General features: G+C 56.4%; 59 protein-coding genes and 2 tRNA genes (1 of these 61 only partly in view). 34 read left to right on the top strand and 27 right to left on the bottom strand.

Going from position 1 to position 54,771, the window contains the following annotated elements:
- Positions 1–823: the 5' portion of an MBL fold metallo-hydrolase gene (locus tag ACRZ91_RS10290; RefSeq protein ID WP_480904941.1), read on the bottom strand. Its footprint begins 110 nt before the window's first position; only the first 823 of its 933 coding nucleotides appear in the window; it begins with the start codon at positions 821–823; the stop codon falls past the left edge of the window.
- 116 nt (positions 824–939) lie between these two features.
- On the opposite strand from ACRZ91_RS10290, the gene ACRZ91_RS10285 reads away from it, so the two are divergent.
- Positions 940–1,374 (top strand): DUF1801 domain-containing protein, encoded by a 435-nt coding sequence (locus ACRZ91_RS10285; protein ID WP_480904938.1) that lies wholly within the window; start codon positions 940–942, stop codon positions 1,372–1,374.
- 59 nt (positions 1,375–1,433) lie between these two features.
- Positions 1,434–2,759, top strand: a complete 1,326-nt coding sequence (gene gltX, locus ACRZ91_RS10280) for a glutamate--tRNA ligase (RefSeq protein WP_480904935.1) — start codon at positions 1,434–1,436, stop codon at positions 2,757–2,759.
- A gap of 15 nt (positions 2,760–2,774) precedes the next feature.
- Here gltX and ACRZ91_RS10275 read toward each other — a convergent pair whose 3' ends face one another.
- Positions 2,775–3,386 carry a gamma-glutamylcyclotransferase family protein gene (locus ACRZ91_RS10275; RefSeq protein ID WP_480904932.1) on the bottom strand — a complete coding sequence of 204 codons (612 nt, stop codon included), beginning with the start codon at positions 3,384–3,386 and terminating at the stop codon, positions 2,775–2,777.
- Between the two features lie 94 nt (positions 3,387–3,480).
- On the opposite strand from ACRZ91_RS10275, the gene ACRZ91_RS10270 reads away from it, so the two are divergent.
- Entirely contained in the window at positions 3,481–3,927 is a 447-nt protein-coding gene (locus tag ACRZ91_RS10270) for an RrF2 family transcriptional regulator (RefSeq protein WP_010442480.1), read from the top strand.
- A gap of 2 nt (positions 3,928–3,929) precedes the next feature.
- Here ACRZ91_RS10270 and ACRZ91_RS10265 read toward each other — a convergent pair whose 3' ends face one another.
- Complete coding sequence (locus ACRZ91_RS10265; RefSeq protein WP_480904929.1) at positions 3,930–6,458, bottom strand: ABC transporter permease; 2,529 nt, start codon at positions 6,456–6,458, stop codon at positions 3,930–3,932.
- Positions 6,455–7,150 (bottom strand): ABC transporter ATP-binding protein, encoded by a 696-nt coding sequence (locus ACRZ91_RS10260; protein WP_480904926.1) that lies wholly within the window; start codon positions 7,148–7,150, stop codon positions 6,455–6,457. The genes ACRZ91_RS10265 and ACRZ91_RS10260 overlap by 4 nt, the downstream gene beginning before the upstream one ends.
- Before the next feature lie 105 nt (positions 7,151–7,255).
- Here ACRZ91_RS10260 and ACRZ91_RS10255 point away from each other — a divergent pair, with 105 nt between their 5' ends.
- Positions 7,256–7,840 carry an arylesterase gene (locus tag ACRZ91_RS10255; protein WP_480904923.1) on the top strand — a complete coding sequence of 195 codons (585 nt, stop codon included), beginning with the start codon at positions 7,256–7,258 and terminating at the stop codon, positions 7,838–7,840.
- A 9-nt stretch (positions 7,841–7,849) separates the two neighbouring features.
- A complete protein-coding gene (locus ACRZ91_RS10250; RefSeq protein ID WP_480904920.1) occupies positions 7,850–8,464 on the top strand; it encodes an SOS response-associated peptidase in 615 nt (204 codons plus the stop codon).
- Here the strand turns inward: ACRZ91_RS10250 and ACRZ91_RS10245 are convergent.
- Positions 8,461–9,015, bottom strand: coding sequence for a L,D-transpeptidase (locus tag ACRZ91_RS10245; protein ID WP_480904917.1), 555 nt, complete (start codon positions 9,013–9,015; stop codon positions 8,461–8,463). The genes ACRZ91_RS10250 and ACRZ91_RS10245 overlap by 4 nt on opposite strands.
- 167 nt (positions 9,016–9,182) lie before the next feature.
- On the bottom strand, positions 9,183–9,389 hold the full coding sequence (locus ACRZ91_RS10240) for a cold-shock protein (RefSeq protein WP_010442474.1): 207 nt from the start codon (positions 9,387–9,389) through the stop codon (positions 9,183–9,185).
- A gap of 327 nt (positions 9,390–9,716) precedes the next feature.
- Here ACRZ91_RS10240 and ACRZ91_RS10235 point away from each other — a divergent pair, with 327 nt between their 5' ends.
- Positions 9,717–10,265, top strand: coding sequence for an REP-associated tyrosine transposase (locus tag ACRZ91_RS10235; protein ID WP_480904914.1), 549 nt, complete (start codon positions 9,717–9,719; stop codon positions 10,263–10,265).
- A 132-nt stretch (positions 10,266–10,397) separates the two neighbouring features.
- Here ACRZ91_RS10235 and ACRZ91_RS10230 read toward each other — a convergent pair whose 3' ends face one another.
- Positions 10,398–11,216: a hypothetical protein gene (locus ACRZ91_RS10230; protein WP_480904911.1), complete on the bottom strand. Its 819-nt coding sequence runs from the start codon at positions 11,214–11,216 to the stop codon at positions 10,398–10,400.
- Positions 11,217–11,469: 253 nt separating this feature from the next.
- On the bottom strand, positions 11,470–13,137 hold the full coding sequence (gene ettA, locus ACRZ91_RS10225; RefSeq protein WP_010442471.1) for an energy-dependent translational throttle protein EttA: 1,668 nt from the start codon (positions 13,135–13,137) through the stop codon (positions 11,470–11,472).
- Between the two features lie 138 nt (positions 13,138–13,275).
- Here ettA and ACRZ91_RS10220 point away from each other — a divergent pair, with 138 nt between their 5' ends.
- The 4 genes from ACRZ91_RS10220 to dacB all read left to right on the top strand — a co-directional run bounded on the left by ACRZ91_RS10220 (position 13,276) and on the right by dacB (position 16,538).
- Positions 13,276–13,761, top strand: a complete 486-nt coding sequence (locus ACRZ91_RS10220) for an MOSC domain-containing protein (RefSeq protein ID WP_480904908.1) — start codon at positions 13,276–13,278, stop codon at positions 13,759–13,761.
- 260 nt (positions 13,762–14,021) lie between these two features.
- A complete protein-coding gene (locus ACRZ91_RS10215; protein ID WP_480904905.1) occupies positions 14,022–14,339 on the top strand; it encodes a hypothetical protein in 318 nt (105 codons plus the stop codon).
- 32 nt (positions 14,340–14,371) lie between these two features.
- A complete protein-coding gene (locus tag ACRZ91_RS10210) occupies positions 14,372–14,992 on the top strand; it encodes a nicotinate-nucleotide adenylyltransferase (RefSeq protein ID WP_480905417.1) in 621 nt (206 codons plus the stop codon).
- 67 nt (positions 14,993–15,059) lie between these two features.
- Positions 15,060–16,538 (top strand): D-alanyl-D-alanine carboxypeptidase/D-alanyl-D-alanine endopeptidase, encoded by a 1,479-nt coding sequence (gene dacB, locus ACRZ91_RS10205; protein WP_480904903.1) that lies wholly within the window; start codon positions 15,060–15,062, stop codon positions 16,536–16,538.
- Here dacB and ACRZ91_RS10200 read toward each other — a convergent pair.
- Entirely contained in the window at positions 16,535–16,957 is a 423-nt protein-coding gene (locus ACRZ91_RS10200; RefSeq protein WP_170474479.1) for a tellurite resistance TerB family protein, read from the bottom strand. The two genes, dacB and ACRZ91_RS10200, sit on opposite strands and share 4 nt — an antisense overlap.
- A 418-nt stretch (positions 16,958–17,375) precedes the next feature.
- On the opposite strand from ACRZ91_RS10200, the gene ACRZ91_RS10195 reads away from it, so the two are divergent.
- The 5 genes from ACRZ91_RS10195 to ACRZ91_RS10175 all read left to right on the top strand — a co-directional run bounded on the left by ACRZ91_RS10195 (position 17,376) and on the right by ACRZ91_RS10175 (position 22,859).
- Complete coding sequence (locus tag ACRZ91_RS10195) at positions 17,376–17,633, top strand: YjhX family toxin (RefSeq protein ID WP_480904900.1); 258 nt, start codon at positions 17,376–17,378, stop codon at positions 17,631–17,633.
- Between the two features lie 9 nt (positions 17,634–17,642).
- The gene (locus ACRZ91_RS10190; protein ID WP_480904897.1) at positions 17,643–18,176 is read left to right on the top strand and encodes a GNAT family N-acetyltransferase; all 534 of its coding nucleotides are present in this window, start codon (positions 17,643–17,645) and stop codon (positions 18,174–18,176) included.
- Between the two features lie 238 nt (positions 18,177–18,414).
- The gene (locus ACRZ91_RS10185) at positions 18,415–19,989 is read left to right on the top strand and encodes a lysine--tRNA ligase (RefSeq protein ID WP_480904894.1); all 1,575 of its coding nucleotides are present in this window, start codon (positions 18,415–18,417) and stop codon (positions 19,987–19,989) included.
- 48 nt (positions 19,990–20,037) lie between these two features.
- On the top strand, positions 20,038–20,439 hold the full coding sequence (locus tag ACRZ91_RS10180) for a DUF4864 domain-containing protein (RefSeq protein ID WP_480904891.1): 402 nt from the start codon (positions 20,038–20,040) through the stop codon (positions 20,437–20,439).
- 134 nt (positions 20,440–20,573) lie between these two features.
- Positions 20,574–22,859: a glycosyl hydrolase family 28-related protein gene (locus tag ACRZ91_RS10175; protein WP_480904888.1), complete on the top strand. Its 2,286-nt coding sequence runs from the start codon at positions 20,574–20,576 to the stop codon at positions 22,857–22,859.
- 38 nt (positions 22,860–22,897) lie between these two features.
- Here the strand turns inward: ACRZ91_RS10175 and ACRZ91_RS10170 are convergent, their stop codons facing one another.
- Positions 22,898–23,584 carry a hypothetical protein gene (locus tag ACRZ91_RS10170; protein ID WP_480904885.1) on the bottom strand — a complete coding sequence of 229 codons (687 nt, stop codon included), beginning with the start codon at positions 23,582–23,584 and terminating at the stop codon, positions 22,898–22,900.
- A gap of 131 nt (positions 23,585–23,715) precedes the next feature.
- Here ACRZ91_RS10170 and ACRZ91_RS10165 point away from each other — a divergent pair, with 131 nt between their 5' ends.
- The 3 genes from ACRZ91_RS10165 (at position 23,716) to ACRZ91_RS10155 (ending at position 25,025) form a co-directional block, all read left to right on the top strand.
- Positions 23,716–24,042, top strand: coding sequence for an antibiotic biosynthesis monooxygenase family protein (locus ACRZ91_RS10165; RefSeq protein ID WP_480904883.1), 327 nt, complete (start codon positions 23,716–23,718; stop codon positions 24,040–24,042).
- A 65-nt stretch (positions 24,043–24,107) separates the two neighbouring features.
- Complete coding sequence (locus ACRZ91_RS10160; RefSeq protein WP_010442458.1) at positions 24,108–24,515, top strand: universal stress protein; 408 nt, start codon at positions 24,108–24,110, stop codon at positions 24,513–24,515.
- 66 nt (positions 24,516–24,581) lie between these two features.
- Positions 24,582–25,025 carry an excalibur calcium-binding domain-containing protein gene (locus ACRZ91_RS10155; protein WP_480904880.1) on the top strand — a complete coding sequence of 148 codons (444 nt, stop codon included), beginning with the start codon at positions 24,582–24,584 and terminating at the stop codon, positions 25,023–25,025.
- 3 nt (positions 25,026–25,028) lie between these two features.
- Here the strand turns inward: ACRZ91_RS10155 and ACRZ91_RS10150 are convergent, their stop codons facing one another.
- Positions 25,029–25,736 (bottom strand): ORF6N domain-containing protein, encoded by a 708-nt coding sequence (locus tag ACRZ91_RS10150; protein ID WP_480904877.1) that lies wholly within the window; start codon positions 25,734–25,736, stop codon positions 25,029–25,031.
- 224 nt (positions 25,737–25,960) lie between these two features.
- Here ACRZ91_RS10150 and ACRZ91_RS10145 point away from each other — a divergent pair, with 224 nt between their 5' ends.
- A complete protein-coding gene (locus ACRZ91_RS10145; protein ID WP_170474503.1) occupies positions 25,961–26,251 on the top strand; it encodes a hypothetical protein in 291 nt (96 codons plus the stop codon).
- Positions 26,252–26,304: 53 nt separating this feature from the next.
- On the opposite strand, the gene ACRZ91_RS10140 is transcribed toward ACRZ91_RS10145, so the two are convergent.
- The 4 genes from ACRZ91_RS10140 to ACRZ91_RS10125 form a co-directional block, all read right to left on the bottom strand.
- A complete protein-coding gene (locus ACRZ91_RS10140) occupies positions 26,305–26,463 on the bottom strand; it encodes a hypothetical protein (protein ID WP_260024197.1) in 159 nt (52 codons plus the stop codon).
- Positions 26,464–26,573: 110 nt separating this feature from the next.
- Positions 26,574–27,401 carry a formate/nitrite transporter family protein gene (locus ACRZ91_RS10135; RefSeq protein WP_480904873.1) on the bottom strand — a complete coding sequence of 276 codons (828 nt, stop codon included), beginning with the start codon at positions 27,399–27,401 and terminating at the stop codon, positions 26,574–26,576.
- Between the two features lie 95 nt (positions 27,402–27,496).
- The gene (gene uvrB, locus ACRZ91_RS10130) at positions 27,497–29,683 is read right to left on the bottom strand and encodes an excinuclease ABC subunit UvrB (RefSeq protein WP_480904870.1); all 2,187 of its coding nucleotides are present in this window, start codon (positions 29,681–29,683) and stop codon (positions 27,497–27,499) included.
- A gap of 81 nt (positions 29,684–29,764) precedes the next feature.
- Positions 29,765–30,340: an SRPBCC family protein gene (locus ACRZ91_RS10125; protein WP_480904867.1), complete on the bottom strand. Its 576-nt coding sequence runs from the start codon at positions 30,338–30,340 to the stop codon at positions 29,765–29,767.
- A 61-nt stretch (positions 30,341–30,401) separates the two neighbouring features.
- On the opposite strand from ACRZ91_RS10125, the gene ACRZ91_RS10120 reads away from it, so the two are divergent.
- From ACRZ91_RS10120 to ACRZ91_RS10080, 9 genes are all read left to right on the top strand, one after another.
- Complete coding sequence (locus tag ACRZ91_RS10120; protein WP_170544393.1) at positions 30,402–30,713, top strand: ETC complex I subunit; 312 nt, start codon at positions 30,402–30,404, stop codon at positions 30,711–30,713.
- Between the two features lie 13 nt (positions 30,714–30,726).
- Positions 30,727–31,203 carry a GNAT family N-acetyltransferase gene (locus ACRZ91_RS10115; protein ID WP_170544391.1) on the top strand — a complete coding sequence of 159 codons (477 nt, stop codon included), beginning with the start codon at positions 30,727–30,729 and terminating at the stop codon, positions 31,201–31,203.
- A 21-nt stretch (positions 31,204–31,224) separates the two neighbouring features.
- A tRNA-Arg gene (locus ACRZ91_RS10110) sits at positions 31,225–31,301 on the top strand.
- A gap of 201 nt (positions 31,302–31,502) precedes the next feature.
- Positions 31,503–31,838, top strand: a complete 336-nt coding sequence (locus ACRZ91_RS10105) for a hypothetical protein (protein WP_010442450.1) — start codon at positions 31,503–31,505, stop codon at positions 31,836–31,838.
- A 1,070-nt stretch (positions 31,839–32,908) separates the two neighbouring features.
- Entirely contained in the window at positions 32,909–34,255 is a 1,347-nt protein-coding gene (locus ACRZ91_RS10100; RefSeq protein WP_170474534.1) for a substrate-binding protein, read from the top strand.
- 106 nt (positions 34,256–34,361) lie between these two features.
- Positions 34,362–35,393, top strand: coding sequence for a branched-chain amino acid ABC transporter permease (locus ACRZ91_RS10095; RefSeq protein WP_170474536.1), 1,032 nt, complete (start codon positions 34,362–34,364; stop codon positions 35,391–35,393).
- A 3-nt stretch (positions 35,394–35,396) separates the two neighbouring features.
- The gene (locus ACRZ91_RS10090; protein WP_170474539.1) at positions 35,397–36,602 is read left to right on the top strand and encodes a branched-chain amino acid ABC transporter permease; all 1,206 of its coding nucleotides are present in this window, start codon (positions 35,397–35,399) and stop codon (positions 36,600–36,602) included.
- 10 nt (positions 36,603–36,612) lie between these two features.
- Positions 36,613–37,368 carry an ABC transporter ATP-binding protein gene (locus ACRZ91_RS10085; protein WP_480904861.1) on the top strand — a complete coding sequence of 252 codons (756 nt, stop codon included), beginning with the start codon at positions 36,613–36,615 and terminating at the stop codon, positions 37,366–37,368.
- Positions 37,369–37,377: 9 nt separating this feature from the next.
- Positions 37,378–38,133 carry an ABC transporter ATP-binding protein gene (locus ACRZ91_RS10080; protein WP_170474546.1) on the top strand — a complete coding sequence of 252 codons (756 nt, stop codon included), beginning with the start codon at positions 37,378–37,380 and terminating at the stop codon, positions 38,131–38,133.
- 459 nt (positions 38,134–38,592) lie between these two features.
- Here ACRZ91_RS10080 and ACRZ91_RS10075 read toward each other — a convergent pair.
- Together ACRZ91_RS10075 and ACRZ91_RS10070 are read right to left on the bottom strand one after the other, a co-directional pair.
- Positions 38,593–38,668, bottom strand: a tRNA-Val gene (locus ACRZ91_RS10075).
- 84 nt (positions 38,669–38,752) lie between these two features.
- The gene (locus ACRZ91_RS10070) at positions 38,753–40,006 is read right to left on the bottom strand and encodes an aminotransferase class V-fold PLP-dependent enzyme (RefSeq protein ID WP_480904858.1); all 1,254 of its coding nucleotides are present in this window, start codon (positions 40,004–40,006) and stop codon (positions 38,753–38,755) included.
- 189 nt (positions 40,007–40,195) lie between these two features.
- On the opposite strand from ACRZ91_RS10070, the gene modA reads away from it, so the two are divergent.
- From modA to modC, 3 genes are read left to right on the top strand one after another with little or no spacing between them, the layout of a single operon-like run.
- A complete protein-coding gene (modA, locus tag ACRZ91_RS10065) occupies positions 40,196–40,948 on the top strand; it encodes a molybdate ABC transporter substrate-binding protein (protein WP_480904855.1) in 753 nt (250 codons plus the stop codon).
- Between the two features lie 4 nt (positions 40,949–40,952).
- Positions 40,953–41,645: a molybdate ABC transporter permease subunit gene (gene modB / locus ACRZ91_RS10060; RefSeq protein WP_480904852.1), complete on the top strand. Its 693-nt coding sequence runs from the start codon at positions 40,953–40,955 to the stop codon at positions 41,643–41,645.
- Positions 41,642–42,733 (top strand): molybdenum ABC transporter ATP-binding protein, encoded by a 1,092-nt coding sequence (gene modC, locus ACRZ91_RS10055; RefSeq protein WP_480904849.1) that lies wholly within the window; start codon positions 41,642–41,644, stop codon positions 42,731–42,733. Before modB ends, modC begins: the two co-directional genes overlap by 4 nt.
- A 3-nt stretch (positions 42,734–42,736) precedes the next feature.
- On the opposite strand, the gene ACRZ91_RS10050 is transcribed toward modC, so the two are convergent.
- Both ACRZ91_RS10050 and ACRZ91_RS10045 read right to left on the bottom strand, forming a co-directional pair.
- The gene (locus ACRZ91_RS10050) at positions 42,737–43,648 is read right to left on the bottom strand and encodes a Hint domain-containing protein (RefSeq protein WP_480904846.1); all 912 of its coding nucleotides are present in this window, start codon (positions 43,646–43,648) and stop codon (positions 42,737–42,739) included.
- 1 nt (position 43,649) lies between these two features.
- Entirely contained in the window at positions 43,650–44,162 is a 513-nt protein-coding gene (locus ACRZ91_RS10045) for a toxin-activating lysine-acyltransferase (protein WP_480904844.1), read from the bottom strand.
- 191 nt (positions 44,163–44,353) lie between these two features.
- On the opposite strand from ACRZ91_RS10045, the gene ACRZ91_RS10040 reads away from it, so the two are divergent.
- A complete protein-coding gene (locus tag ACRZ91_RS10040; protein ID WP_170771752.1) occupies positions 44,354–44,761 on the top strand; it encodes a hypothetical protein in 408 nt (135 codons plus the stop codon).
- Between the two features lie 3 nt (positions 44,762–44,764).
- Here the strand turns inward: ACRZ91_RS10040 and hemF are convergent, their stop codons facing one another.
- Genes hemF through clpS form a run of 4 tightly spaced genes read right to left on the bottom strand, consistent with a single transcriptional unit; the run spans position 44,765 to position 47,806 of the window.
- Positions 44,765–45,649 (bottom strand): oxygen-dependent coproporphyrinogen oxidase, encoded by an 885-nt coding sequence (gene hemF, locus ACRZ91_RS10035; RefSeq protein WP_319546233.1) that lies wholly within the window; start codon positions 45,647–45,649, stop codon positions 44,765–44,767.
- Positions 45,650–45,654: 5 nt separating this feature from the next.
- Positions 45,655–46,455 (bottom strand): SDR family NAD(P)-dependent oxidoreductase, encoded by an 801-nt coding sequence (locus ACRZ91_RS10030; protein ID WP_170474569.1) that lies wholly within the window; start codon positions 46,453–46,455, stop codon positions 45,655–45,657.
- 37 nt (positions 46,456–46,492) lie between these two features.
- Positions 46,493–47,455, bottom strand: coding sequence for a class I SAM-dependent methyltransferase (locus ACRZ91_RS10025; protein ID WP_170781138.1), 963 nt, complete (start codon positions 47,453–47,455; stop codon positions 46,493–46,495).
- Between the two features lie 9 nt (positions 47,456–47,464).
- Entirely contained in the window at positions 47,465–47,806 is a 342-nt protein-coding gene (gene clpS / locus ACRZ91_RS10020; protein ID WP_170544355.1) for an ATP-dependent Clp protease adapter ClpS, read from the bottom strand.
- Between the two features lie 94 nt (positions 47,807–47,900).
- Here clpS and ACRZ91_RS10015 point away from each other — a divergent pair, with 94 nt between their 5' ends.
- Entirely contained in the window at positions 47,901–48,602 is a 702-nt protein-coding gene (locus ACRZ91_RS10015; RefSeq protein WP_170474578.1) for an HAD family hydrolase, read from the top strand.
- Between the two features lie 281 nt (positions 48,603–48,883).
- On the top strand, positions 48,884–50,263 hold the full coding sequence (locus ACRZ91_RS10010) for a D-alanyl-D-alanine carboxypeptidase family protein (RefSeq protein WP_480904841.1): 1,380 nt from the start codon (positions 48,884–48,886) through the stop codon (positions 50,261–50,263).
- Positions 50,264–50,327: 64 nt separating this feature from the next.
- Here the strand turns inward: ACRZ91_RS10010 and ACRZ91_RS10005 are convergent, their stop codons facing one another.
- The 4 genes from ACRZ91_RS10005 to ACRZ91_RS09990 form a co-directional block, all read right to left on the bottom strand.
- Positions 50,328–51,575: a hypothetical protein gene (locus ACRZ91_RS10005; protein ID WP_480904838.1), complete on the bottom strand. Its 1,248-nt coding sequence runs from the start codon at positions 51,573–51,575 to the stop codon at positions 50,328–50,330.
- A 130-nt stretch (positions 51,576–51,705) separates the two neighbouring features.
- Positions 51,706–52,467: a LamB/YcsF family protein gene (locus ACRZ91_RS10000; protein WP_480904835.1), complete on the bottom strand. Its 762-nt coding sequence runs from the start codon at positions 52,465–52,467 to the stop codon at positions 51,706–51,708.
- A 12-nt stretch (positions 52,468–52,479) separates the two neighbouring features.
- Complete coding sequence (locus ACRZ91_RS09995; RefSeq protein ID WP_480904832.1) at positions 52,480–53,475, bottom strand: 5-oxoprolinase subunit C family protein; 996 nt, start codon at positions 53,473–53,475, stop codon at positions 52,480–52,482.
- Positions 53,472–54,221: a 5-oxoprolinase subunit B family protein gene (locus tag ACRZ91_RS09990; RefSeq protein WP_480904830.1), complete on the bottom strand. Its 750-nt coding sequence runs from the start codon at positions 54,219–54,221 to the stop codon at positions 53,472–53,474. The genes ACRZ91_RS09995 and ACRZ91_RS09990 overlap by 4 nt, the downstream gene beginning before the upstream one ends.
- Positions 54,222–54,771: the final 550 nt, after the last annotated feature.

The raw sequence follows: 54,771 nt of genomic DNA, 5'->3' as shown, positions 1-54,771 counted from the left end.
CTGCGGCCAGCATACCCAGCACATTCCGACGCGACGCGGTAGCCGCTGCAGCGTCCATATCGAAGCTAAAGGGCCATTCGGGGCGCGCAAATGACCAGACGTAGTGATTTGCCAGATCGGCCGTCAGAACCAATCGTTGTCCATTGCTTTCCAGATGATAAACCGTGTGACCAGGCGTATGTCCGTGAGCCGCCATCGCTGTTATTCCCGAAGTGACCTCTCCACCATCGTCAAGGAACGTCATCTTTTCGGCTTGGGGTGTGACGTTCGCTGCAACCATATCTCCGACGCGGTTGCCCGCATCCATCGCAGACCAGAAATTATATTCCGGCGCGGCGGTTACAAATCGGGCGTTCGCAAATGTCGGAGCGTCATTCGTTGTCATGCCTCCGATATGGTCGGGGTGCATGTGCGTGATCACGACCACATCAATTTGGTCAGGTGAGACTCCTACGTCAGCCAGCGCGGCTTGGATACCGCCTTGACCCAAGCCCGTGTCGAACAACACCAGCTCAGAGCCGGTATGGACCAGTGTCGGAGTAAAGAAGAATTGCGCAATATCAGTTGGAATGAAATTTTCCGCAGAGATTGCTGCAAATTCGTCGTCAGAAACTTCAGCGGCGAATAGTGCCTTTGGCTCATCACGTGGCACGCTGCCGTCGAGCAGGGTGGTAACAGTGAAATCGCCTAACTGGAATGATTTTGCGATGGTCGAATTTGCTTTGCTCGGCTCACCTGCTGCGAAAGCCGGCACCGCGGCAGAGGCAAAAGGCAATGCGGCAGCGGCACTCAGAGCTGCCCTTCGTGTCAATTTGATCGTCATATCTAAGTCTCCCTGTCAAAACGCCAGTAGTAGAAATAGGTCAGAGCGTTTCTCTTGCCAGTTATAGACCCAATACATGGGCTGCATGGATGAACATTACGTGTTAATTTTTGTTCATGCCGCGATCTGAGAACAAAACAGTGCCCACCGGGCAAAATATTGCTGAATTTATGGCGACCGTTCAGCCGCTGCGTAAGGCGGACGAGGTGCAAGTGCTGGACAGGCTCTTTCAGGATACCACCGGGTTTGCCCCAGTGATGTGGGGTCCGTCGATCATTGGCTATGGCCGATATCACTATCGCTATGCTTCCGGGCGGGAAGGCGATTTTTTGGCGACCGGGTTCTCTCCGCGCAAGGCTGCGCATTCTATCTACATCATGCCGGGTTATGCTGATTTCGAATATATCCTGTCTCGACTGGGCAAACACAAGCTGGGGAAATCCTGCCTCTACGTGAACAAGTTGTCAGACATCGATCTCGACGTGCTTCGTGAACTCATCAAAGCTGGGCTCGAACACCTATATGGTATGTGGCCGGTAGAGCCGACCTGAACGCCCTGCTGGACAAAAACGCGCCCATGTGACATGAGCCGCGCCAACAGGAGACTTCCATGACCACGACCCGTTTCGCCCCGTCGCCCACTGGTTACATCCATGTGGGCAACCTGCGCACCGCCCTGATGAATTATCTGATCGCCCGCAAAGCAGGCGGTACGTTCATCCTGCGTATCGATGACACCGATCCCGAGCGGTCGAAGGAAGAATATGTCGATGCGATCAAACAAGATCTGGAGTGGCTTGGCCTGCATTGGGATCGGGTCGAGCGTCAGTCGGAACGGCTGGACCGTTATGCCGAGGCTGCGGACAAGCTGCGCGCGATGGGTCGGTTCTATGAGGCGTTTGAAACGCCAACCGAACTTGACCTCAAGCGCAAGAAACAACTGAACATGGGCAAGCCGCCGGTCTACGACCGTGCCGCGCTGAACCTCAGCGACGCCGAGAAAGAGGCGCTGCGCGCCGAGCGCGGCAATGGCGTCTGGCGGTTCAGACTGAACCACGAGCGTATCGAATGGAACGATGGCATTTTGGGCGACATCTCGATCGATGCCGCCTCGGTATCCGACCCGGTGCTGATCCGGGGTGATGGTCAGGTTCTCTATACGATTGCGTCCGTGGTCGATGATACCGAGATGGGCGTGACCGACGTGGTGCGTGGTTCGGACCATGTCACCAACACGGCGACGCAGATTCAGATCATCGAAGCGTTGGGCGGCACCTGCCCACGCTTTGCGCATCACTCTCTGTTGACAGGCCCGCAGGGCGAGGCCCTGTCTAAACGTCTGGGCACACTGGCCTTACGTGATCTGCGAGAGCAAGGCGTGCAGCCAATGGCCCTGCTGAGCCTGATGGCTCGTCTGGGTTCCTCTGATCCGGTTGAGTTGCGTGCTGAGATGTCCGAGCTGATCGACGGGTTCGACATCAACCGTTTTGGCGTGGCACCAACCAAGTTCGACGTGCAGGACCTGTTCCCGCTGACGGCGAAGCACCTGCAATCGCTGCCTCTGGCCGAAGTTGCGGATGCCGTTGCAGAGGCGGGTGTTCCGGATGATCTGGCAGAACCTTTCTGGACCATGGCGCGTGAAAACATCACCACCTTGAGCGATCTCAATGGCTGGTGGGATCTTTGCCGCGATGGGGCCGAACCTCTGATCGCAGATGAAGATCGTGAATTCATAGCAGAGGCGGTGGCCCTGCTGCCCGAAGGTCCGTTCGACGCGGATACCTGGGCGAATTGGACCAAGGCGGTGAAAGAGGCCACGGGCCGTAAGGGCAAAGGCCTGTTCATGCCGCTGCGCAAAGCGCTGACCGGAATGGAGCGCGGGCCCGAGATGGCGACCTTGCTGCCGCTGCTGCAGGTGATCCGCGCGCGGGGCTGACCCGCAGAGAATATCTTAAAACACGAAGGAGGCAGGCAGTTGGCCTGCCTTTCTTTGGTCTCCGGGCTGCAAAATACGAGCCGATACGCGCTTCAGTCGGTCATCCACGAATTCAGTCTCGGTGGGTTTAAGTTGCTGATGACGCGGATATCGCGGTTCGGCACGATCATTCAAAATCGGCGCGTCCCAGCCATCGGTTGTGGCAAAGAAGCGATCAGCGCCGTCCGATCCAAATGCCCTCAGGTACCCCTGCACCACGACATCGATATAGCTCAGCAGCAGCGGATGGTGGTTGCTGGGCGCTGTATGGCGGTCATGGGGCACGGCGTAGACGGCGATTTCTGCCTCTTGCGTCAGCATATGGGTGACTGATCGAGTGGCAGGCACGCGTTCATAGGCCCATTCCCGTTCATCCAGCGCGGCCCAGTCGTTTTTGGGCACGTGAGCGATCATGCCGTCGATCTCGGATGCCGGATCCGGCACAGCGGTCAGAAACGCGACCGGACGCATATCAGTATGCCTCCAAGCCCGCCGCCAGCCCTTCAGACGCGCCGGGTGTGGGTCGGGAAAATCGTGCGTCGACAGATTCACGAGGCTGCCATAGCCGAAGAAATAGGGGTCTGCCATGCGGGTCGTGTCCTTCTTTGACGATTGATGTATGTCAAACAGTCTTTTTACAGAACATGCAATAAGGCTTCATCTTGAGATTCGGGAGGCCCTCATGCGGATTACCAAACGGACGAATATCGCGGTGCGCGTATTGATGTATTGTGCCGCGCATCAGGATCGGCTGGTTACTAAGGCTGAGATTGCAGAAGTCTGCAACATCTCCGAGAACCATCTGGCGCAGGTGATCAATCAGCTTAGCCAGTTGGATTATCTCAGTACCCAACGTGGCCGCAATGGCGGCATGACGCTGGCCCGCTCGGCAGATCAGATCCGGGTCGGGTCTGTGTTCCGCCATGTTGAAGGTGGATTGCCGATTGCCGAGTGTTTTGCGGATGCAGACAATACATGCCCGCTGACCGATGCATGCCGCTTGCGATTGGCGTTGCAGGATGCGGCTGAGGTGTTTTATGCGTCCTTAGACGAAATCACGCTTGATGCGTTGGTTTGTGACAACGACCAGTTGCTGAAGATACTACAGCCCGTCGCGTGCGTGCGTTGAACTTAGTCACTGGCGCGAAGAATGCGCGCCGGACGCACTGAAAGCGGGCGCAGCGAAAAGAGCATCCCCGCGCCAAGCGTTACCGCGACGCCCGCGATAACAATCCCGAGCGCGGATGGCCAGATAATCGCGAAATCTGTGTCGAAGATATATGTGGCCACGGCCCAGCCGCCCAAAATACCGGTCAACAGGGCGACACATCCGGCAGCGGCCCCCAACAGAATAGCTCGCAAGGCAAAACTGCGCAGGATGCGGCCCCGGTCCGCGCCCAGAGTTTTGAGGATCGCCGCTTCATATCTGCGCGCTGGCTCTCCTGCGGCAGCAGCGCCGATCAGCACTAGAAACCCGGTCAAAAGGGATACGCCCGCTCCGTATGAGGTGGCTGCTGCAAGCCCTGCCAGCAGGCCCGATACCCGGTCGATGGCATCTCGAACCCGAACAGCGGTGATGTTGGGGAATTGCCCGGCCAGATCACGCAGGATGGCGGCTTCGGCCTGCTCTTCTGCATAAACGGTCGCGATGAAGCTATGCGGGGCACCGGCCAGCGCAGAGGGGTTCATCGACATGACAAACCCCATTCCAGCGGTGGAAAAATCAACTTCGCGCAGTGATGTCAGTTCAGCGGTGATATCACGGCCCAGGATGTTAACGGTCAGTTCATCACCCAGCTTCAGCCCCATCTCGGCGGCCTCTTCGGCAGCAAAGCTTACCTGCGGAGGGCCGCTGTAATCTTCGGGCCACCACACTCCGTCGGTCACGCGGGCATTCTGCGGCGGTTGGGCGGAATAGGTCACGCCCCGGTCGCCGTCCAGAACCCAGTGATCGCCTGCAATCTCTCGCGCGGGTTGTCCATTGATCTTGGTAATGATCCCGCGCAGCATTGGAGCGCTTTCTACCCGACTGACGGCGGGGTCAGTGTCGAGACGTTCGCTGAACCCGGGCATCTGATCCTTCTGGATATCGACGAAGAAATATGAGGGTGCCACTTCTGGCAGGTTCCCCGAGATCGCATTGCGCAGGGTGCCGTCGATCTGCCCCACCGCTGCAAGGACCGACAGGCCGAGCCCAAGGGACAGAACCACCGACGCTGCCCCTTCGCGTGGGTCAGAAATGGCGGACAAGGCCCACCTCAGGGCAGGGCGGCCTCTGGCCCAAGGGGCGCCCGCGCGGGCCAATTTGCGAATGGCAAAGGCAGAAAGGGCCAGCAAAGTAAGCGCCCCGGCCAACCCCGCGCTGGTCCAGAAGGTCAATCGGGTTGAACCACTGAACCATGCAGCGGCTCCGATCAGTGCGGCCAAGCCAATAGCGGTCGCAACGACATAGATCAGGCGCGGGAAACTGCGCGCCGATGTTAGCGCATCCCGAAACAAGGTTGCTGCGCGCACCTCCTCGGTTCTGGCCAGCGGCCAGAGTGTGAACAGGAAAGCGGTCAGCACACCATAAAGTGCGGCCTCGAACAGTGGCTGCGGATAAAGCGAGAAGACTGCGGGGATTGGCAATTGCGTTTCGATTACGGGGGCCAGTAGCAGCGGCAGCACCCCGCCCAGGACCAAGCCCATGATAATACCGATGCTCGACAGAACGGCGATCTGAATCATATAGGTCTGAAAGATTGTCGCCCGATCAGCGCCCAACGTGCGCAATGTCGCAATCGTCTCCGTCTTTTGGGAAAGATAGGCTCGCACGGCAGCAGACACCCCGATCCCGCCAACGGCCAATCCCGACAGGCCCACCAGAACCAGAAACGCGCTGAGGCGGCCTACGAATTCAGATATTCCCGGCGCACCGTTGCGAGCGTCGGTCCAGCGCATGCCGGTCCCCTCGAAGGCCTGCTTCGCTTCCAGCGACAGCGCATCCAATTCGGCAGCCTGAGGCAGGTCCAACCTGTACTTAGTTGAAAACAAAGTGCCCGGCGCCAACAGGCCCGAAGACTGCAGATCTTTTGTCCGGACCAATGTGCGCGGCCCAAGCGAGAACCCATCAGCCGCGCCGTCAGGTTCGTGCTCTAACGAGGCCATCAGAACAAATCTCTGCGTGCCAAGTTCAAACTGCTCGCCAACCATCAGGTTTAGGCGGTCAATCAGAGAGGGGGCCATGACTGCACCAGGCAGCCCATCGGCACCTGCAAAGGCATCGGTCAGAGTAAGTTCAGGTTCAAGGATCGCCGAACCTAACAGCGGATAAGCGTCATCCACAGCCTTAACCTGAGTCAGCCCACGTTGCGTGTTCGTCCCGTTTCCCGTTACGGCCATAGACCTAAAATCAACAACCTCTGAAACCGCATGTGCGGTTTTTTCCATCCACGCGCGTTCCTGATCATTGGCAAAGCGATAGGTGAATTCCAGTTGCGCATCCCCGCCCAGTAGCGATGCGCCCTCTTGCTGAAGGCCGGTCTGGATTGCTTGGCGGACCATGCCGACCGCGGCAATCGCTGCAACGCCCAAGGCCAGACAAGCCAGAAACACCCGAAATCCACGTAGCCCACCGCGGAGTTCGCGCCGTGCCAGTCGTCCTGCCAGACGCAGGCTCATTCGGCTGCCTCGCGCTGCGACTCTTCAGCGATGCGTCCATCCCGCAACCGCACAACGCGGTCGCATTTCTGCGCCAGTGTGTGGCTATGCGTGACCAGAACCAGGGTGGCACCATGCCGGTCGCGTAGACCGAACAACAGATCTATAATCGCCGCACCGTTGGCTTCGTCCAGATTTCCTGTGGGTTCGTCTGCCAGCAAAATCTTAGGGCGTGGGGCCGACGCGCGGGCCAGCGCCACACGTTGCTGCTCGCCACCTGACAATTGCGCCGGGTAGTGATCGCTTCGATGTGACAGCCCCACAGCCTCTAGCTCGGCCTCAGCGCGCTTGAAAGCATCCTTGTGCCCTGCAAGTTCGAGCGGGGTGGCGACGTTCTCAAGCGCGGTCATCGTCGGGATCAGGTGAAAATTCTGAAACACGACGCCCATCGCATCGCGCCGGAACCGAGCAAGTGCATCCTCACTCATTTCCGTCAGATCATGGCCCAATACCGTGACGCGGCCGTCGGTCGCCTGTTCCAACCCGCCCATCAGCATTAGCAGTGAGGATTTCCCTGAACCGGAAGGGCCGACCAACCCCAGCGTCTCGCCCTGTTTCACAGACAGAGAGATGTCGTGCAGAATATCCACCCTTCCGGCATTGCCATCCAGCGATAATGCGGCATCTTGGAGCGTAAGAACAGGTGTCGTCATTGATCAGGCCATCGAGAGGGGTACAGTCCATTGGGATATGGCGTGAAACAGAAGCTACACAAGGGTTTGATCTCAAGCGCGTTCATCTGTTGCGGAATTGCAGCGATGGCAGAGCCAGTAGTGATTGCTGCGCTTGGAGATTCCCTAACACAAGGATATGGGCTGCCGGAACAAGACGGGTTCGTGCCGCAACTGCAGCGTTGGCTTCAGGAAGAAGGTGCGGAGGTTCGGTTGATCAACGCCGGTGTTTCCGGGGATACGACCGCAGGGGGCGCTGCCCGAGTTGACTGGACCCTGACACCAGAGGTCGACGGCATGATTGTTGCACTTGGCGGCAATGATCTGTTGCGTGGCATCGATCCGAGCGTTGCCCGATCAAACCTCGAGACAATACTGCGTGCTGCAGAGACCGCGGATGTCGAGGTACTAATAATTGGAATGCAGGCGCCTGGTAATTACGGAGCCGATTACAAGCAGAGTTTCGACGCCATGTATCCAGAGCTGGCAGAGCAATATGATGCACTTTATGCGGAAAGCTTTTTTGACGGGCTCACAACCGAAGGCGATCCGGCGGCCGCGCGCCAGTTCATGCAATCTGATGGTATCCATCCAAGTGCCCAAGGCGTTGCGCTGATCGTTGATACGCTGGGCCCCTTTGTCTTGGCGCTTGCGGAGCGCGTTGCCGAATAGGAGTACGCGATGCCCGGCCGGTTTTTCCTCACACGACCCATTGGCGAGATCGCGAGGTTGCTGAATGTGGAAGACAACTTTGGTCCTCAACCAGAGCGAAGGAACATCCAGCCGGGTCAGGAACTGATTGTACTGACTCGTGATGGGTTAAAGGTCATGCGATGGGGCATGATTCCGGTCGGCAGAGTAAATGCACGCGGGCGCCCTGTCATGGAGACCATTATCAACGCCCGTTCCGAGACGGTTTTTGACAAGAGCGCCTTCGAAGGGGTTGGGCGTGCCATAATCCCGGTGGATGGCTGGTACGAATGGACCGGTGAGAAGCGACGCAGAACGGCCTGGCGGATTGTCGCCAAAGACGGGGCTCCACTGCTATTTGCTGCGATCACCGGCACTTGGGAAGCTCCGGGCGGGTTACGCGTGGATCAGGTTGCAGCGGTGACATGCGAACCCAACGTTGATGTAAAGCCGATCCATCACCGAATGGGAGTGCTGCTGGAGGCGCGGGACGTTCTGCACTGGTTGCATGGGTCTGAAGACGAGGCGCAGAGTTTGGCGCGCCCTTGGCCCGAAGGTCGGTTGATGATCGAACAAGCTGACGACGTCGATTGGTCGGGGGCTTAGACCACTGTGACCACCGTGCCGATAGGAACTCTGTTATACAGATCGATCACATGCTCATTCAGCATCCGAATGCATCCATTTGACACTGCATGACCGATGGTCTGCGGCTGCGTCGTGCCGTGAATGCGGAAATACGTGTCCACCCCGTTCTGAAACAGATACAGCGCGCGCGCGCCCAGAGGATTGTCTCCGCCGCCGGGCTGGACATAATCATTGTCTTTGAACTTGGCATAGGTGACAGGGTCCCGCTCAATCATCTCTTCAGTGGGTCGCCAGGTCGGCCATTCTTTCTTGACGTCTATGGTGGCCGAGCCGGTGAATTCCAGTCCGGCTTTGCCGACGCCGCAGCCATAGCGGATCGCTTTGCGTGGCTCGGTTACATAGTAAAGGTAAAAGGATCGCGGCGCGACCAGCAACTGACCGGGTTGAAATTGCTTTTTGATGCGCACGAATTGCGGCGTCGGATCATACTCGACCGATTTCTTGGCGCTGGCAACACCCGGCAGCAGGCTGACAGCAGTACCGGCCAGAAAAACACGGCGTGTGAACATGGTGACATCCCTCAAATGACCAAAGAAATCATAACGCTAGTTTTGGAATGATAGCCGATTTGGTCAATCACCGGGGAAGGATAACCCGATTGTGATGTATTCCCTTTGCCACACACACAACGTGGGCATAGCGGGGTGGGCGGGAAAAATCCCGCCCTTTGAACGGCTTAGGCCAGTTCGATATTGTCGGCGCTTTCGCGGCCATCACGACCAGCGCGCAGCTCGTACGTGACTTTCTGGTTGTCGGCCAGACCGGTGAGGCCCGAACGCTCGACAGCCGAGATGTGTACGAAGATGTCTTTGCCGCCATCTTCGGGTGCGATAAAGCCGTAGCCTTTGGTGGTGTTGAACCATTTTACGGTGCCTGCTGGCATGTCCGTTGTCTCCTGTTTGGTGCTGCCCACGGAGTTGCGGCAGCCTGGCGTCGTAGTCTGGATCGAGTGACTGAGCGCCGTAGAAGGAGACAGTGGGTCGAAATAGAAAAACGTAAGCCTCTTGGATATGGCATCGGTCAGGCCGTGTGGCAAGGGCGGATTGTACGGTTTGTACAGGGGTTTGAGGGGCAATCGTCCGATTTGTACAAGAATCCGCCGATGGTTTTGGTTATTAGTTTGCGGACCTTTGATAAGACTCGGTTATTTATCTGGCGCGTCGGAGTGGCATTCAGAATCCGTTAACCCTCGTCATGATCAAGTTGCGGCATGAGCGATTACCGACGCGTCCGCATTCCCGGAGCCAAGTATTTTTTCACCGTGTCTTTGGCCGACCGGTCGTCGGAATTGCTGGTGCGAGAGGTGGCGCATTTGCGGGCCGCATTTGCAGTGACCCAGAGAGAGCGGCCGTTCTGGTGCGATGCGTTTGTTGTGTTGCCGGATCACCTGCACGCGATTTGGACCTTGCCGCCGGGGGATGCGGATTATTCGACACGGTGGGGTGCGATCAAGGCACGGTTTACGCGTGGAGTGAAGGCGTCGGGAGTGGTGGGGTGGAACCCCACCCTACGAACGGATTCGAAAATCGCGAAAGGGGATGCCGGGATTTGGCAGCGCCGGTTTTGGGAGCATGTCATTCGGGACGAACAGGATTACCGCAATCATATGGCATATTGTTGGGACAATCCGGTGAAGCATGGATTGGTCGAACATCCGACCGATTGGCCGTATTCGTCGATCCATCGTGATATCCGCGCAGGTCGAGTTGATCCGGAGTGGAGCGGTGTGGTCCCCGATGGCACGTTCGGAGAGCCGTAGGATGGGGTTTCACCCCATCATTTGAGAGATCGGAGTTTGGAAGTGGTTTGGTGCGCGGGAACAGATCGTGCGGGTGTTCAGGTAGGGTCGTTGAGTGAGTGATGGGGTGAAACCCCACCCTACGCTTGCTTGTCACATCCAGCCCGTAGCGGCAAAAACGCTGGCCATTTGGCGGCCAACTATGACCAGAAGTATCAAAATGCACGCTGAATAAAGCAAAAGAGCAATGATACCTGCACCAAGCCTCTCAGTTAGCATTTCTGAATAAGAGACGCGTGAGGCCACATCGATCAGTGCCTGCTCACTATCTTGTTCTGCATAATTAGATCGAACAACAACATTTGGTTCTCCCCAATCTGTTGCCTCGTTGGGCTGGATTTGGCTGGGGCTACGTTGCTTCTTATCAGTGCTCTGGCTTTCACCAGATGAGATTTCAGCATTTTGCACTGAAATTTTTCTTAATGTGGCGATGGCATCAAAATCACCACCTTCAACCGATGATAAGATTTGTTCTGAAGAAGAGTTGAGACGTCTACCGACATACTCCGCTGCCTCCGATAGAGTAACTTTTGAACGATTATTCGAGTATTGGGCGACTTTCTCGCTCGAATATCCAGCTAGATCATAGTCTTTGACAGGTTGGGGGCAGAATGCTTGATAGAAGAAATGGCCGATGGCAGCAAAAAGCGAGGCGAGAAAAGCTAAGGCGAATGAAACAGGCATGTTTGTTTCGTGCAGCATGAAAGTGAAGTTCTGGGAAATCTCACCGAGTCGTTCAGAAATCCTTGCCAACTCGGAATAAATGACTGATCTCTGGATGTCGGTACTTTCTGAAACGACCTGCATGGATGAGATACTGCGTTCGATTGCAATAGCGGCTTCTTTTGCGGTTTCTGCCGCATTTTCAACAATTTGATATACTGGTTGAGCAGGTTTCGGATGAAGGGCCAAACACCCGCAATAATAGGTACAATCACAAGCGAGGCATAAGAGGCTTTGGTCAGAATTTGAAGGTTGCCAAACGTTCGAACCCCAAGCCACGAAAACCGGGAAACCCCCTCCAACAACAACCGTGCTAGAAAGTAAGGTATTTCTACTTCTATTTTTGCTCCAGGAATCGCTGCCTGCAAGGCGGTTGAGCGGATGGCTCGCGCAAGTTGCTCACCCAAACTCGCAACTGCGATTCCGACATGAGTTATTAGACTCACCGCGCAAACTTCTTATGCTTCAACCGCTTGGGCTCCAGCGCGTCCGGGCCCAGACGGCGCTTTTTGTCTTCTTCGTAATCTTCGAAGTTGCCCTCGAACCACTCCACATGCGCGTCCCCTTCGAACGCCAGAATATGCGTGCAGATCCGGTCGAGGAAGAAGCGGTCGTGTGAGATGACGACGGCGCAGCCGGCGAAATCGACAAGGGCGTCTTCCAACGCGCGCAGGGTTTCGACGTCCAGATCGTTGGTCGGTTCGTCCAGCAGCAGGACGTTGCCGCCCTCTTTCAGTAGGCGGGCCATGTGGACGCGGTTGCGCTCACCACCTGACAGCAAGGAGACCTTCTTCTGCTGGTCGCCGCCCTTGAAGTTGAAGGACGAGCAATAGGCGCGGGAATTGACCTGCGCGTCACCCAATTGGATGATCTCGGCGCCGCCGGTGATCGCCTCCCACACGGTGTCGTTGTCCTTGAGGTCATCTCGGGACTGGTCGACATAGGACAGCTCGACCGTGTCGCCCAGCGTGATGGTGCCGCTGTCGGGCTGCTCCTGACCGGTGAGCATCTTGAACAGCGTTGATTTACCGGCACCGTTGGGGCCGATGACGCCGACGATGCCGCCGGGGGGCAGGGCAAAGTCCAGCCCTTCGATCAGTTGCTTGTCACCCATGTGTTTGGACAGGCCCTCGACCTCGATCACCTTGCCGCCAAGGCGCTGGCCGTTGGGGATGACGATCTGGGCGCGGGTCAGCTTTTCGCGTTCGGACTGTTCGGCCAATTCGTTATAGGCGTTGATCCGGGCCTTGGATTTGGCCTGACGGGCCTTCTGGCCCTGACGCATCCATTCCAATTCGCGCTGCAGGGTTTTCTGCTTGGACTTGTCCTCACGCGCTTCTTGCTCCAGCCGTTTGGCCTTTTGTTCCAGCCATGCGGAATAGTTGCCCTCATACGGAATGCCGCGGCCGCGGTCGAGTTCCAGAATCCAGCCGGTGATGTCATCCAGGAAGTAACGGTCGTGGGTGACGATCAGGATGGTGCCCTTGTAGTCGATCAGGTGCTGTTGCAGCCAGGCGATGGTCTCGGCGTCCAGATGGTTGGTTGGTTCGTCGAGCAGAAGCATGTCGGGCGCTTCCAGCAGCAGTTTGCAGAGCGCCACGCGGCGTTTCTCACCGCCCGAGAGGTTGGCGATGTTGGCGTCGTCTGGTGGGCAGCGTAGCGCTTCCATCGACACGTCGATCTGGCTGTCGAGGTCCCACAGGTTTTCCGCGTCGATCGCGTCCTGCAGGGTGGTCATTTCCTCCATCAGCTCGTCCGAGTAGTTCTCGGCGATCTCCATGGCGATCTCGTTGAACCGGTCGACCTTGGCCTTTTTCGCGGCTACGCCCAGCATGACGTTTTCGCGGACAGTCAGCGATTCATCCAGCTGCGGTTCCTGCGGTAGATAGCCGACCTTGGCGCCCTCGGCGGCCCATGCCTCACCGGTGAAATCGGTGTCGAGGCCAGCCATGATCTTCATCAGCGTCGACTTACCCGCGCCGTTGACGCCGACGACACCGATTTTCACGCCGGGCAGAAAGCTCAGGTGGATGTTTTCAAAGCACTTCTTGCCACCGGGATAGGTCTTGGAGACACCCTGCATGTGGTAGACATATTGATAGGCGGCCATGTCGCGTCCTCTGGGTCGGGGAAATTCAGTTGGGACGCTGGATATCCGAGGCGAGCGGGCGGGGCAAGCTGGTGGTATTGTGATTTTTGTTTGGTCGTTTGGTCCGGTAGGACCCAGACGAAATGCAGTGGTGAGGCTTTGACAGAACTTGCGGAACTGATTGCCGGTTGGGCGCAACCGGGCCGGGTGACATGGATCGGTGTACGTTCTGGCCGCAGAGCAGAAATGGATGGGCGCAACGAGGATTGGGTCTCAAACGATGGACTCGACGGTGACCGCGCCCGAGCAGGCAAACGGGCGGTGACGTTGATCCAGCAGGAGCATCTGGCGGCGATTGGGTCTTATCTGGGGCAAGAACCCGTGGCGCCTGAAATCTTGCGGCGTAATCTGGTGGTTTCAGGGATCAATCTGGCGGCGTTCAAGGAGCGGGAAGTGCAGGTGGGGCAAGCCATTTTGCGCTTTAGTGTGATCTGCGCGCCCTGTAGCCGGATGGAAGAGGCGTTGGGCACAGGCGGTTATTCTGCCGTGCGCGGACATGGCGGCTGGCGCGCCGAGGTGGTGCGGCCCGGGCGGGTGGCATTGGGTGATGCGGTTAGGCCGCTGCCGCATTCTCGTGAAGTTTGAAATACTGCACATGCTTAGATCGCAAATAAAATCGGCAATATGTAACCTAGGGCCCATATTAAATTTGAGCTACAAGTAAATTTTATGAAGCCTTTTGTATCGCGAATACTATGCGCTGTAGTTTTTCTGGCTCCCGGGGCGCTCTTTGCTCAGACTTTTACTACTGGCAATTCTAAAGGAGTTTGGGGTGTTTTTGAGGATGGTGACTATTGCTGGATGGCTACTAATTCACCGGTAAACCTACGCGACAGATGTTGCTGATGATCGATACAAATAGTGAACCAGTGGTATTGCTACGGGCAGATGCGGCGGAGCGATTTAGCCAATGGGATGGATTGCTTCTGCGAGCTGGTTCTCAGACCTTTCCGATAGTCCCTGACGACGGATGGGCTTTGGCGGTATCAAAGTCTGATCATAAGAAAATCGTTTCAGCAGTGCTGAATACAGAAAGAGTTTTCTTTGAAGGTACGGCGACCATTTTCAAACCAACACGCAAGTTCGAAGGTTACTTCGAGACAAAGCACGCCAGTAGGGCAATTGCCGCAATGAAGAAAAGATGCGTTTGGTGCGCTGATTGACAACCCGCTTCAGTTCTGAACATCAGCAGGATATGGAACACTATGACATTCCATATGCGCGGCCCGGGCAGGTCGTGGGGTTGTTCGGGGGGTCGTTTGATCCTCCGCATCAAGGCCATGTGCATGTGACGCGTGAGGCGATGAAGGCGTTTGGGTTGGATCGGGTGTGGTGGCTGGTGTCTCCGGGGAACCCTTTTAAGGAGCGGGGACCTGCACCTCTGGCGCAGCGGATGATGGCGGCACGCGCTGTGATGCAGCATCCGCGTGTTGAGGTCACGGATATCGAGGCGCTGACGGGGACGCGGGCGACGGCGGATACGCTGGCGGCGTTACGGCACCTTTATCCTCAAGTGCGGTTCGTTTGGCTGATGGGTGCGGATAATCTGGCGCAGTTTCATCGCTGGAAAGACTGGCGGCAGATCATGGACAGTGTGCCGGTGGGCGTTGTGGCGCGGCCGGGGGACCGAATTTCGGCCCGGATGTCACCGGCGGCGCGGCTTTATGCCAAATACCGCATAGACGGGCAGGCGCGGCATTTGCTGGGGCGGGCAGAGGCTCCGGCCTGGTGTTTTGTGAACGTGCCGATGGTCGATGTCAGTTCGACCGAGTTGCGCAATCGCGGCGATTGGAGCGATGGGGTGTTGCCGGAATGACTCCTCTTGGCGCATAATCTTAATCTAGTGATTGTCTGCATTTAAGCTCTGGGATTCTAATAGACCCATGGTTGATCGTATTTCGCGTCGTTTGTTTCTGGGTGGATTAGGGGCGTCTCTGGTTCCGGGCACGGGTCAGGCCGAGGCGCCTTTGGTATCCTTGCGTCCTGTGCTGCGCGGGCCGCAGCCCAGCGGGGCCGAGCGGCTGGTTAAAGCGGCGGGGCTGAGGGGCGAAGTTGTCTTTGCCGTGGCCGACGTTGAAACCGGAACCCCGCTGGAGGTATATGGCGAAGGCCAAAGCCTGCCGCCCGCCAGTGTCGCCAAGGCGTTGACCGCGCTTTACGCGCTGGATGTGCTGGGGTCGGAGCATCGGTTTGAAACCACCTTGATCGCGGATGGACCGATCGAGAATGGCATTCTGAAAGGCGACCTGATCCTTGCAGGTGGTGGGGATCCGCTACTGGATACAGACGCACTGGCCACCATGGCAGCCAATCTGCGCAAGGCCGGAATCACCGAGGTTCGGGGCGCTTTCAAAGTCTATGATGGTGCGCTGCCTTACGTCTTCAGCATCGATCCGGGGCAGCCGGATCATCTGGGCTATAGCCCGTCGATCAGCGGGATTTCCCTGAACTTCAACCGCGTGCATTTCGAGTGGAAACGCGAGGGCACCGGCTATAGCGTGACCATGGATGCGCGCAGCGCAAGTTACACGCCGTCGGTGGATATGGCATCGATGCGAGTCGAGAATCGCAGTCTGCCGATTTACACCTATCAGCCAAGCGCGCGGCAGGATCGTTGGACCGTCGCCAAAGGGGCGCTGGGCAATGGCGGGGCACGCTGGCTGCCGGTGCGCAAGCCTGCGCTTTATGCCGGGGACGTGTTCCGCACGTTGGCACGGGTGAACGGGATTGTACTGGGCCGGGTTCAGGTGACGCGGCAGGCATCGCAAGGGACAGTTCTGGTCGTGCATCAGAGCGACCCGTTGGAAAGCATCCTGAAGGGGATGTTGAGATATTCGACCAATATAACCGCTGAAATGGTGGGCCTGGCGGCGACCAAAGCGCGCGGGGTTGCACCGCAGAGCCTTGAAGAGTCCGCCACTGAAATGAACCGCTGGGCGGCCGCGCGTTTTGGTGCGAATGGGATCACGATGGTCGATCATTCCGGCCTTAGCGGAGCGTCGCGCATGGCCCCCGCCGGTCTGGTCAAAACGCTGGTGGCTGCGGGACAATCAGAGGAGCTGCGGCCATTGCTTCGGTCCTTTACTCTGGCCGACAAAAATGGGCAGCCGGTCAAGGATCATCCGATCAAGGTCGACGCAAAGACGGGGACGTTGAACTTCGTCTCGGGTCTTGGGGGTTATATGACAACGGCAGATGGAGTTGATCTGGCCTTTGCGATCTTCACCGCCGATACCGCGCACCGCGCCACGATCCCGCGAGCATCGCGCGAGCGCCCGGACGGCGCGCGGCCCTGGAACCGTCGGTCCCGCAAATTGCAACGCAATCTGATTGAGCGCTGGGGTGCGCTCTACGGCAGTTAGGTTGTATGCCGCGCCCGGGCCCCGCGTTCGATGGCGGCGGCGTGCAGGCGGTCGATGCTCAGCTCGTACCGGATTTCTTCCAGCAAGCGCAGTTCGGTTTCGGCCAGTGTGCCATCTGCGGCGGCGACGTCACACGCCAGCGCATATGCGGTTTCGTTCAGGCGTTCGGGCAGGTTGTCACGGATCAGTCCGAACAGGGCATCCAGCCCGTCTTCCTGTTCAAACAGATCAAACACGATCTGCGAGACGCGGCGGGTACGGTCGATATCGTAGCCTGCAAACACCGGCAGCATGTTGACCGCGCCTTCAATCTTGACCAGCTCGGCGGTGCGGATGTTCTCGTCCGATGCGGAAACCGCCACCATGATCGCCACAAGGCAATCCTGCGGAGACATCGGGTGTGGGGTTTGCTCGGTCATGGGTTTGTCCTGAATGATACGTCTGTTGCCGCACGATAGGAGGGGGTGCGGCGAGGTTCAACTAGTAGTTTGATGTAGTTGCAATCGACCTGAGGGGTGAGTGGCTCTTTGGGTGAGAGATGAGTATCTGCTTAGAGCCCATTCCTCCCACAAACGCGTGTCGCGGCGAAAGTCTGCATTGAAACACGCCGCCTCCCCAAAAAAGACCGCCGTCCATATTGACGCGACTCGTTTGAATGCCTATTTGACCGTCTCGTCTGAGGCGTAGCGCCTCGCATTATGGAGATTTTATGAAAGAGTCCCGGGCCTAACGCCCGTTCCTGGCGAAGCAAATTCAGGAACACCAACATTGATAGGCACACTCAAGCGCAACGCTGAGTGCCCTGTTTCTGTACTTTCGTAAAATCGAGACATCCCAATGAATATCTCAAAGCACGAGCAACGTGTTTTGCATGAACTCGCCCTTGGCGGGTCCATCCAATATGAACGCCAGCCAAACGGCAAAGTACATGATGTCACCTGCTATACGCGCAGCGGTCATGTGCTGTCTGACTGCACCCTAAATATCTTTCAGCGTCTTCTTAAAAAACGCCTGATCCGTTCGAAAAACGGTGCCCCCTATCGCGCGTCTGCACTGGGGATCAAATCCGTACGAGCCCAAATGAATCAACGATAGGAGAACACCATGAAAAAAACAGACATCGACGCCATTCTGGACATCCACCGACAAGCTTTTGGTCAAGCGGATGGAGAAGCTGAGGGGGAAGCGATTGCGCAACTTGCCGAAGACTTCCTCGACCATCCGGACACAATCTCGATCAGTGTTGAACGAGAGGGGAAGCTCGCAGGCAACGTGCTTTTCACGCCATTTGCATTCACGGACCACCGCGATACCAAATGCTACCTTTTGGCCCCTTGCGGAGTGTCGCCGTACCATCAGGGTACAGGTGTCGGGAAAGAATTGATGGAGACCAGCATCGAGCACCTAAAATCCATCGGGACCGACGCCGTGTTCGTGTTGGGTGTCCCGACCTTCTATCCCCGCTACGGGTTTGTCCCAACCAATAAGCAGACGCCTTATCCGGACCTGTTGACGGCCCCCGAGGCATGGATGGCGCTTGAGTTGACCGAAGGCACCGTCGGGAAATTGAGCGGTAAAACGCAGGCGATCCCGCAGTTCATGGATGCGCGTTGGTGGGATACGTCGCAGCACGGCTGATCGAATAGCGTATACTCAATGCAAAAACTGAACCAGGCATTCGCCTCGAATTGGAGAATGTCTGGTTTGTCCGCGTAGCGGATATTGGCGGGTTCTGGGAAATACCGTTTGTTTAGTTTTCAGACGTATGGAACGATGAAATCCCCACCCCTTTATTGACTCATACTGCACCTGCACAATAACAGGGGCCGGTCCGGGCGCATGGGGTGTCCGGCACGTTTCCCGATGGAGTATCCAAATGTCTGACCTGCGTGAAACCGCGATGACGTCCAAGGCGTGGCCGTTTGAAGAGGCGCGACGTTTGCTCAAACGGTATAAGCAGGGCGCTCCGGAGAAGGGATATGTGCTGTTTGAGACAGGCTATGGCCCCTCGGGACTGCCGCATATCGGTACCTTTGGCGAGGTGGCACGGACCACGATGGTCAAGCGCGCGTTTGAGGCGCTGTCGGATATTCCAACCAAGTTGATCTGTTTCTCGGACGATCTGGACGGGATGCGGAAGGTGCCGACCAATGTGCCGAACCCCGAAGCGCTGCAGGACTATTTGCAATGCCCGCTCACCTCGGTGCCGGATCCGTTTGGCACGCATGACAGCTTTGGTGAGCATAACAACGCCATGCTGCGCCGGTTCCTCGATACCTTCGGGTTCGAGTATGAGTTCTATTCGGCGCGCGAGTTTTACCGCTCGGGCCAGTTCGACGAGATCCTGAAGCGTGCCGTTGAGAACTATGACAACGTGATGGCCATCATGCTGAAAAGCCTGCGGGAAGAACGTCAGCAGACCTACTCGATTTTCCTGCCGATCCATCCCGAGACAGGGCGGGTTCTGTATGTGCCGATGAAGAAGGTTTGCGCCGAGAACTACACTGTCACCTTTGACGACGAGGACGGCAAGGAATGGACGCTGCCCGTGACCGGCGGGAACGTCAAGCTGCAGTGGAAGCCGGATTTCGGCGCGCGCTGGGCCGCGCTGGGTGTTGATTTCGAAATGTATGGCAAGGAACACGCAACCAACGAGAAGATCTATGACGCGATCTGCCGGGCCTTAGGTGGACGTGCGCCCGAGCATTTCAGCTATGAACTGTTCCTCGATGAGAACGGCCAGAAGATTTCGAAGTCGTCCGGCAATGGTGTATCGATTGACGAATGGCTGACCTATGCACCGACCGAGTCGCTGGCCTATTTCATGTATCAGAAGCCGAAGACGGCGAAGCGGATGCATTTCGATGTGATCCCGAAGGCGTATGATGAGTATCATCAGCAGTTGCGGGCTTATCCTGGGCAGGACCTGAAGGCGCAGCTGAATAATCCAGTGTGGCATATCCATGGTGGGAATGTGCCCGAGTCCACGCTGATGGTTCCCTTTGCAATGCTGCTGAATCTGGCGTCGGTATCCGGGGCTGAGGACAAAGAGGCGTTGTGGGGCTTCATTCGCCGGTATGCGCCTGAGGCCACGGCCGAAACGCATCCTGATCTGGATCAGGCGGCGGGCTTTGCGGTGCGCTACTTCAACGATTTCGTCAAGCCGACACGCCAGCATCGCGCGCCGACGGATCAGGAGCGTGAGGCGCTGGAAGCATTGAGGGCGGCCTTGGAAGCCTATGACGGGCCGATGGAAGACGAGGCACTGCAATCGGTGGTCTATTCCATCGGTCGCGAGCGGTTCGATCCGATGCGCGGCTGGTTCACGGCACTTTACGAAGTGCTGCTGGGGGCTTCGCAAGGGCCTCGGTTTGGTGGGTTCATCGCGCTCTATGGTGTGCCAGAGACGATTGCTCTGATCGACATGGCGCTGGCCGGAGAACTGTCCTGATTTGACCTGATCCAGTGTGGGGCTACCCTTGCATCAGGAGGTGGCCCCATGCGTCGACTTTTGCTTGCTTTATCCCTGAGTGCCGGACTAGCATCCGGAGCCTTCGCGCAGAATGCGGAGATCGAGGCCAATATCTCGGCCCAGATACAGGCCTTCAAGGCGGATGATTTTGCCACCGCTTTTACCTTTGCGAGTCCCAACATTCAGCGCTTATTTGGCGACCCGGACAATTTTGGGGTGATGGTGCGCCGCGGTTATCCGATGGTCTGGCGACCGGCGGAGGTGCGGTTTCTGGAGTTGCGCGAGATAAGCGGTGCCTTGTGGCAGAAGGTCATGATCACGGATGTTGACGGACGGGTGCATTTGTTGGACTATCAGATGATCCAGCAGGAAAACGGCTGGAAGATCAACGGTGTACAATTGCTGGGCAACTCCGACCCGGCAGCCTGAGGCAACACCACCGTTACGGTGGTAAGAGCGACGATTAATCCCTTTTCGATACTCAGACCCATGCGCTTGGGCCATGGCCCGGGCGATTTCGGGTTTTGGCGCGCGAGCTTGGCGCGATTGGGAAAGGGATTTACATGAACAAGGCAATCACCGACGGCATCGTGTTCATGCCGCCCGCCTATGCGGCTGGTCTTGGGGTCTGGTCCAGTGGCGACGGTACACCGGGTTCTCCGACCTATGAAGGGTCGGGTACGGGCGTATTTGTCCCGGCGGACGCGGATTTTGCGGGCTGTCTGGAGATTTACAAGACGGCAGAGCCTCAGCGTCTGCGGTACATGGGGCAGACGCCTTTATTGCCGGGTTGCTATTTGCAGATAAAGGCGCGGGTGAAGGCGATCAGCGGGCCGCTGCCCGAGGTGCGGATCGCGGGCTGGGCCGGTGGTGCCGGAGATGCGCATGTGGACGGGTTGGTCGAGCAGGGCCCGGCGGTGCAGCTGACCGGCTATGGCACCGTGCATGAGGTGACGGCCATCGTGGGCACTGGTCTGCGCCCCGGTGTCGATATGCCGTGGGGCAATGCGGCGATTTATGGTCATTTTGGTCTGGATATTGAAAGCACAAACGGTGCGGTGGTGCGGGTGGATGATATCGAGATCACCGATATGACCTCGGTCTTCCTGCGCGACATGATCGGTTTGGTCGATGTGCGTGATTTTGGGGCGGTCGGGGATGGTGTCACCGATGACTCGGCGGCGTTTGAAGCGGCGGATCAGGCGGCGAACGGGCGCAAGGTCTACGTGCCACAGGGTGAGTTCCGGCTGGAAGAGAACACTAATATGGCATCCGAGGTCTCGTTCGACGGCACCGTGACGATGCCGGTCGACAAGATGCTGCTGTTGACCAAGAATTTCGATCTGCCGACCTATATCACCGCCTTTGGTGACGAGATGCTGGCGTTTAAAAAGGCGTTTCAGGCGCTGTTAAATAGCTCGGACCATGAATCGCTGGATCTGGGTGGGCGCAAGATTGCGGTGACCGAGCCTATCGATATGGCGGCGGCTGTGCCGAACCGAACGGGCTATGCCACCCGTCGCGTAGTGCGTAACGGGCAGTTTGACGTCAAAAGCAGCTCGAACTGGGATACCGAAACCTTCACCTCGATCGCGACCTACAGCCCGTCTGATCCCGATACGCTGACCAACGTGGCCAACGTGGCCAACATTCCGGTTGGGTCTCTGGTCACCGGCAGCGGTGTCGGGCGTGAGGTTTATGTGCAGTCGAAAAACGAAAGCACCGGTGAGATCACGCTGAGCGCGCCAACCTATGATGCGGCGGGTACGCAGGCCTTCACCTTTACGTCGTTTAAATACCTGCTGGATTTCAGCGGCTTCAGCGCGCTGCAAAAGTTCAACATGGAAGGGATCGAGTTCCAGTGCAACGGGCGATGCAGTGCTGTCCGACTGTCACCCGGTGGGAACACCTTTGTGCTGAAGGACTGTTTCATCAGTCGTCCGAAGGATCGCGGCGTTACCTCGATCGGGCGCGGATGTCAGGGTATGCTGATTGATGGCTGTCAGTTCCTGTCGACCGAGGAAAGTCTGGATGTGCCGGATCGCAGTTCGATCGCACTGAACGCCAATGCCAATGACGTCAAGCTGCGCCATAACCGGGCGACCCGGTTCCATCATTTCGCAGTGCTGAGCGGCGACAACAATCTGGTCCTGGGCAACCACTTTTTCCAGGGCGACAACGTGGCCAACGGGGTGCGCAATGCCGGGTTGGTTATCATCGGCGGCTACAACAGTTCGTCCATCGCCGAGAACTATGTCGATAACTGCTTTATCGAATGGACCAATGAGCATGACGCGAACCCGGATTACTTCACCAGCTTTTCATTCAGCGCGCTGAGTATCACGGATAACATTTTCTACGCCAGTGATGTTGCCCCCTGGTTCAGCTATCTGGTGATCCGCCCCCATGGCACGGGTCATTTCCTGAACGGGCTGACCGTGACCGGGAACAAGTTCCGCGTCAACAATGTGCGGATCGACCGGGTGGATCGGGTCGATACCAGTTTTGCCGATCTCGACCCGGAACGGCACAAGAGAGTGTGTTTTGAGAATAATACGTTTCACGGCATCGATACGCCCTGCGCCAATCCGTTGAGATTGCAGCATACGCAGAGTTCTCCGTCTTCGGCCTGGACCGTCAGTTCGCAGGGGCAGTTACCGTTTGGGGGCCGCGCTCGCGGATGTGATTCGGTTGTGGCCCTGGGCAGTCTCAGGAACGCATCGAACGCGATACGCTATACCGCGCCATATGTTGAACTGAGACAGGGTGCGAGTCAGAGCGATATACGCCTGCGCTGGTCCGAAGGCTTGCGCGGGGCAGTCTCGACTATCCTGCGGACCGATACCTGATTGACGTGGCGGGCTGCCCAGTTTTGGGCGGCCCATCTTCAATGGCTGCGCCACAGGGCGAATTTGATTCCGATATTGTCATCGGCTGAATTGCGTTCAGCACCCAGAATCCAGGTTAGGTTGCCTTTTTTCGGGCGATACATCAGCGAGGGACGTACCCGCCAATACCAAGGGTGATCTGAAATATACGAGGTTTCTATCTGCAAGAGCGGGTCAATGCGCCGTCCCGAGGACAGGCCAGCCGTGAAATCCAGCTTGCGGATTAGAGCCTCATGCGTGCGGTTTTCGAGCACGGCGTCGATATTGATCCATCCGCCCCCCAATCCGGTTTGAATCCCTTTGCCATATGAGAGTGTTGTTTTGTACATCGCCCAGGCATCGTATTGACGGTGATGTGTACCCACGCCAAACTCGGCGGCAAATCGGCCTGCTTGCCCGAGGTCAGCGATCGGAAAGCGGGCGAAAACCAACGCATGTCCATACAGATCCTGATGCTCTTCGGCATCGAGGCCTATGGTCAGTTTTGGTCTCAGCCCCCATTCGGCATAAAGCGCGGATTCATATTTGTAGATACCGTCATCTTCTTTGAAAGCGGTCACCGAGAGCGCGGTGAAGCTTGAGCCTTTTTCGCGCAGCCACGCCCCGGCCCAAGCCGGAGTGCTCACTAAAAAGACCAACAGATAGATGAAAAACTGACGCGCCATGCCTGCAGCATCGGCAGTCATGGTTAACGGATGGTTATTAACTTGTTGAGGTTTGATAAAGTTCTTGAAACGCAGGCGCACTTAACTGCAGGAAATGGATTGCGTTTCCTGAAGCTGTGCTAGGCTGGGGGTAGCTACAAAGGAGAAGCCAGATGCCGCAGATTTCCAAAACCGACAGTTATCAGACCGTCATTACCACATTTGAGATGACGCCCGGAACCTGCCAGGATCTTCTTGAAGCGCTGACGGATGCCTATGCCGAGTTCATCTCAAAACAGCCGGGGTTTATTTCCGCCGGGCTGCATGTGAATGACGCCCAAACCCGGATTGCAAATTACTCGCAATGGGAGCGGCGCGAAGACTTTCTGGCGATGCTGCGTACGCCGGAAATGCGGGAACGAAACCGCCGCATCAACGAGCTGTGTAAGAGCTTTGAGCCGGTGATGTATGACGTTGCCGAAACATTCGGCGGTTCCTGACCTGAATCAAGGCGCGCTGTGGCGAGGCAGGGCAAGATGCTGGCGCAACCACGGAGGCACAAGCCATGTACCACAACATCCTTGTCCCTATTTCATTTGATGCCGAACGCGACAGTTCGGCGGCGATGAAACTGGCAAAGTTGCTGGCAACCCCACAGGCGCAGATCACTCTGCTGCATGTGGTCGAGCACATTCCGGATTATGCGATCTCATACATGCCGGCGGAATATCTTTCAGAGACACGCAAAGCGCTTCAGGCTGAGCTTGATACGCTGGCTGCTCGATTACCAAATGCCCAAGGACAGGTGATCGAAGGTCACTCTGGCAGAACAATTCTGGATTGGGCCGAAGTGAACAAGCCCGACCTGATCATTCTGGCCTCGCACCGGCCTGGCATGCAGGATCTGCTGTTGGGGTCAACCGCGACCCATGTGGTACGGCATGCAAAATGCGCAGTGCATGTGGTGCGGTGACGGAGTAGGTTTTTTTAGCTCGGTATGGCCATGGCTTTGCCACATACAGGGTGTATAGCTGCCTCAATGACGACCGGAAATACAAATGATGAGATTGGCCTTAGTCCGCGGATGACAAGGCGGCAATGGCGTGCGGATGAGATGCGTCGGAAAGCTCTGTCGCCGCTGCGAATTCTGCTGATGGTGCTTGCGCTGCCGTTGACAATCGGAATGATCACGATCGGAGTGTATTTGCGCATCTCGGACTACGAGCGTCATGAAGCTGTGATCCATCTGGTGGCGCTGGCGGGCTGTGACACGGTGCAGCGGCTTGTTCCGGGGCCATTTTTTGAAGGCCGGCCGGGCTATCACAAGCGAAATGACCCCGATGGTGACGGTGTTGCCTGCGGCACCCGTGGTCTGCAACGGCAACGAACGACTGCGATGCCGGGAACTGCCGGGAACGCACCGCGGCAAACTCAGGCACCGCGTGAGCGAACCGTTGGAACCGCGAAGTTCCTCAAACCCTGATGATTATCCCTTCATGGCTTGCAATAACTCCAGCAGGCGCTTGCGGTCATCATCATTTGTGTAATCCCCAGTCGCCAGACGTTCCGCGATGCGCAGGCGCAGGCGTTCCTGCTGGGTGCGGACCTCTTCTCCGGCGGTTTCGGCTAGAGTTTTCATAATCATCGCCACCGCTTGCTGGCGCTTGGTGGTGGGATTGGCGATGTAGTCGACCAGGCTCTGTTGACCGGAATCGAGGATATTTTCGGCCAGATCACGCAGTTGATCGCCATTGGGCAGCAGCGGGACAGGAGCGTCCGTGGGTGGCAGGATTTCCGGCACGCTGCGCGGGGTTTCGGCCAGCGCGTTCGCACCGTCAACAAAGGCTTCGGTGATCATCCGGGTGATCTTGATCGCGCGCGGGTCCTTGAATAGGGCCGAAGCGATGGCCACGCCGTAATCGGTATAGACCCACGGATTAACCCGCCGCCCACCGCGGCCCTTGGGTTTTGAAATCACATTCTGTGATTGCAAATCAGCAACCTCAGTATCGTTCAGCTGAAAACGGTAGCCCTCGAACAGATCCTTGTTGCGCGAGACAGCCTGATTGAAAGCGCTGACGGACTTTCCGTAGAACTGCGCCAGATCCTCGGCCAGCACCACGCGGGTGCCGCGCACCCGGTGAATGGCGCTCTGGACTTCATGCGTGCTGGGCAGGGTGTTCGGGTTCGTCATGGCAACCGTTTGGAATCACAATTTGTGATGTCAAACGTGGAGGAGCACGCTCTGGGCTGCAACCCTGAAGTGTTGGTACCCAAATGTGGTTGAGGCGTCAGGTTGAAAATACGCGGAAATCCCAAGTATCAATGCGAGATTTGGTGCCGCCGTGCTAATTTGCAGGGGGTGAGGCCGTTCCGGTCGCGCCCCATGGCAATTTTGCCCGACGAGGGAGGAAAGTGATGTTTGCACGTATTACCCAATACAAAATGAAGCCCGGCACGCGCGAGGCGGCGACGGCGAAGATGAATGATCTGAAATCCGAAATCATGGGCATGCCCGGCATACATAGTTTTACCAATGTGATGAACGAGGATGGCTCGGGCTATGTGATTTCGGTGGTGGAAAGCGAAGCGACCTCGAACGCGAACGCGCCCAAAGTGGCCGAGCTATGGGGCCATTTCGCCGAATTCATGGAAGGCCCTCCCTCTCCGGTTGGATATGATGTGATTGCCCATTGGGATAAGGGCTAATTGGCAGGGCGGGGTTTTCCCGCCCTCTTTTTGACGAGGTGAAGCATAGGGTTTTACCCTATCACGAGTTTGGGCTGCTTCGGAGTGATGGGGCGAAACTCCATTCTACGCTTGCTGCGCCGATCCTCGGTCAACACTACGCGGGTGCCGCGCACCCGGTGAATGGCGCTCTGGACTTCATGCGTGCTGGGCAGGGTGTTGGGTTTCGTCATGGCATCCGTTTGGAATCACAATTTGTGATTTCAAACGTGGAGGAGAGAAAGCTACGCTGCAACCTTGAAGTGTATGGCTATCGTCAATCGAGACAGGACTTGAGCTAGCGTCAGCCGCTTGCCTTGCCCAAATAGGCAAGCCGATAGGCGAGCGCGACACCGCCCGCGCCACCGACTACATTACCGACCGTGACCCAAAAAAGGTTGCTGATGGTGGCGCCCCAACCGAGTTTGGCACCTGCTAGCGCACCCTGAGGCAGCAGGTACATATTAGCGATCGAGTGTTCGAGACCCAACAGAACAAACGTCGCAATTGGCCAGAGTATTGCCATGACCTTTCCCACGACCGATCTGGCGGCGAAGCTCAGCCAGACTGCAAGGCAGACTAAGGCGTTGCACAGAATGCCTCGCATAAAGGCTTGCGTTGGAGAGAGATCAATCTTGCCATTTGCGATCGCTGCAGCAGTAGCCCCCATTGGTCCTTCCAGCAAACCGCTTGCAGCGCAAGCCAGGACTAGTGCGACGGCTCCGATTAAATTCCCGAGATACACGAATCCCCAGTTCCTCAACAGGTCACGCATCGAGATTTTTCGATCCACTGCCGCGATGGTCATCAGCGCGTTTCCAGTGAATAGTTCCGCCCCACCAACGACCACAAGGATCAGGCCCAGAGAAAACACCACCCCACCAAGAAACCGGGCGGGCCCAAATCCGGGATCTACGCCGGTCATAACCATAGTGTAGGCGGCCCCACCGAAGCCGATGAAGACACCTGCGAGTATTGCAAGTGTCAGCGTTTGAACGATGGAAAGATGTGCCTTTGCGACACCAGATGTTTCAACCAGTTCTGCAATCTGTGCAGGTTTGTAAGCGTCTACGCCGGTTGGATTGTGAGCCTTCATGCGTTGCACACTGCCAACATATTCATGTTTCGACATTGATCCGGATCAAGGCCACGCGACAAAGTACAGAGGTTCAGTCCAAGGCTTGTGCCAACTAAACAGCCAACTTGACCTCGACAGCCAATTTTATCCTACCGCTTCCTCCGCTTCACATTCCCACGCCGCTGTCCCGGCCTGCCAGCCGTTGACCGCCCACGCGATTTCACTGCGTCTTCCGAGGCTTTCTCGACCGCCCACTGGCGCGCCATCGGGTCGTCGGCGACGGCGAGGTCGACGGCTTCCAGACGTTTGATCTCATCCCGGATGTTGGCGGCCTCTTCGAATTCCAGGTTCTCGGCGGCTTTACGCATTTGCTCGCGCAACCCGTCCAGATGGGCCTCCAAATTCGCACCGTGCATCGGTTTGTCGATGGTGGCGGTGACGCGGTTCATGTCGACGTCACCTTCATAAAGACCGGCCAGAACGTCCTCGACATTCTTCTTCACCGTCTCCGGGGTGATGCCGTGTTCCTCGTTATAGGCGATCTGCCTGGAGCGGCGGCGGTTGGTTTCGTTCAGCGCGCGCTCCATCGAGCCGGTGATCTTGTCGGCATACATGATCACACGGCCGTCGGCGTTCCGCGCAGCGCGGCCGATGGTCTGGATCAGCGAGGTTTCCGAGCGCAGGAAACCCTCTTTGTCGGCGTCCAGAATGGCGACCAATCCGCATTCGGGGATGTCGAGCCCTTCGCGCAGCAAGTTGATGCCAACCAGCACGTCGAAGGCGCCCAAGCGAAGGTCCCGCAGGATTTCAATGCGCTCCAGCGTGTCGATGTCCGAATGCATGTAGCGGACTTTGATACCCTGTTCGTGCAGGTATTCGGTCAGGTCCTCGGCCATGCGTTTGGTCAGCGTGGTGACCAGCGTTCGGTAGCCATCGGCGGCGACCTTACGCACCTCGTCCAGCAGGTCGTCCACCTGCATGCTGACGGGCCGGATTTCGACCTCGGGGTCCAGGAGGCCGGTCGGGCGGATCACTTGTTCGGTGAAGACGCCGCCGGTCTGTTCGATCTCCCACTTGGCAGGCGTGGCCGAGACGAAGACGGATTGCGGGCGCATGGCGTCCCATTCTTCGAACTTGAGGGGGCGGTTGTCCATGCAGGACGGCAGGCGGAACCCGTGCTCGGCCAGCGTGAACTTGCGCCGATAGTCGCCCCGGTACATGCCGCCGATCTGCGGCACGCTGACGTGGGATTCATCGGCAAAGACGATGGCATTGTCGGGGATGAACTCGAACAGGGTTGGGGGCGGCTCACCCGGCGCGCGGCCCGTCAGATAGCGCGAGTAGTTCTCGATCCCGTTACAGACACCGGTGGCCTCGAGCATTTCCAGATCGAAATTGGTGCGCTGTTCCAGACGTTGGGCCTCCAGCAGTTTGCCCTCGCCGACCAGTTGATCCAGCCGGATGCGGAGTTCCTTTTTGATCCCGATGATCGCTTGGTTCATCGTCGGCTTGGGCGTCACGTAGTGCGAATTCGCATAGACGCGAACTTGCTCCATCGTCGCGGCACGTTCACCGGTCAGCGGGTCAAACTCGGTGATGGTTTCCAACTCTTCGCCGAAGAATGAGAATTTCCAAGCACGGTCCTCAAGGTGGGCGGGCCAGATTTCCAACGAGTCGCCACGTACCCGGAAGGACCCGCGCTGAAAGGCCTGATCGTTGCGGCGGTACTGCTGGGCAACCAGATCGGCCATCACCTGACGCTGGTCGTATTCGTGCCCAACCTTCAGATCCTGCGTCATTGCCCCATAGGTTTCCACCGAACCGATGCCGTAGATGCATGAGACCGAGGCGACGATGATCACGTCATCGCGTTCCAGCAGCGCCCGCGTGGCCGAGTGGCGCATCCGGTCGATCTGTTCGTTGATCTGGGATTCTTTTTCTATGTAGGTGTCTGAGCGCGGCACATAGGCCTCGGGCTGGTAGTAGTCGTAGTAGGAGACAAAGTATTCGACCGAGTTCTCAGGGAAGAAGCCCCTAAACTCGCCGTAAAGCTGAGCCGCCAGCGTTTTGTTAGGGGCAAGAATGATCGCTGGGCGCTGAGTCTCTTCAATCACCTTCGCCATGGTGAAGGTTTTGCCCGTCCCGGTTGCCCCCAAAAGAACCTGATCACGTTCCCCGTCATTTACACCGCCTGTCAGTTCCTTGATCGCCGTTGGCTGGTCGCCAGCCGGGGCGAATTCGGTGTGCATGACAAACTGCTTGCCGCCTTCCAGTTTCAGGCGCGCGCGCACGTCTTCGGCGGTTAGCTGGGTCTTGTCGGAATGGGCGTAGGGCATAGGCAGGCTCCGGATCAGAACTCTACATTTGTTCTTATTTTGTCCAACTGCAAGGGCTGATCCGGTCTGGGAACCTCTGATTCAGTAATAGGCGGGTTCAGCATCCGGTATGTGATCCGAATTAACCTTGTTGGCCAGTGCCTTCAGGTTGCTGTCAAGAACCTTCGACATCATCATTTTCATCAAGGTCTGCCCTAAAAACCAGCCGAGGGGGCCATATTTCACGGCATAATCCATGCTCCAGATCACCCGGGTGCTAGCCCCGTCCAGCGGTTTGATTGCGATCGTGGCATGCGCATCGGTTAGGGGCATCGCTGTCATATCGGACAGGCGCACGCTGTAACCTCGGTTGGGGTCCCACTCTGTCACCTCTTCGACCAAAGAGGTTCCGTTCTCAAAGTAACAACGCCGCTTTGACCCAATGCCATTTGCCCCATGCGTCAGGGCCTCGACATATGCGATCTGTGGGGCAATCTCGTCTATCTGCATAAACCGGCTGAGTACCGCCCAGATGGCTTCGGGGGTCGCGTTGATTTCAAGGGTTCGTTCATAATGGATCATCTGCTCAATCCTTTGGCTGATCTTTCGAAAATCATAAGTGTTGCCAATGACAGTTCCTGTCATCAGGATGTTGTTGTGCTCCGCGACAATTGTCATCTTGTCCCGGGCCGCGCTCTGACGCATAAACAAGCCCATCAAGTGAATACGGAGAGGCGACATGCGCGCACGGATTTACCAGCCTTCGCGAAACGCGATGACCTCAGGGATGGCCAAGACCCGCAAGTGGGTTTTGGAATACGCCCCTGCTTCGGCGCGCGAAGTTGATCCGCTGATGGGCTGGACCTCGTCCAATGACACGCAAACCCAGGTGCGTCTGAAATTCGACTCCAAGGAAGAGGCGTTGGACTACGCCAAGGACAACGGCATCGATGCACAGGTGAGCGAACCGCACAAGCGCAAGCCGAACTTGCGGGCCCGCGGCTATGGGGAGAACTTTGCCACAGACCGGCGTGCGCCCTGGACTCACTGACAAGGCATCCTGAATGATCGACATCCGCGAAGCCGATCCCGGCGCCGAGGAAATGCGCGCCATCATTCAAGCCCATTTCGCGCATAGCGCAGCAGCTGGCCCTGCTGAAAGCAATCACACAATGGATGCAGGCTCACTTGCCGCCACCGGAGTGCGATTTTGGGCGCTTTATGAGGACGGCTGCCCGTTGGGGTGTGGCGCGCTAAAGGCATTGCCCGACGGCACCGCCGAGGTCAAATCAGTGCATATCTTGGCCGAGGCACGTGGTAGGGGGCTTGCGAGGGTGATGATGAAACACCTTGCGCAGATCGCGCAAGATGAAGGACTATCTGCGCTGGTTTTGGAAACTGGCGCTGACCATCTGCAAGGCTATGACGCGGCGCGCAAGCTATATGAATCGCTGGGGTATTCATATTGCGGTCCGATTGTAGGTTACGAAAACGACCCAAACAGCGCCTTCATGCGCTTGGCTCTTGAACCCGCCCGCTAAAAGCCGCAAGAAGGGCTCAGCGGTCCCTTAGCTCAACTGGATAGAGCAGCTGACTTCTAATCAGCAGGTTGAGGGTTCGAGTCCTTCAGGGATCGCCACTCCATAACTTCAACACTGAGTATCCGAGGCCGCTTCGGATACTTTTGTGAACCTTCGGGTTGCGGATGAAAAATCCGTCGTATCGGTATGAGATATGGCTTGAGTTAGAGAACGCATTACGACCTGAGTTTGGACAAATTTACGCCCAGAATAGCCAATAGCCGACGCAGAGAAAGTGACGGAATACGGACTGGGATCCAATGAAAAAGATTGCTCTTCTTCTTGCCTTTTTGCCTGCGGCTGCATTTGCAGAAGAACGCGTGTTTGAATGTGACGCGCCGGATGCAGAACATCCGGAAATGGCAGCCAAACTGGTTAAATATGATGGGCAGCAAAAGGGCCACATTACAATAGGTGACATCGACAAAGACGTGGATGTATTCCCAGGCCTCGACACTTTGACCTACCTGTATATTGGCGATGGCTACACACTGCACTACAACGTACACCCGGAAAAAGGCACCTTCGACTACTCGGCTTCAGGCAGTAAATCTGGCTGGGGCAAAGGCGCGTGTCGGGAAATTACGGGGCAATAATTGATTTGAGCGGACGGCGCGGCCAAGGCACTGATTTTGGCCCGCTTTTCAATAGTTCAGGCGCTTATCGCCTTCCAATTCTGGTTGGTGGCGAAATAGCTATCCCTCAGCAATCCAAAGATAGGGGATCCAATAAAATGAAATGCAAGTTCTTGTCGGTCCTCACTTATCAAGCAATAGTGAGCCGATCCAAGAAGTAGTAAAGTAATTAAGCACCAAGGCGGAACTTGGTCGGTGTCATTCCGGTTTGACCTCGGAAGAAGCGGGTGAAATGGGACTTGTCGTGGGTGATGAGAGAGTCGAACTCCCGACATCTTCGGTGTAAACGAAGCGTTCTATCCCAATCCGCACATGCAGCTAAGTGCTGTATCCAACTGCCGCCACCAGCATCCTATTGTAAAGATGTCTCGTGTTGTCAGTAACTTGAGGCTTTCATAATCAATATCAAAGTGCAAGTTGGTAAAAGGACTCCAATCTAACCGATAGTGCGCATAACGGTGGAATTGCCGTTCATGTGCAGCGGTGTTGCAGCGGTCTCTACGTGCCGTGGGGGGGTACGGGGGCAACTGGCCACCCAGTGCGGGCTAGATACCGTCTCAAAAAACGTGCTGCAAAATTTCGTCCGGTCCAAAAGCCGACGTTCAAACGATCCGCAGCTAATGACAATCTCGAGCCCAGAGCAGAAAAATGGCAAAACTGCCTCTCTTGACCGCGGACAACTCGTGTCAGCGAGCGCCTAGTATCAAATTGGGAATTAAGAAATTGCCTTGCGCTTGCGACTTTGCCCCGGCTCGAGCTCACTAAAGCGTGCGGCACCACTCACGACAGAAAAATGAGGAAAAAAGTTTGCATCTAATTATTTTGAATATAACAAGTTAGCACTATCTAGCTGCAGTGTATTTACAAGATACTTTCGCGTTTAGTGAACAAATTTACAAAATTTTGTTTTAAATCCAGTAATTTGTTGTGAAGTTTTCATTTGCCTTTCCATTATTGACTTGCACATAAGTGCGCTTTCGTCTGCTGGAAGAGGAGCCAGACGACGGAAGAAAGAGAAATGGGAGGAATTAATGACCAATAAACCGATCACACGCCGTGGCGTGTTGAAGTCTGGTGCCGTCGCGGGTACCGGTCTGGCCCTGCCTACGATCTTCACTGCTTCGTCGGCTGCTGCTTATACCAACGAACCTACCGGAGGGTCCGTAACCCTGGGCTTCAACGTTCCCCAGACTGGACCGTATGCTGAAGAGGGTAATGACGAGCTACTGGCGCAACAGTTGGCCGTCGAACATCTCAATGGTGAGGGAGATGGGGGTTGCTTGAATACCTTCACCTCGAAGGCGCTGAAAGGCAACGGTATCCTTGGCAAAAAGGTCGAGTTCGTCACAGGCGACACGCAGACCAAATCAGACGCTGCACGTGCATCTGCAAAGTCGATGATCGAAAAAGACGGCGCGATCATGATCAACGGCGGATCGTCCTCGGGCGTGGCGGTTGCGGTTCAAGGCCTTTGCCAAGAAGCAGGTGTGATCTTTATGGCTGGCCTGACTCATGCCAACGACACGACTGGCAAGGATAAAAAAGCCAATGGTTTCCGTCATTTCTTTAACGCGTATATGTCGGGCGCTGCACTTGCGCCGGTGCTGGCTGCCGAGATGGGCAAGGAACGCCGTGCTTATCACCTGACGGCCGACTACAACTGGGGATGGACACAGGAAGAGTCGATCGTCGCGTCTACCGAAGCCTTGGGATGGGAAACGGTCAACACCGTCAAAACACCACTCGCTTCGACGGACTTCTCGTCCTATATCACCCCGGTATTGAACTCGGGTGCTGATGTTCTGGTTCTGAACCACTACGGCGGCAATATGGTGAACTCGCTCACCAACGCAATTCAGTTTGGCTTGCTCGACAAAGTTGCCAACGGCAAGGATTTCAAGATCGTCGTTCCGCTGTATTCGGAACTGATGGCCGCTGGTGCGGGCGAGAACATCAAGGGCGTGCTGGGTTCCATGAACTGGAACTGGCAGCTGCAAGATGAGGGCACCAAAGCATTTGTGAAGTCCTTTGGTGAAAAGTACGGCAAACCGCCGTCCAACTCTGCACAGACCTGCTATGCACAAGTTCTGCTTTATGCTGATGCCTGTGAGCGTGCTGGCACATTCAATCCGTGTGGCGTTGCTGAGGCTTTGGAAGACTTTGAGTTCGACGGTTTGGGTAACGGTCCGACTTGGTACCGTGGCGCGGACCACCAGTGCTTCAAAGACGTGTTGGTCGTTCGTGGCAACGAGAATCCGACCAACGCCTATGACACTCTGGAAATCGTCGAGATCACGCCACGTGCGCAGGTCGAATACGACCCCGAGCATCCGATGTTCGCCGGTGGTTCACTGGGTAAGTGTAACCCGGGCGCGTAAGTCCTCGTGTCTAAGTCTGGCTGCCGAACAGGCGGCCAGACATCTGCAACAGGGTTGATCCTGTTACGCCACTTAATTCACACTGACCAACCCTGAGGTGGGGCCAATGGACGCCATCCTATTGCAAATTTTGAACGGTCTGGACAAAGGGTCGGCCTATGCGTTGATTGCGCTGGGGCTGACGCTCATTTTTGGAACGCTGGGCGTTGTGAACTTCGCACACGGCGCACTGTTCATGATCGGTGCGTTCTGTGCCGTTACTCTGCAAAAGCTCATGAACCTGAGCTTTGCCACCATCGACGAAAGCCAAACCGACTTTCTAGGCAACCCACTGAAGGTTGAAACACCTTATGTCGAGGCTTGGTTCGGCCCAGAGACCGGTGCGACGATCATCGATTGGTCTGTTCCTTTGGCTATCCTGTTTGCGATCCCGATCATGTTAGCAGTGGGCTATGTGATGGAACGCGGTTTGATTAAGCACTTCTACAAGCGCCCTCACGCCGACCAGATCCTCGTCACCTTTGGTCTGGCGATCGTGTTGCAGGAAATCGTGAAGTATTTCTTCGGCGCCAACCCAATCCAAACTCCAGCGCCTGACGCGCTGAGCGGTTCTATCGACCTTGGCACAATGATTGGATTTGACCCCAACGCAATAATCTATCCAATCTGGCGTTTGGTTTACTTTGGATTTGCCGTCGCCATTATCGGCGCCGTTTTCTCATTCCTGCAATTCACCACGTTCGGCATGGTCGTACGCGCCGGAATGGCGGATCGTGAAACCGTAGGCTTGCTGGGTATCAATATCGACCGGCGCTTTACGATCATGTTCGGTATCGCTGCCTCAGTGGCCGGTTTGGCCGGTGTAATGTACGGGCCGCTAAACCCGCCAAATTATCACATGGGGATGGACTTTCTGGTCCTTAGCTTCGTCGTTGTTGTTGTTGGCGGCATGGGCTCGCTGCCCGGAGCTGTGCTGGCTGGCTTTCTGCTGGGCATCCTGGAAAGTTTTGCCTCGACGACCTGGGCCACCACGACAATTCCCGGGATCAATCAAATCATCATCTACCTTGTTGCCATCATTGTGCTTCTGACGCGCCCGCGCGGGTTGATGGGACGCAAAGGCGTGATGGAGGAATAATCGATGTTTGGACTGAACAAAAAAGACACCAGCCTTCTAATCATCGTCGGCCTTCTCACCCTTCTGGCCCCGTTCATCCTGAACCCGTTCCCAGAAGGCAGCGCCATGGCGCAGTTCAACGCGGGTTATCCGGACCTGATGCAGCGTTTTGTTATCTTTGGCATCTTTGCCATCGGGTTCAACATCCTGTTCGGCCTAACCGGATACCTGTCATTCGGTCACGCGGCTTTTTTGGGTGTCGGATCGTACTCAGCCGTGTGGATGTTCAAATTGCTGAGTTACAACATCATTCCGGCTATCGCGCTCAGCGTTGTGGTCGCCGGGGTATTCTCGCTGCTGATTGGGTATGTCAGTCTGCGCCGGTCCGGCATCTACTTTTCGATCCTGACTCTGGCCTTTGCGCAGATGAGTTTTGCATTAGCCTACTCTGTCTTGTCGAACCCCAAGTTCAATCTAACCAACGGGGAAACCGGTCTGCAGGTTTACGCAGACGATCCGCAAATCCTGCAGGGTGCCAACTCACCGGACCTGCCACATCTGTTCGGGCTGCCGATGCGCGCAACTTATACAATGGACGTCGGAGCGTGGAGCTTTGATTTTAACGCGGGATATTATCTTTGTGCGATAGTTATGATGGTGGTGTTCTACTTATCTATCCGCATCTTTCGCTCGCCTTTCGGCATGATGCTACGGGCTGTCAAATCGAACCAGCAGCGGATGAATTACACCGGCCTTAACTCGAAGCCGTACACGTTGGCAGCGTTTGTTATCTCTGGCATGTATGCCGGTCTGGCTGGTGGCTTGATGGCCGCAATGGACCCGCTGGCGGGCGCTGAGCGTATGCAGTGGACCGCTTCGGGTGAGGTCGTTCTGATGACGATCCTAGGCGGTACCGGCACATTGATAGGCCCGGTTCTGGGCGCAGGCTTCATCAAATACTTCGAAAATATCTTCTCTAAGATCAACGACAATGTGTTGCACAGTTGGTTTGCTTTCCTGCCTGATGGGTTGGAGAACGCGGTTGTTTTCGTGATCCATCCGTTCATCGGAAAAGGTTGGCATCTAACGCTTGGCATCCTTTTCATGCTCGTCGTTATCTACCTGCCGGGGGGGCTGGTCGAAGGTGGTCAGCGTTTGCTCAACCGGATCAAACGCAAGAAACCAAAAACCGATGACGCAACGTCTGGCAAGACAGAACCGGCGGAATAAGGGGCGAGCCATGGCAATTCTAAGAGTCAAAGACGTTAGCAAGCGCTTCGGCGGCCTCAAGGCGCTGACGAACGTAAACCTCAATGTAGAAGAAAACTCGGTTCATGCGATCATCGGGCCCAATGGTGCTGGCAAGTCGACCCTGCTGAATTGTCTTGTGGGCAAGCTTATGCCGGACACAGGAACCGTATTGTTCGACAACGCCTCGGTTTTGGGACTCGAACCTTTTCAGATCAATCAGATGGGCATTAGTCGTGTTTTCCAGACACCAGAGATTTTTGGTGAACTGACGGTGATTGAGAACATGTTGATCCCTATTTTTGCTATGAGGGATGGAGTGTTCCGGATGCATGCGTATGAGACCATCGCCAACGAAAAGGCGATTGTTGAACAGGCTGAAGCGATGCTGGAAGAGATGAACATGGCTGACAAGCGCGAAATGCATGCAGCCTCACTTTCACGTGGCGATAAGCGCCGACTCGAGATTGGCATGTGCCTCAGTCAGAATCCGCGGCTACTGCTGTTAGACGAACCTACCGCGGGTATGGCGAGGGCAGATACAAACAACACAATCGACCTGCTGAAACAAATTAAGGATGAGCGCGACATCACCATCGCAATCATTGAGCATGATATGCACGTCGTATTCAGCCTTGCCGAACGCATCACCGTTCTGGCGCAGGGAACACCCCTGGTTGAAGATACTCCGGAAAACATCCGCGGAAACCCCAAGGTTCGCGAGGCCTATCTAGGCGAGGCAGCGTAAGGAAAACCTATGAACGAGAAACCTGACTTTTCGAAAAATGCCAATATGGCCAGCACTGCGCCTGCGTTTCTCTCCGTTTGGGATATGCACTCCTACTACGGCGAAAGCTATATCGTTCAAGGCGTCAGTTTCAACGTGCACGAAGGCGAGATTCTTGCTCTTCTTGGGCGTAACGGTGCCGGAAAAACCTCAACACTTCGTTCGATTGCGAGAGTTGGAGAGCCTGAAGTAAGACATGGCGAAATCTGGTTAGACCACAAGCCGCTACACAAAATGACAAGCTACGAGGCGGCGGCAGCTGGTCTTGGTCTGGTACCAGAAGACAGGCGAATAATTCCTGGCCTGACCGTCGAAGAAAACCTGCAGCTTGCTCAGATTGCGCCGCCAATCGGATGGTCACTGGAACGGCTTTACGAGTTGTTTCCGCGTTTGGGAGAGCGCAGAAAACAAGAAGGAATTACACTGTCAGGAGGCGAACAACAAATGCTGTCAATCGCCAGAGCCTTGGCGAGGGACATCAAGGTCTTACTTTTGGATGAACCGTATGAGGGATTGGCTCCTGTCATTGTCGATGAAATCGAAAAGACCCTTACTCACGTTAAGCAACAGGGTATGACAACGATAATTGTTGAGCAGAATGCCGTGCGCGCTTTGGAGTTAGCGGACCGTGCGATCATACTAGATACCGGAACCATTGTATTTGATGGTACAGCGAAAGAAGTACTTGAAGACACCAACCTTCGTGAGGAATATCTAGCGATCTAACCCGCATAGTCCTTACTTATCAGGCCAAAAAGACAGGTTAATAACGTGTCCGATGCACCTGTTTGCTTCGGTTGTAAGTCTACTGATTTACGCGAAAAGTACAAACTCGAACCATGCAGTCGAGTAATACGATCCGGTGGTCGAAGACCTGATGAACCTTTATATTCAGGAATTTTTTTGTCCACTATGTTCGCGGAACGGAAGGTCGATTCAAACTCAGCAAAGCTCGGCTCCCGACCTTGCGATTTATGATCTGTCCATTGATCGCCGCTGCCACGTACGTTCCCCTGGCTTCGCCCTTGAGATCGGCAGGGACGGCGACTCGGCAGTAATACGAGCCTTTAATCAGAGTTGGATTTGGCATTACGAAACGACCCACGATGTACTCCCGCGATGTGCTCCACACGGCAGCGTCATGTCCTTATTTTAAAGGACGCCAGTAAAACAAGGGCTGTTTGATGGTGGGTGATGAGAGACTCGAACTCCCGACATCTTCGGTGTAAACGAAGCGCTCTACCAACTGAGCTAATCACCCGTGAGGGCTCATGTAGCTAAGCCCGTGCGCGGGCGCAAGAGGGTAGGGCACAATTTCTTCCGCAAATTTGTACCGCGCTGCAGATCAGGGTTTCATGTCCTTGAGAGCGGCCAAGAGCTGCGCGACCTCATGTTCGGTGTTGTAGTGGCACAGCGAGATGCGGATACAGTCGTTCAGGCCTAAAGGTGTCAGCACATTGCCGCTGTAGTGGTCCGCTTTTCGGGTATGGGTGCGGATGCCTTGTTGGTTCAGCCGGGTCACTACATCCGCCGACGGAAAATCCTCGACAGTGATCGAGACCAGACCTTCGCGCGCGGGATTATCGGCACCAGCCAGGATCGTGATGTGGTCCATATCGCTCAGACCGGGCAGGTTGCCTGTACCGTTGATCATAGCATTGGTCAGGTGTGTTTCGTAGGCGTGTATCGCATGGCCGGCGGCCCGGATGCGGTCCCTGCGATCAGTTTCCTCTGAGACCTGTCCGCCGAGCCAGTCGAAATAGCCGACCACGTCGGACATCGCGGCGTAGGAGCCGGTGTCTCTGGTGCCAAATTCCCATCCGTTTGCAGGGGCGTCGATCAACTGGTCGTGCGGCAGTGCAGTTAAGCGGTCCGAGATCCAGGCGATGCCATAACCGTGACGTGAGAACACTTTGTAAGGCGAGATCGCATAGCCATCGACGTCGTAGCTATCGATATCCATCTGGCCATGGGCTGCGTGCTGAATGCCGTCGACGATTATGAAGCAATCGGGTGCGACAGCGCGGATGACACGCGCTATGGCAGCCACATCCATCCCCATGCCCGTTACAGGCGAGGCGTGCAGGATCGTGGCGACGGCCACATCCGGGGTCATCAGCGCAGCATAGTCTTTGGCGGTGGCAAGGCCTGTTGCGTCGTCATGGGGCACATTGACATAGTCAAGGCCGGCGATTTCAGCCCATCTGCGTGCGGCGCTGCGACTTGCGGGGTGTTCGATGGAACTGCCGATCACCTTACCCCCCTTCGGTGCATTCACGCAGGCCGTGCGGATCATGCGGAACAGCAGCTCTGTCCCGCTTTCGCCGACAAAGAACTGACCTTCCGAGGCGTTCATGAAGACAGATAAATCTACCTTCGCGCGGTTGATGATATCGACCAGCGCATGACTGGCGACATTGTCCCGCCCCTGATTATCCGGGATCGCAGCGAATTTGGCCGAGGTGTCGACCACTGTATTCAGGGTCAGCGCACCGCCTGCGTTTTCAAAGAAAATGCGTGGCCCCTGAAACGGGCAGGCGTCGACATGGGCAAAGCGTGAGCGGATTTCTTCAATCAGTCCGGGGGTCTGGTGCAGCATGTTCAACGGTTCCTGTCTTGGTTTGGCTCACATCAGCCTGAATGCCTGCCGGGTTCAATCCCAATTGCGACAGAAACGCGTGTCGTAGTAGAACCAGATGTTTCCTTGCGCCGGGAAAGGGCCTTGCCTGCCCCGTGTCGCCTCCGATATGCCCAGAGAGACTGCAACCCTTTGAACCGGAGGCACAAGATGCGCTGTCTGATTGCGGCTCTGGCGTTATGCACGCTGATCGCAGCTCCGGTTCGGGCCGAGGGGGTGCTGGTCTTTGCTGCGGCCAGCCTCAAGACCGCGCTGGATGCCATCGCACCCGGGTTCGAGGAAGAATCCGGGCACAGTGTCACGGTGTCTTACGCCGCTTCATCGGTATTGGCGCGGCAGATTCAGGTTGGGGCCCCTGCAGATCTGTTCATCTCGGCCAATGAAGAGTGGATGGATGTGCTGCAAAGCGAAGATTTGATCGATACTGTTTCACGGGTGGACTTGCTAAGCAACGGGTTGGTGCTGATTGGCGCGCCGAGTTCGGAAGCCGCCGAAATTGGAGCTGGGTTTGATCTGCTCTCCCAGTTGGATGGGGGTTATCTGGCGTTGGCATTGGTCGATGCCGTTCCTGCAGGTATCTATGGCAAGGCTGCCTTGCAGGGTTTGGGCATGTGGAACGAAGTACAGGACCAGATCGCACAGACAGATAATGTTCGCGCAGCACTGGCGCTGGTGGCGACGGGTGCTTCACCGCTGGGAATTGTGTATCGTTCAGATGCAATTGCCGAGGATCGGGTGGGTGTGATCGGAACAATCCCACCTGAGCTTTATCCAACAATTGTCTACCCTGCAGCCCTGACTCGTTCGGCAAATCCAGATGCGCAGGCATTCCTGACCTATCTGCAAGGAGAAACCGCGAAGGCAGAGTTTCTGAGGCAGGGTTTCACCTTGCCGGACGGGTGACGAGATGGGTTGGTTGGGACCGGCAGAGATCGAGGCGTTGCACCTGTCGTTGCGCGTGTCGTTCTGGGCGACGCTAATAACGCTGCCATTCGGAATCTTCGTGGCCTACGCCTTGGCGCGTTGGCGCTTTCCGGGGCGGCAAGTGTTGAATGGTCTGGTGCATTTGCCGCTGATCCTACCTCCGGTGGTAACCGGCTATCTGTTGTTACTGACATTCGGGATTCAGGGACCGCTGGGTGCGCCGTTGGCCGAGCTTGGTATCGTTTTCGCATTCCGCTGGACCGGTGCGGCGCTTGCAGCTGGGATCATGGCCTTTCCACTGATGGTGCGCGCGATCCGTTTGTCGATTGAGGCGGTGGATCCCAAACTGGAGCAGGCCGGGGCTACGTTGGGTGCGTCGCGTCTGATGGTCTTTGGAACGGTGACGCTGCCGATGATCCTGCCTGGGGTTATCGCAGGCGCAATACTGGCCTTTGCCAAAGCGATGGGAGAGTTCGGGGCCACGATCACTTTTGTTTCAAACATACCGGGCCAGACCCAGACTCTGCCTTCCGCCGTCTATGCGTTTTTGCAGGTGCCCGGGGGTGAGGCGGCGGCGACGCGGTTGGTGATCATTTCGATCATAATCGCCATGGGGGCGCTGCTCTTGTCAGAATATGTGGGCCGCCGTGTGGCCAAACGGGTGGCTGGGTCATGAGTCTGTCTGTTCGCATGCAACATAATCTGCCGGGTATTGCGCTCGATTTGGATTTTGAAGCGCCTCCGGGTGTCACAGTCCTTTTTGGGCGCTCGGGTTCCGGGAAGACCACGGTGGTCAATGCCGTAGCCGGGTTGCTGCGTCCCCAAGCGGGGCGTGTTGCAGTGGGTGATTGGGTTTTGTTCGACACGGATTGCGGGGTTTGGTTGCCGCCACATCGGCGGCGATTGGGATACATCTTTCAGGAAGGCCGATTGTTCCCGCATCTGACTGTGCGTCAGAATCTGAACTATGGTCGTTGGTTTGCCCCGCGTGGAGTACAGCGCGAAAGCCCGGATCGCGTGATCGAGATGTTGGGCATCGGCCACCTGCTGGATCGGCGTCCAGCTATGCTGTCGGGCGGTGAGAAACAGCGCGTTGCCATTGGCCGCGCCTTGTTGGCCAGCCCGCGCCTGATTCTTGCAGACGAGCCCTTGGCGGCGCTTGACGATGCGAGGAAGGCGGAAATCCTGCCCTATTTTGAACGGTTAAGGGATGAGGTCTCGGTTCCAATCCTCTATGTAACACATTCGGCGGCCGAGGTTGCGCGGTTGGCGACATCGGTCGTGGCGCTTCAGGATGGGCAGGTGGTACGCTTTGGCCCTGCGTCCGAAGTGCTGGCCGACCCATCAGTTGCCCCCGCCGGTGTGCGCGCCGTGGGTGCGGTGCTAAGCGTTCGCGTGACGGCTCATCACGATGATGGTTTATCTGAATTGGACGCAGGCGGGGCGCGGTTGTTCCTGCCGCGCATTGCGCACCGGATCGGCGAAGACCTGCGTATCCGTATCCCGGCGCAAGAGGTGATCTTGTCGAACAAACCACCAGAAGGGCTGTCAGCCCTGAACGTGCTTTCCGGGCAGGTCGAAACGATCCGATCAGGCGAAGGGCCGGGTGCCATTGTGTCGGTCAACACACCTGCTGGGATTGTTCTGGCCCGCGTGACCCGACGCTCGGTCGCGGCCTTGGGGTTGCAGCAGGGCAGCAGTTGCTATGCGGTGATCAAGACTGTCGCGCTGGCCCCGCAGGATGTCGGTGGGCGAGTCGTCTAAGGATTAGGCAAGCGCGCGCGCCTCATGCTCGCGCAGAATAAGGCGCGCGGCATTTCCGAATCCGTTGTGTTCGTCTGTCGCGCGGTCGGGGAAAATCTCGACGAGTTCCTGCAACGCGTCAGAGGATAAAGTGTAAAGGGTTTCTTCACCCAGAAATAGGCTTTCAGCTGGCGCCCCTTCGGCGGTTAGAATCTCGTGCCTGTCCAGAAGGATATGCAAATACTCGACAGGCTGGTCGCTTGTTTCGATATCGATGCCCGGCCAGGAGCAAAGGTGTTTTGCGGCGACCAATACTTCGGGCGCACCAAATAGCATCTGGACCTTGGGACCACTTATCAGAATTCGATGCTGTTGAGAGACCAGAAGGTCACGGGATGGAATATCTGGCCCAAGACTGCCGGCAGTAAGCCGCACCGGTCGCATTGAAGGGTTCGCACGTAATCGCCCACCGTCCAATCGGCTGCTTTCGATCCAGCGAATGGGCTGCAAGCCGTGATCGGCGGTCAACACTTCGTCATTCACCTGAAGAGTTTCGATCGGTTGCGAACCGACTTCGGTTTCGATCAACGTGCCTGCAGTAAAACACACACCTTCAATTGTGATGGTGACATCGGTTGTTTCCGGAGCTGCATTAAAATTAAAGCCGAAGACGCTGACGACGGCGTTGACTTCGACTGTGAACGTATCGGTGACGATTTCGCCATTATCCAAACTGTCGAAAAAGGTAGGGTCGACCGTATAGGTCCATTCGCCTGTAGCTGGATCAATGCTGGCTGTCCCGTGATCGGGCGGCGTCTGGATAGACCAGTCCTGCGAGACGATGGTGGCACCGCTGGTAATATCAAGATCACCAGTTGCCACATTCGGTGGATCATCTGTCACCGAACCTGTTGTATCGCCGACTATCGAGACCATGTTATGATCCCTCCTGCTCTAGCACTCGCGCAAATTCATTTTTTCTGTAAAGGCGCATGTGCACCTCAGCGTTCTGGTCACGGGTCCATTCGACGATTCGGTTTCGGGTCAGGTCGCTGTCCATCCGGTTAGTGCGCACCCTGGGATGCGGGATCTCGCGTTTTAGCATCTCGACAATTTGGTTGGTCTGACCAAACGGAGCGACCATGTCGATGATCCAGAAAGACGTACCGCTGGTGAAATCGGTGTTATTCAACGGCTGTTCCTGTACCGCATAGCGATGTTCGGCTTCAGGGCTTAGACCGGCGAAAGTCACAAACCCGCGCGGAAATCCGTTTTGCCGAAAGATATGATACTGCCCCAGACGCAAGGGCGTTTCAAAGGCATAAAGCGCCTGACCTAAGTTGCGATCCCGATGTGTTTTGGTCAGTGCCGCGAGATAAAACACTGCACCGAAATCGGCGTATTTTTCAGGAGAAATATCGAACCAGTCTTTTGGAAATGACGTCTGCACGGGTCACTCTGGAAACTACGGTTTCTTAGATCATAGCGCGGATCATATTCAATGAAAGGATTTTCATGGTGGGTAACCAAGGGCGTAAGAATTCGACATTGTACCAGAAGCAAGAATGCTGTCATGGTATGTTATTGATTGAATTCACGCTTTGACGGCGTCGATCGAAGTTATCGAATGAGGTATTGGATATGCGAATTCTGAAGCTTGCATGCCTGGTGGCTGCTTTGGTGTCCCCCACACTTTCACAAGCCGTTGGCTTCGGTGTGGGTGTGCGGCCCGCATTTCGAACAACAGTCACGCCATTGAATGATGGCACCTACGAGGTGGCTGCGATCGGTACATCAGCGCCAGTGGCCTATTGGTGCGGGATCGGTGATTTTGCGATCCGGACGCTGCGGACATCGGCAACTCAACGCATCTATATCTCGAAACCCTATGAGAGGGGTGCCCGTACGGTGCAGTTTTCTCTGTCACTGCCTGAAGGGGCTGAAGATGTCACAACATATTCCGTCACGGTCAAAACCGTAGGAGCAAATATGACGGCAGGGTCGGCTCAGGGATATTGCTATGACAATTTCATAGATTTTGGTTTCTGACCATCAGATCCATTTCGCCAGCGGCGGCAGGCTCATGAGAACGGCATCGGGATCATGCCCGGTTTCCAGACCAAACTTGGTGCCACGGTCGTAAACCAGATTGTATTCCGCATAGAGACCACGATGCACAAGCTGCTTAGTCTTGTCCGTGTCATTGAAACTCTGAATTCGACGCTTCTCGACCAGAGGTAAGAACGCTGGAAGGAATGCGCGGCCAATATCCTGGGTCAGGGAGAAATCTGCCTGCCAGTCGCCAGTACAATAGTCATCCATGAATATCCCACCAACACCTCGTGCGCGTTTGCGGTGGGGGATGTAGAAATATTCATCGGCCCAATCTTTGAGGCGTGGATAATGCGCCGCACCATGCGGATCCAAATGAGCCTTTTGAGTGGCGTGGAAATGAGAGGTGTCCTCGTCATATTCGATGCAAGGGTTCAGGTCGGACCCGCCACCGAACCACCAGGCATGCGGTGTCCAAAACATTCGTGTGTTCATGTGTACTGCAGGCACATGCGGGTTCTGCATATGTGCCACCAGGCTGATGCCAGACGCCCAGAAACGCGGGTCATCTTTCATTCCGGGAATGCCCTTGCGCGCAGCCATCGCATTCTGCGCGCGTTCGCCTAGTGTGCCGTAAACGGTTGAAACATTAACGCCCACTTTTTCGAACACGCGACCGCCGCGCATAACGGACATCAAGCCGCCACCAGCGTCCGAGCCGTCGTCGGATTGGCGGGTAGTTTCTTTCACCTCAAATCGGCCCGGTTGATCGTCTGAGAACGGGCCAGCGGCGTGGCTTTCCTCAAGCGCTTCGAACGCCATGATGATCTCATCGCGCAATTGGCGAAACCATGCGGAGGCGGTGTTTTTTTCTGTGTCAAACATAGGTGTCAGTGGGCAGGTGCCGCGACCGGGTCCAGCAGGGTGCGGCCGCCGTCAATGGTCAGGATTTGCCCTGTCATGAAACCCGCGGCATCCGATGCAAGGAACTGCGCTGTTTCCGCCAGTTCGTTTGGCGCTGCAATTCGTGCCAGGGGCGTGTGTTTTTCGATATCATCGCGGAAGTCGCGATTTTCCTTCAATGTGGATTGCAACGAGGCGCTCATTACCGATCCCAGAGCAATTGAGTTCACGCGGATGCGGCTCGGCGCCAATGCTACAGCAAGCGAACGGGTCATCTGATCCAGGGCGGCTGTTGAGACCGAGTAGGCCATCAGGTCCGGGTGGGTTCGGCGCGCAGCAATCGAGGACAGGTTGATGATCGAACCTGCAGGGTTCTCGGTGTCACCATCAGCCTGTTTGATAAACCGCTTGGCGACCAGTTGGCTCAGTCTCAGCGCAGGCATCAGGTTCTGGTTCAACAATGTACGGACCGAGTCATCATCCGCGTCGAGCGGGTCTGAAGGGATGACCTGCCGTGCGCCATTGATCAGGATATCCACTTGATCGAAAGCATCCAGCGTTGCCGAGAGTAGGTTGGCGATGGTCAGCTTTTCGCGCAGATCGCCCGCAAAATAACGGATATTGCTGTCATCCGCCTGTTCACCCAGCTCTTCGGACAGGCGTTTTTCATCCATGTCGGCAAACATGACATTGGCACCTGCATCCGCAAAATGCCGCCCGATGGCAAGCCCGATGCCATTGGCACCGCCGGTGACGATTGCGGTCTTGCCCGCGATTGAAAAGGACATGCGAATCCTCCTGAGTTCTGGCGCAGGTTAGCGGGCCTCAGCCCCGAGGGCGAGAGGCATGAAATACCTTGAATCGGTTGTCTCCTGCCACTTCTTCAACGCGCGTGAAGAACTCGGCCAGGGTGGCTTCGTAGGGCAGGTGGCGATTGGCAACCATCCAGAGTTGCCCGTTGCGTGTTAGGTTTCGTGCGGCGTTTGCGATAAATCCCTGCCCAAGGGCCGGGTCAGCACTGCGCGAGGTGTGAAACGGCGGGTTCATGACCACCATGTCCAGTGGCTCGGGTGCGGTCCAATTGGTTGCGTCGGCCCAGTGGAACTGCGCACGAGGGTCGGTGACGTTGGAGCGGGCACAGGTGAGGGCGGTGTGATCCGCCTCAACCAAATGCAGGCTGTGCAAGGTGTCGTCGATCAGCCCGGCGGACAGAAAGCCCCAGCCTGCGCCCAGATCAGCAATGCGCGTACCGCGCTTGGTTGGCAGAGACCTCTGCAACAGGGCTGAGGCAGGATCGATACCGTCAGCGGAAAACACACCGGGTGCGGTGTGGAATCCGTCGACCATTTGGTTTTCAGGCGCAACCCAGTCGGCAAACGCGTCCGCATCAGACTGAAACCAGAAAATCTTGCCATGCGCTTTCGAAATCGGCCCGTTGATTGCGACCCGCTTGCGTATGTCTTTCAGTAAACTGTCGACGCCATCGGTTTTGGCCCCGTCCACCACAATGATCCCGCTGGCGCGGCTGCAAGCCTGATGAACCAACGCCCGGGCCAGCGCTTTGGCACGCGGCAGGAAGACGACAGCATCCTGGCTGGGCGCGTCACTGTTGGGCGTTGCCACAAAACCTTGCGCGGCAAAATGATCGTGAAAGGGTTTGAAGGGTTGTACCACCTGCGTCTCGTGCGGCAGGTCCGACAGATCGTGATTGGGGGTTGGGGCCAGCACGGTCAGAGGTTGTGACAGGCTGAGCCCGCTGCTTAGGGCAAGTTCAAGGCGAGGAGACATGGCCGCGCGTTATTCTTCGCGTTCCATGGTGCATTGCAGCGGGTGCTGATGCCTGCGCGCGAAATCCATCACTTGCCCGACCTTGGTTTCGGCAATCTCATGGCTGAACACGCCAACCACGGCGACGCCTTTCTTGTGCACGGTCAGCATGATTTCGAACGCCTGCGCATGGGTCATGCCGAAGAACCGTTCCAGCACATGCACCACAAACTCCATCGGCGTGTAGTCGTCATTCAGCAGCAACACCTTATACAGTGGAGGCCGCTTGGTCTTGGGACGTGTTTGCACCAGGACCGACGTGTCGTCGTCCTGGTCGTCCTTGTCCGACATGATCCACTGGTGTTCGCGCATTGCTGTAAGAGAATCCCGATTCAAGCTTCGGTTTGTTTGAGGGCTTATATAACGTCACTGTGGTCAGAGAAAAGAGCTACGAGTCGGAATCGCAATGCAGGACAAATTGACCACAATCGCGTTCGATGCGGATGACACGCTGTGGCATAACGAGCGGTTTTTTCAACTGACGCAGACCTATTTTGCCGAATTGCTGGCAGATCACGCCGAGCGCGATCACCTGATGGAACGTCTTCTTGCCGCTGAAAAGCGGAACATCCAGCACTATGGGTATGGCATCAAGGGTTTTACCCTGTCTATGATCGAGACAGCGATCGAGGTGACCGAAGATCGCGTCCCTGCGCGCGTCATCCGCCAACTTGTTGAAGCGGGGCAGGAGATGCTGGCGCATCCCATCGAACTGCTCCCCCATGCGCGCGAGGCCATCGAGACGGTGGCCGAGACGCACAGGGTTTTGCTGATCACCAAGGGCGACCTGATCGATCAGGAGCGTAAGCTGGCGCAATCCGGATTGGGTGAGCTATTTGATGGCGTCGAGATCGTGAGCGAAAAAACGGCAGCGACTTATTCGACGATTTTCGCGCAGCATGGGGATGGTCCCGAGGCCTCGATGATGATCGGAAACTCGATGCGGTCTGACGTGGTGGCGCCCATCGAAGCGGGATGCTGGGGCGTGTATGTGCCCCATGGGCTGGTCTGGGAAATTGAGAAGGCTGAAACTCCGGCCGGCAATCCCAGATTTTGTGAGTTGCGAGATCTGGGCGATCTCTCGGCTCTGGTTGCCCGGATTTCCTGACCTGTTGCCGTTTCACATCAGTTGCGAAAAATTCGATGGATTGGCTTGCCTGAATTTCGGCGCAATCGCGGGTTTGGTGTCTGGACGCGCAACTTCTACCACATGTAGTGCAGAGCTAGGTCGGAGTGGGTGTAACGAACACGCAGCTTTCAGTTTCTTTAAGCCCGTCCCTGTGTTAGCCTGACCAATATCAAAATAAAAATTGCTGACCGGGAAAACCCGGCGGCGCGAGGCAGACAGAGGCAAAGATCGTGCAGATTCGGCGGACAGTTCCGGCCCGAATGGGCTTATTCCTTATAGCATTCCTGTGGCTGCTTTCTTTTGCGCCACTTCAAGGCGTGGCGGCCCCCTACGCAGCCATGGTTATCGACGCGCGCACCGGGGAAGTGCTGCATTCCCGTAATGCCGACACGCGGCTCCATCCGGCATCGCTGACCAAAATGATGACCCTCTACATCGCGTTTGAGGCGGTGCGGAATGGTGAGATCACATTGGACACTCAAGTTAGGATCACCAAGAAGGCGGCGGCTGAACCGCCGTCCAAGCTGGGATTGCGCACCGGCCAGCGAATCGCGTTTCGTTATCTGATCCGGGCAGCGGCAGTGAAATCGGCCAATGATGCGGCGACCGCCATAGGTATCGCGCTCAGCGGTTCCGAGGCGGCCTTTGCCCGTCGCATGACCCGTACCGCCAAGGCGATGGGGATGAGCCGGACGACCTTCAAGAACGCGCATGGTCTGACCGAGTCGGGCCACTTGTCGACCGCGCGCGACATGACCAAGCTGGGCCGTCATCTGCTGTATGATTATCCGCAGTATTATAATCTGTTCTCGCGCCAATCGACTCATGCCGGGATCAAGACCGTTCCTAACACCAACCGCCGCCTGCTGGCGGCCTACAGGGGCGCCGATGGGATCAAGACCGGCTATACCCGCGCGGCCGGATTTAACCTTGTTGCTTCAGCCAAACGCAAGGATGAACGCATCATTGCCACGGTCTTCGGCGGCAAATCCGGCGCATCACGTAACGCCCGTGTAGCTGAACTTCTGGATATGGGTTTCCGCCGTGCCCCCTCGCGCGCGCCGATCCGCAAGCCTGCCCGCCCGGCGTATGCCGGAAACACGGGGCTGGGCACCGTACAGGTCGCTCAGGTTGGTCCACCGAAGAAAAGCTTGCGCCCGGTCCTGCGTCCGACGGCAGCCGCTGCTGTGCAAGTAGCAGGTGCAGTTGCCGAAACGGCCGAGAAAAATGGTTCCCGTATTCAAGACGGTATTGCCGCCGCCATTGCGGCAGCGGATATCGCACCTGCGGACAGCGCAACACGACCAGTTTCGCGGCCTGGGGATGTGGTTCTTGCCTCGGTTGAACCGGCCAGACAGCCAGAGCCGGAACCCGAAGTGGTTACCCGCCTGTCCACATCCGGCGGTCACCTGTGGGGTGTCAATGTGGGCCGATACACCACGCGATACGAGGCCGAGAAAGTTTTGCTGAAAACCGCGCTGTCGGAAATGACTACATTGGAAGGCACGTTGCGTAAGGTGAACCAGAGCGCGCGCGGGTTTGATGCGACCTTTCAGGGCATGACCCGCGAACAGGCCGATCTGGCTTGCCGCCGGTTGCAGGCGCGCAACGTCACATGTTTCATGATCGGGCCGTCATAAGACCCGACATACTCTCCTGGATGGGTCTGGGCTGCGATGATCTCGCAGCCCTTTTTTCATCTGATCAGTCGAAAACGTGACCATGCTGGTACTGTTCGTCCTGCCCGGCGGCAGCGGTCAGGGCAGCAACATTGTCTTTGGTAAAGAAGCCATCATAGTGATGGCAGCGCTCGATATACTCAGTGATCAGCAATGTATGTTTCGAGTGTTTCGAGAAGATCTGTTTAAGATTCGGATCGTCTTTGCACTCGCCCACCACATGGGCAAGAAATGGCACACCATTGTCTTTGAGCGTATTCACTACGAAATCGACATTTTTATCACCTGCGGCATGATCACCATCCTGAATCTCGACTGCCATGTGGTGCAGGCGGCGTCCAAAGTTGCGCACGAAATCCTCGGTCGGCATCGGCAGTTTGGCGAAGGAATTTACGAAGGATGGCGTGTTGTTGGCGGTGAAGACCTTGGCAGGGGATTTCTTGTCGTCATCCACATTGGCGTTACGGTTCACGTTGGTTGACGAGTTCATGTCAAAGATGTTGTACGCCCCCCAGAAATAATAGGGGACCATGGTCAGAAACTCAAGGATCGCGTCCTCGCGCTCTCCGGCGAGAACCCGCGTGGCGAGGTGATCGATCCCCAGCATCAGCGGAGAGATTTTGCTGTCGGCGCCAAAGGCTGCGGCCTGATCCAGCCGCGCTTGTTCCGCATCGCTCAGCATCACACGATCGCCAAGCCCCAGACTGTCTGTGTCGTTAAAATCATGCGTTGAATAGCCGACGCGGTTGCATGTGAAATCCGACGGCGTTGTGAATCGGTATCCTTCCAGCGTGTAGAACGGGTTTTCGGTGTCCCCAGAATATTCGAACCGAATATTCTGATCCTCCAGCGTTCCCGTCAGGTTCTTCAAATCGGTGGCGCCGTAAATCTCACCCACATATCGAGTCTGGGGCGTGCTGCGCGCCAGCGGGTATATTCGGTTGATGCGGGGAATGAAATCTTCGAACGCCGAACTGAGCGGAGCCATCAGAATCAGCGCCGGGTAATCGGCATGTGAGTGCATGACCGCGAACTTATGCGTCTGGCCCAGATAGCTGGCGGTATGGCGATAGGGGGTCATTACATAAAGTTCGACCAACGTGTCGAACAGCGCATCTGTTTCAACCTGAATGACGATCGCGCGCATCGCGCCTACCTGATCCGCGATGCCAGAGCTGATGCGACGCTCGTAAATCCTGGGCAGATATTCGGTGAAGAAGTCCGAGTTTTTCTTGTCGCCCCTTGGCTGGTAGGACATTAGATCGAAAGACATAGGCTCATCTCCTTGCGGCGCGTTGCTTGGATTTGTGGTAGTCAGATCATGCACTTGCCAATCATGCTAGGCGCTAAGGCCTGCATGGGCAACAGTTTGGAGATGGGGTTCGAAAGTTACGTTGTTGTGACTAGCGGATGAACTTTGTGACCTTGACACCGCCTGCGATCAGGTTCTCGCGCACGGAGTGCGCGATCTGAACCGCCGTCGGGCCATCACCATGCAGGCATATCGTATCAATTGAAGTTTCTAGCCGCTTGCCGGATTCGGTGATGATCGCACCTTCGTTCACCATGTTCAGAATGCGCGGCCCTGCCAGCGCGGGATCATGGATGACCGCCCCCGGCAAGGACCGGTCTACTAGCGTGCCGTCGTCGTTGTAGGCGCGATCCGCAAAGATCTCACCCACCCATTTGCAACCTAGCTCGCGCACAGCCGCTTCCTGCTTGGTCACCGCAAGCACCATTATGATGATGTTGGGGTCCACATCCAGCGCGCCCTGATAACAGGCGCGCGCCATGTCGATATCGACCGAACACATATTGGCCAGTGCGCCGTGCAATTTTAGGTGCCGGACTTTGGTACCTACGGCTTTGGCCATACCGATGGCCGATCCGAGTTGATAACGCACAAGATTGCGCAAACTGTCATGAGTTACTTTCATGTTTCGACGCCCGAACCCCTGTAGATCGGGAAAACCAGGATGCGCGCCAATGCCAACACCGTTCTTGGCCGCCAGAGCCATGGTCTTGGCCATCACATCCGGGTCACCGGCGTGAAAGCCACAGGCGATATTGGCCGAAGTGATGATCTTCAGCAGGCTTTCATCATCCCCCATGTTCCAGGGGCCAAAGCTCTCGCCCATATCTGCATTCAGATCGACGCTCGGCATCGCGATAACTCCTTATTCGGTGGCAGAGATCATTCCGCTGATCAATTGGTAGGACAGAAGGTCCGGGATGTCATGTGGATCGCGGACCAAGGGTTCGACGCGCTCCGGTATGCGGGCCAGTTCGGCCTCAAAAGCGGCTTGCAGTGTCACAGCTTGTTCCATCGATACAAACTCGAACCGAACCTCGCCCCCCGCCGGGGTCTGTGCCGCGCGGGGCAGATCACAGGGTAGGACGGTTGCGATGCGCGGGTAGCCTCCGGTGGTCTGGCATTCGGGAAGTAAGATGAAGGGTGCACCGGTACCGGTCATCTGTATATCGCCGGGGGTTATAACTTCTGACAGGATGTCTAACTGGCCTTTGGCAGCGAAGCCGTCGCCTTCGCTATCTAGCTGCATGCCCATCCGGTTGGCCCGGGCGCCACGGTGGAATGTCTTTCGTGTAAACCGCGCAAGTGTACCTTCATCGAACAGCGCCGTTTGAAAGCTGGCCACGACCCGCAGCAAGCCTCCCGAGAATCTATCGTCGGCACGCAACTTCAGGCCCGTCGTACCCGCGCCGGGTGCGGGCAGTCGATCGCCGGCCCGAACAGCGCGCCCGATCCTGGCGGTCAGATGTGCCGCGCGAGAGCCCAGTGTCATTTCGGTCTCGATCCCGCCGCCCAAGTGTAGATACCCATAACTGCCCTGTTGAACCGACCCGATTACCAGTCGCTGTCCGACTTCCATCTGGTGCGAGGCATTCCACAGAACCGGGCTGCCATCGATACTGGCCTGCATAGGTGCGCCGGTTAGCGCGATGGCGGTTGGCACGGTTGCCTCGAACTCGCCCCCCATCCCCGCCATTTCAAGTGCTGCGCACTTTGGGGCGTTACCCAGCAAGGCGGCTCCTTCGTAAAGCGCCATTACATCTGCGGCACCCGAACGTGACAGGCCTTGATCCAGATACCCAGTACGCCCTTGATCCTGAACCGTGCAAGCTGGACCGATGCGATGGACGATCAGCGTCATGCCGTGATCTCCTTGCAACTCGCACCGCCAGAACCATCGGTGCACGTTGTCCGGATATCCTCAAGTTCCTCGCGCGAGACTGAGATGAACTGCATCTCATCACCGGGGTTGAGGGCAAAGCTCTGCTCCATGTCCGGACGAAAGCAACGGAAAGCGGTTTGCCCTACATGGCGCCATCCGGTTGGAGTTGGCCCTGAGAACAGAACAAATTGCGAAATTGCCAGAACCAACGCCCCCTCGGGCACCATTGGCGTCAGCTCTTTCAGGCGTGGAATGTTGAATTCGGGTCCTAATGGCCCGAGATAAGGTTGGCCCGGAGCGAACCCGATGGTTAGTACCCGCACGCGCGATTGGCTGAGACGATCGATGGCGTCTGTAGTTGACAATCCGGCTGCCAGCGCTGCGTCTTCTAGCTGTGGCGCAAGATCGGTACCGTAGACTGTCGGTACTTTCCAGAATCGTCGCCCTGCAGGCAATGGTGCGGCGTACCAATCGCGACTGTCCAACATCGCGCGCATCAACTCTTCGATGTCGTGATGCGACAGGCTTGAGGGATTGAATCGTATAAATGCAGATGCCAGCGAGGCCGACGTCTCAAGCACACCGTCGATCTGTTGTTCTTCTACCGCGCCGCGAAATGCCAGAGCGGCGCGGTTTGATTGCTCGGACATGGTTTGCGCAAAGGTCACCAATAGACCGTCTAATCCAACGGTTCGTAGCAGGGGAAACTTAGTGTCAGTCGTCATATCACGGTCACAGGCGTATCGGTTGAGCTTCTGAGAGACCTGAGCCTATCCATAGACAATGCGCAAGGCCTTGTAAGATCGTTAGGCAATGCGCTCGGCGGCGCCGATGCTGGGTGCGATTCCGGGATTGGAAATGAATCGCTGCTCCATATCGAGTCGGTCCTGTCTTGTGGAGGTGGCGTAGTGCTCTCACTATATATAGGGTTTGAATCAACAAGCACTGAAACCTGAGTGGTATGTCTGATAGGTTTGAAGGATGGTTTTAACCGTATTCGGTGAGACTCATAGTTCGTAAGTATTTGATATATTGGTTTAAAAAGCGAATTTGAAGTTTTTTACGACTTTCTTGAATTTTCCACTTGCGCGTTGAATGCGTAAGGCATAGAACGCCCTTCACCGGCGCTGCTGAGGCGGTTGCTGGGACGCTGGGAACGGCGGGGACGAGCCGGAGAGACGGTTGAGACGCATCGGAGAGACGGTGGGCATCTGAGGTTGGTAATTGGGCGGTGGCGCTGAGTGATTGGCGTTATGGTCTGGTTTTTGGGTCTTG

This window comes from Ruegeria sp. O11 (assembly GCF_056535285.1).
This window is presented reverse-complemented; position numbering and strand designations above follow the sequence as displayed.

Bases quoted from the DNA above. Each gene is read 5' to 3' on its own strand.
- ACRZ91_RS10050 (WP_480904846.1), bottom strand. From the start codon at position 43,648: ATGGTCTCGATAGTCGGCGATACAACAGGTTCGGTGACAGATGATCCA.
- ACRZ91_RS10085 (WP_480904861.1), top strand. From the start codon at position 36,613: ATGGCAATTCTAAGAGTCAAAGACGTTAGCAAGCGCTTCGGCGGCCTC.
- ACRZ91_RS10260 (WP_480904926.1), bottom strand. From the start codon at position 7,150: ATGACGACACCTGTTCTTACGCTCCAAGATGCCGCATTATCGCTGGAT.
- ACRZ91_RS10195 (WP_480904900.1), top strand. From the start codon at position 17,376: ATGAATATCTCAAAGCACGAGCAACGTGTTTTGCATGAACTCGCCCTT.
- ACRZ91_RS10240 (WP_010442474.1), bottom strand. From the start codon at position 9,389: ATGCCAGCAGGCACCGTAAAATGGTTCAACACCACCAAAGGCTACGGC.
- dacB (WP_480904903.1), top strand. From the start codon at position 15,060: ATGGTTGATCGTATTTCGCGTCGTTTGTTTCTGGGTGGATTAGGGGCG.
- ACRZ91_RS10015 (WP_170474578.1), top strand. From the start codon at position 47,901: ATGCAGGACAAATTGACCACAATCGCGTTCGATGCGGATGACACGCTG.
- ACRZ91_RS10155 (WP_480904880.1), top strand. From the start codon at position 24,582: ATGACGACCGGAAATACAAATGATGAGATTGGCCTTAGTCCGCGGATG.
- modB (WP_480904852.1), top strand. From the start codon at position 40,953: ATGGGTTGGTTGGGACCGGCAGAGATCGAGGCGTTGCACCTGTCGTTG.
- ACRZ91_RS10160 (WP_010442458.1), top strand. From the start codon at position 24,108: ATGTACCACAACATCCTTGTCCCTATTTCATTTGATGCCGAACGCGAC.
- modC (WP_480904849.1), top strand. From the start codon at position 41,642: ATGAGTCTGTCTGTTCGCATGCAACATAATCTGCCGGGTATTGCGCTC.
- ACRZ91_RS10210 (WP_480905417.1), top strand. From the start codon at position 14,372: ATGGAACACTATGACATTCCATATGCGCGGCCCGGGCAGGTCGTGGGG.
- ACRZ91_RS10040 (WP_170771752.1), top strand. From the start codon at position 44,354: ATGCGAATTCTGAAGCTTGCATGCCTGGTGGCTGCTTTGGTGTCCCCC.
- ACRZ91_RS10245 (WP_480904917.1), bottom strand. From the start codon at position 9,015: ATGTTCACACGCCGTGTTTTTCTGGCCGGTACTGCTGTCAGCCTGCTG.
- ACRZ91_RS10115 (WP_170544391.1), top strand. From the start codon at position 30,727: ATGATCGACATCCGCGAAGCCGATCCCGGCGCCGAGGAAATGCGCGCC.
- ACRZ91_RS10170 (WP_480904885.1), bottom strand. From the start codon at position 23,584: ATGACTGCCGATGCTGCAGGCATGGCGCGTCAGTTTTTCATCTATCTG.
- ettA (WP_010442471.1), bottom strand. From the start codon at position 13,137: ATGGCCGCCTATCAATATGTCTACCACATGCAGGGTGTCTCCAAGACC.
- ACRZ91_RS10255 (WP_480904923.1), top strand. From the start codon at position 7,256: ATGGCAGAGCCAGTAGTGATTGCTGCGCTTGGAGATTCCCTAACACAA.
- ACRZ91_RS10200 (WP_170474479.1), bottom strand. From the start codon at position 16,957: ATGACCGAGCAAACCCCACACCCGATGTCTCCGCAGGATTGCCTTGTG.
- clpS (WP_170544355.1), bottom strand. From the start codon at position 47,806: ATGCGCGAACACCAGTGGATCATGTCGGACAAGGACGACCAGGACGAC.
- ACRZ91_RS10005 (WP_480904838.1), bottom strand. From the start codon at position 51,575: ATGTCTTTCGATCTAATGTCCTACCAGCCAAGGGGCGACAAGAAAAAC.
- modA (WP_480904855.1), top strand. From the start codon at position 40,196: ATGCGCTGTCTGATTGCGGCTCTGGCGTTATGCACGCTGATCGCAGCT.
- ACRZ91_RS10095 (WP_170474536.1), top strand. From the start codon at position 34,362: ATGGACGCCATCCTATTGCAAATTTTGAACGGTCTGGACAAAGGGTCG.
- ACRZ91_RS10000 (WP_480904835.1), bottom strand. From the start codon at position 52,467: ATGCCGAGCGTCGATCTGAATGCAGATATGGGCGAGAGCTTTGGCCCC.
- ACRZ91_RS10010 (WP_480904841.1), top strand. From the start codon at position 48,884: ATGGGCTTATTCCTTATAGCATTCCTGTGGCTGCTTTCTTTTGCGCCA.
- ACRZ91_RS10080 (WP_170474546.1), top strand. From the start codon at position 37,378: ATGAACGAGAAACCTGACTTTTCGAAAAATGCCAATATGGCCAGCACT.
- ACRZ91_RS10275 (WP_480904932.1), bottom strand. From the start codon at position 3,386: ATGGCAGACCCCTATTTCTTCGGCTATGGCAGCCTCGTGAATCTGTCG.
- ACRZ91_RS10285 (WP_480904938.1), top strand. From the start codon at position 940: ATGCCGCGATCTGAGAACAAAACAGTGCCCACCGGGCAAAATATTGCT.
- ACRZ91_RS10185 (WP_480904894.1), top strand. From the start codon at position 18,415: ATGTCTGACCTGCGTGAAACCGCGATGACGTCCAAGGCGTGGCCGTTT.
- ACRZ91_RS10175 (WP_480904888.1), top strand. From the start codon at position 20,574: ATGAACAAGGCAATCACCGACGGCATCGTGTTCATGCCGCCCGCCTAT.
- ACRZ91_RS10180 (WP_480904891.1), top strand. From the start codon at position 20,038: ATGCGTCGACTTTTGCTTGCTTTATCCCTGAGTGCCGGACTAGCATCC.
- ACRZ91_RS10145 (WP_170474503.1), top strand. From the start codon at position 25,961: ATGTTTGCACGTATTACCCAATACAAAATGAAGCCCGGCACGCGCGAG.
- ACRZ91_RS10140 (WP_260024197.1), bottom strand. From the start codon at position 26,463: ATGACGAAACCCAACACCCTGCCCAGCACGCATGAAGTCCAGAGCGCC.
- ACRZ91_RS10090 (WP_170474539.1), top strand. From the start codon at position 35,397: ATGTTTGGACTGAACAAAAAAGACACCAGCCTTCTAATCATCGTCGGC.
- gltX (WP_480904935.1), top strand. From the start codon at position 1,434: ATGACCACGACCCGTTTCGCCCCGTCGCCCACTGGTTACATCCATGTG.
- ACRZ91_RS09995 (WP_480904832.1), bottom strand. From the start codon at position 53,475: ATGACGCTGATCGTCCATCGCATCGGTCCAGCTTGCACGGTTCAGGAT.
- ACRZ91_RS10135 (WP_480904873.1), bottom strand. From the start codon at position 27,401: ATGTCGAAACATGAATATGTTGGCAGTGTGCAACGCATGAAGGCTCAC.
- ACRZ91_RS10125 (WP_480904867.1), bottom strand. From the start codon at position 30,340: ATGACAATTGTCGCGGAGCACAACAACATCCTGATGACAGGAACTGTC.
- ACRZ91_RS10265 (WP_480904929.1), bottom strand. From the start codon at position 6,458: ATGAGCCTGCGTCTGGCAGGACGACTGGCACGGCGCGAACTCCGCGGT.
- ACRZ91_RS10165 (WP_480904883.1), top strand. From the start codon at position 23,716: ATGCCGCAGATTTCCAAAACCGACAGTTATCAGACCGTCATTACCACA.
- ACRZ91_RS10105 (WP_010442450.1), top strand. From the start codon at position 31,503: ATGAAAAAGATTGCTCTTCTTCTTGCCTTTTTGCCTGCGGCTGCATTT.
- ACRZ91_RS10250 (WP_480904920.1), top strand. From the start codon at position 7,850: ATGCCCGGCCGGTTTTTCCTCACACGACCCATTGGCGAGATCGCGAGG.
- ACRZ91_RS09990 (WP_480904830.1), bottom strand. From the start codon at position 54,221: ATGACGACTGACACTAAGTTTCCCCTGCTACGAACCGTTGGATTAGAC.
- ACRZ91_RS10190 (WP_480904897.1), top strand. From the start codon at position 17,643: ATGAAAAAAACAGACATCGACGCCATTCTGGACATCCACCGACAAGCT.
- ACRZ91_RS10120 (WP_170544393.1), top strand. From the start codon at position 30,402: ATGCGCGCACGGATTTACCAGCCTTCGCGAAACGCGATGACCTCAGGG.
- ACRZ91_RS10070 (WP_480904858.1), bottom strand. From the start codon at position 40,006: ATGCTGCACCAGACCCCCGGACTGATTGAAGAAATCCGCTCACGCTTT.
- uvrB (WP_480904870.1), bottom strand. From the start codon at position 29,683: ATGCCCTACGCCCATTCCGACAAGACCCAGCTAACCGCCGAAGACGTG.
- ACRZ91_RS10270 (WP_010442480.1), top strand. From the start codon at position 3,481: ATGCGGATTACCAAACGGACGAATATCGCGGTGCGCGTATTGATGTAT.
- ACRZ91_RS10235 (WP_480904914.1), top strand. From the start codon at position 9,717: ATGAGCGATTACCGACGCGTCCGCATTCCCGGAGCCAAGTATTTTTTC.
- ACRZ91_RS10025 (WP_170781138.1), bottom strand. From the start codon at position 47,455: ATGTCTCCTCGCCTTGAACTTGCCCTAAGCAGCGGGCTCAGCCTGTCA.
- ACRZ91_RS10030 (WP_170474569.1), bottom strand. From the start codon at position 46,455: ATGTCCTTTTCAATCGCGGGCAAGACCGCAATCGTCACCGGCGGTGCC.
- ACRZ91_RS10150 (WP_480904877.1), bottom strand. From the start codon at position 25,736: ATGACGAACCCGAACACCCTGCCCAGCACGCATGAAGTCCAGAGCGCC.
- hemF (WP_319546233.1), bottom strand. From the start codon at position 45,649: ATGTTTGACACAGAAAAAAACACCGCCTCCGCATGGTTTCGCCAATTG.
- ACRZ91_RS10215 (WP_480904905.1), top strand. From the start codon at position 14,022: ATGATCGATACAAATAGTGAACCAGTGGTATTGCTACGGGCAGATGCG.
- ACRZ91_RS10100 (WP_170474534.1), top strand. From the start codon at position 32,909: ATGACCAATAAACCGATCACACGCCGTGGCGTGTTGAAGTCTGGTGCC.